This window comes from Streptomyces beijiangensis, assembly GCF_017315755.1.
In the GTDB taxonomy this organism is placed as follows: domain Bacteria; phylum Actinomycetota; class Actinomycetes; order Streptomycetales; family Streptomycetaceae; genus Streptomyces; species Streptomyces beijiangensis.
Window position 1 is genome coordinate 1 of the sequence record NZ_JAFLRJ010000060.1, and the last position, 43,317, is coordinate 43,317.

At 69.6% G+C, this 43,317-nt stretch carries 41 protein-coding genes and 1 pseudogene; 31 read left to right on the forward strand and 11 right to left on the reverse strand.

Features of this window, described 5'->3' with window-relative positions; genetic code table 11:
* Positions 1 to 2,324 (reverse strand): Tex family protein (locus J0695_RS06790; RefSeq protein ID WP_307798461.1); only part of this gene is annotated, 2,324 nt, incomplete at its 3' end.
* Between the two features lie 80 nt (positions 2,325 to 2,404).
* The gene (locus J0695_RS06795; RefSeq protein ID WP_206960931.1) at positions 2,405 to 3,262 is read right to left on the reverse strand and encodes an SCO6745 family protein; all 858 of its coding nucleotides are present in this window, start codon (positions 3,260 to 3,262) and stop codon (positions 2,405 to 2,407) included.
* A 112-nt stretch (positions 3,263 to 3,374) separates the two neighbouring features.
* On the opposite strand from J0695_RS06795, the gene J0695_RS06800 reads away from it, so the two are divergent.
* Together J0695_RS06800 and J0695_RS06805 are read left to right on the forward strand one after the other, a co-directional pair.
* The gene (locus tag J0695_RS06800) at positions 3,375 to 4,334 is read left to right on the forward strand and encodes a GlxA family transcriptional regulator (RefSeq protein ID WP_206960932.1); all 960 of its coding nucleotides are present in this window, start codon (positions 3,375 to 3,377) and stop codon (positions 4,332 to 4,334) included.
* A gap of 14 nt (positions 4,335 to 4,348) precedes the next feature.
* On the forward strand, positions 4,349 to 4,984 hold the full coding sequence (locus tag J0695_RS06805; RefSeq protein ID WP_206960933.1) for a DJ-1/PfpI family protein: 636 nt from the start codon (positions 4,349 to 4,351) through the stop codon (positions 4,982 to 4,984).
* Here J0695_RS06805 and J0695_RS06810 read toward each other — a convergent pair.
* Positions 4,971 to 5,747 carry an enoyl-CoA hydratase/isomerase family protein gene (locus J0695_RS06810; RefSeq protein ID WP_206960934.1) on the reverse strand — a complete coding sequence of 259 codons (777 nt, stop codon included), beginning with the start codon at positions 5,745 to 5,747 and terminating at the stop codon, positions 4,971 to 4,973. The two genes, J0695_RS06805 and J0695_RS06810, sit on opposite strands and share 14 nt — an antisense overlap.
* Positions 5,748 to 5,824: 77 nt before the next feature.
* On the opposite strand from J0695_RS06810, the gene J0695_RS06815 reads away from it, so the two are divergent.
* A complete protein-coding gene (locus tag J0695_RS06815; protein ID WP_206960935.1) occupies positions 5,825 to 6,490 on the forward strand; it encodes an HdeD family acid-resistance protein in 666 nt (221 codons plus the stop codon).
* A gap of 129 nt (positions 6,491 to 6,619) precedes the next feature.
* Positions 6,620 to 7,117, forward strand: coding sequence for an ATP-binding protein (locus tag J0695_RS06820; RefSeq protein WP_206960936.1), 498 nt, complete (start codon positions 6,620 to 6,622; stop codon positions 7,115 to 7,117).
* Here the strand turns inward: J0695_RS06820 and idi are convergent.
* The 4 genes and pseudogenes from idi to galE all read right to left on the reverse strand — a co-directional run bounded on the left by idi (position 7,092) and on the right by galE (position 10,933).
* Positions 7,092 to 7,652 (reverse strand): isopentenyl-diphosphate Delta-isomerase, encoded by a 561-nt coding sequence (idi, locus tag J0695_RS06825; protein ID WP_206960937.1) that lies wholly within the window; start codon positions 7,650 to 7,652, stop codon positions 7,092 to 7,094. The genes J0695_RS06820 and idi overlap by 26 nt on opposite strands.
* 116 nt (positions 7,653 to 7,768) lie before the next feature.
* Positions 7,769 to 8,509 (reverse strand): annotated as a pseudogene (locus J0695_RS06830) (class I SAM-dependent methyltransferase); the annotation flags it as partial.
* A gap of 358 nt (positions 8,510 to 8,867) precedes the next feature.
* Positions 8,868 to 9,809, reverse strand: coding sequence for a cation diffusion facilitator family transporter (locus J0695_RS06835; protein WP_206960938.1), 942 nt, complete (start codon positions 9,807 to 9,809; stop codon positions 8,868 to 8,870).
* Positions 9,810 to 9,949: 140 nt separating this feature from the next.
* Positions 9,950 to 10,933, reverse strand: coding sequence for a UDP-glucose 4-epimerase GalE (gene galE, locus J0695_RS06840; protein WP_206960939.1), 984 nt, complete (start codon positions 10,931 to 10,933; stop codon positions 9,950 to 9,952).
* Positions 10,934 to 11,156: 223 nt separating this feature from the next.
* On the opposite strand from galE, the gene J0695_RS06845 reads away from it, so the two are divergent.
* The 7 genes from J0695_RS06845 (at position 11,157) to J0695_RS06875 (ending at position 18,239) form a co-directional block, all read left to right on the forward strand.
* Positions 11,157 to 13,010: a DUF5941 domain-containing protein gene (locus tag J0695_RS06845; RefSeq protein ID WP_206960968.1), complete on the forward strand. Its 1,854-nt coding sequence runs from the start codon at positions 11,157 to 11,159 to the stop codon at positions 13,008 to 13,010.
* Positions 13,007 to 13,744 carry a phosphocholine cytidylyltransferase family protein gene (locus J0695_RS06850; protein ID WP_206960940.1) on the forward strand — a complete coding sequence of 246 codons (738 nt, stop codon included), beginning with the start codon at positions 13,007 to 13,009 and terminating at the stop codon, positions 13,742 to 13,744. The genes J0695_RS06845 and J0695_RS06850 overlap by 4 nt, the downstream gene beginning before the upstream one ends.
* Positions 13,732 to 14,793: an iron-containing alcohol dehydrogenase family protein gene (locus J0695_RS06855; protein ID WP_206960941.1), complete on the forward strand. Its 1,062-nt coding sequence runs from the start codon at positions 13,732 to 13,734 to the stop codon at positions 14,791 to 14,793. The genes J0695_RS06850 and J0695_RS06855 overlap by 13 nt, the downstream gene beginning before the upstream one ends.
* A complete protein-coding gene (locus tag J0695_RS06860; RefSeq protein WP_206960942.1) occupies positions 14,771 to 15,550 on the forward strand; it encodes a CDP-alcohol phosphatidyltransferase family protein in 780 nt (259 codons plus the stop codon). Before J0695_RS06855 ends, J0695_RS06860 begins: the two co-directional genes overlap by 23 nt.
* The gene (locus J0695_RS06865) at positions 15,547 to 16,431 is read left to right on the forward strand and encodes a glycosyltransferase family 2 protein (RefSeq protein ID WP_206960943.1); all 885 of its coding nucleotides are present in this window, start codon (positions 15,547 to 15,549) and stop codon (positions 16,429 to 16,431) included. The genes J0695_RS06860 and J0695_RS06865 overlap by 4 nt, the downstream gene beginning before the upstream one ends.
* 100 nt (positions 16,432 to 16,531) lie before the next feature.
* Positions 16,532 to 17,461: an ABC transporter permease gene (locus tag J0695_RS06870; RefSeq protein ID WP_206960944.1), complete on the forward strand. Its 930-nt coding sequence runs from the start codon at positions 16,532 to 16,534 to the stop codon at positions 17,459 to 17,461.
* Positions 17,454 to 18,239, forward strand: coding sequence for an ABC transporter ATP-binding protein (locus J0695_RS06875; protein ID WP_206960945.1), 786 nt, complete (start codon positions 17,454 to 17,456; stop codon positions 18,237 to 18,239). The genes J0695_RS06870 and J0695_RS06875 overlap by 8 nt, the downstream gene beginning before the upstream one ends.
* Before the next feature lie 78 nt (positions 18,240 to 18,317).
* On the opposite strand, the gene J0695_RS06880 is transcribed toward J0695_RS06875, so the two are convergent.
* Positions 18,318 to 20,522, reverse strand: coding sequence for an MMPL family transporter (locus J0695_RS06880; protein WP_206960946.1), 2,205 nt, complete (start codon positions 20,520 to 20,522; stop codon positions 18,318 to 18,320).
* A gap of 83 nt (positions 20,523 to 20,605) precedes the next feature.
* Between J0695_RS06880 and J0695_RS06885 the strand changes: the two genes are divergently transcribed.
* The 14 genes from J0695_RS06885 (at position 20,606) to J0695_RS43725 (ending at position 35,149) form a co-directional block, all read left to right on the forward strand.
* Positions 20,606 to 21,262 carry a TetR/AcrR family transcriptional regulator gene (locus J0695_RS06885; protein ID WP_206960947.1) on the forward strand — a complete coding sequence of 219 codons (657 nt, stop codon included), beginning with the start codon at positions 20,606 to 20,608 and terminating at the stop codon, positions 21,260 to 21,262.
* 323 nt (positions 21,263 to 21,585) lie between these two features.
* A complete protein-coding gene (gene hpnC, locus J0695_RS06890) occupies positions 21,586 to 22,500 on the forward strand; it encodes a squalene synthase HpnC (RefSeq protein WP_206960948.1) in 915 nt (304 codons plus the stop codon).
* Positions 22,497 to 23,441, forward strand: coding sequence for a presqualene diphosphate synthase HpnD (hpnD, locus tag J0695_RS06895; RefSeq protein WP_206960949.1), 945 nt, complete (start codon positions 22,497 to 22,499; stop codon positions 23,439 to 23,441). Before hpnC ends, hpnD begins: the two co-directional genes overlap by 4 nt.
* Positions 23,441 to 23,590 (forward strand): DUF6380 family protein, encoded by a 150-nt coding sequence (locus J0695_RS45605; protein WP_372445713.1) that lies wholly within the window; start codon positions 23,441 to 23,443, stop codon positions 23,588 to 23,590. The genes hpnD and J0695_RS45605 overlap by 1 nt, the downstream gene beginning before the upstream one ends.
* Positions 23,587 to 25,032: a hydroxysqualene dehydroxylase HpnE gene (gene hpnE, locus J0695_RS06900; protein WP_206960950.1), complete on the forward strand. Its 1,446-nt coding sequence runs from the start codon at positions 23,587 to 23,589 to the stop codon at positions 25,030 to 25,032. Before J0695_RS45605 ends, hpnE begins: the two co-directional genes overlap by 4 nt.
* Positions 25,029 to 26,111 carry a polyprenyl synthetase family protein gene (locus tag J0695_RS06905; RefSeq protein WP_206960951.1) on the forward strand — a complete coding sequence of 361 codons (1,083 nt, stop codon included), beginning with the start codon at positions 25,029 to 25,031 and terminating at the stop codon, positions 26,109 to 26,111. Before hpnE ends, J0695_RS06905 begins: the two co-directional genes overlap by 4 nt.
* Before the next feature lie 106 nt (positions 26,112 to 26,217).
* Complete coding sequence (gene shc, locus J0695_RS06910) at positions 26,218 to 28,212, forward strand: squalene--hopene cyclase (RefSeq protein WP_206960952.1); 1,995 nt, start codon at positions 26,218 to 26,220, stop codon at positions 28,210 to 28,212.
* Entirely contained in the window at positions 28,209 to 28,850 is a 642-nt protein-coding gene (locus J0695_RS06915; protein ID WP_206960953.1) for a phosphorylase family protein, read from the forward strand. Before shc ends, J0695_RS06915 begins: the two co-directional genes overlap by 4 nt.
* Positions 28,851 to 28,855: 5 nt before the next feature.
* The gene (gene hpnH / locus J0695_RS06920; RefSeq protein WP_206960954.1) at positions 28,856 to 29,878 is read left to right on the forward strand and encodes an adenosyl-hopene transferase HpnH; all 1,023 of its coding nucleotides are present in this window, start codon (positions 28,856 to 28,858) and stop codon (positions 29,876 to 29,878) included.
* Between the two features lie 4 nt (positions 29,879 to 29,882).
* A complete protein-coding gene (gene ispG, locus J0695_RS06925) occupies positions 29,883 to 31,049 on the forward strand; it encodes a flavodoxin-dependent (E)-4-hydroxy-3-methylbut-2-enyl-diphosphate synthase (protein ID WP_206960955.1) in 1,167 nt (388 codons plus the stop codon).
* Positions 31,050 to 31,073: 24 nt separating this feature from the next.
* Positions 31,074 to 32,948, forward strand: coding sequence for a 1-deoxy-D-xylulose-5-phosphate synthase (gene dxs, locus J0695_RS06930; RefSeq protein ID WP_206960956.1), 1,875 nt, complete (start codon positions 31,074 to 31,076; stop codon positions 32,946 to 32,948).
* Positions 32,949 to 32,953: 5 nt separating this feature from the next.
* Entirely contained in the window at positions 32,954 to 34,360 is a 1,407-nt protein-coding gene (locus tag J0695_RS06935) for an aspartate aminotransferase family protein (protein WP_206960957.1), read from the forward strand.
* 60 nt (positions 34,361 to 34,420) lie between these two features.
* Complete coding sequence (locus J0695_RS06940) at positions 34,421 to 34,987, forward strand: helix-turn-helix domain-containing protein (RefSeq protein WP_206960958.1); 567 nt, start codon at positions 34,421 to 34,423, stop codon at positions 34,985 to 34,987.
* A 33-nt stretch (positions 34,988 to 35,020) separates the two neighbouring features.
* On the forward strand, positions 35,021 to 35,149 hold the full coding sequence (locus J0695_RS43725) for a DUF6126 family protein (RefSeq protein ID WP_242552312.1): 129 nt from the start codon (positions 35,021 to 35,023) through the stop codon (positions 35,147 to 35,149).
* Here the strand turns inward: J0695_RS43725 and J0695_RS06945 are convergent.
* A complete protein-coding gene (locus tag J0695_RS06945) occupies positions 35,127 to 35,948 on the reverse strand; it encodes a tyrosine-protein phosphatase (protein ID WP_206960959.1) in 822 nt (273 codons plus the stop codon). The two genes, J0695_RS43725 and J0695_RS06945, sit on opposite strands and share 23 nt — an antisense overlap.
* Positions 35,949 to 36,113: 165 nt before the next feature.
* Between J0695_RS06945 and J0695_RS06950 the strand changes: the two genes are divergently transcribed.
* From J0695_RS06950 to J0695_RS06965, 5 genes are all read left to right on the forward strand, one after another.
* Entirely contained in the window at positions 36,114 to 38,204 is a 2,091-nt protein-coding gene (locus J0695_RS06950) for an alpha-galactosidase (protein ID WP_206960960.1), read from the forward strand.
* 38 nt (positions 38,205 to 38,242) lie between these two features.
* Positions 38,243 to 38,365 (forward strand): hypothetical protein, encoded by a 123-nt coding sequence (locus J0695_RS45105; protein ID WP_277989949.1) that lies wholly within the window; start codon positions 38,243 to 38,245, stop codon positions 38,363 to 38,365.
* A gap of 73 nt (positions 38,366 to 38,438) precedes the next feature.
* Entirely contained in the window at positions 38,439 to 39,290 is an 852-nt protein-coding gene (locus J0695_RS06955; protein WP_206960961.1) for a patatin-like phospholipase family protein, read from the forward strand.
* A 56-nt stretch (positions 39,291 to 39,346) separates the two neighbouring features.
* Positions 39,347 to 40,078: a DUF6250 domain-containing protein gene (locus J0695_RS06960; RefSeq protein ID WP_206960962.1), complete on the forward strand. Its 732-nt coding sequence runs from the start codon at positions 39,347 to 39,349 to the stop codon at positions 40,076 to 40,078.
* 78 nt (positions 40,079 to 40,156) lie between these two features.
* Positions 40,157 to 40,948: an SGNH/GDSL hydrolase family protein gene (locus J0695_RS06965; protein WP_206960963.1), complete on the forward strand. Its 792-nt coding sequence runs from the start codon at positions 40,157 to 40,159 to the stop codon at positions 40,946 to 40,948.
* Between the two features lie 13 nt (positions 40,949 to 40,961).
* Here the strand turns inward: J0695_RS06965 and J0695_RS06970 are convergent, their stop codons facing one another.
* On the reverse strand, positions 40,962 to 41,885 hold the full coding sequence (locus J0695_RS06970) for a carbohydrate kinase family protein (protein WP_307798466.1): 924 nt from the start codon (positions 41,883 to 41,885) through the stop codon (positions 40,962 to 40,964).
* 94 nt (positions 41,886 to 41,979) lie between these two features.
* On the opposite strand from J0695_RS06970, the gene J0695_RS06975 reads away from it, so the two are divergent.
* A complete protein-coding gene (locus J0695_RS06975; protein WP_206960964.1) occupies positions 41,980 to 42,732 on the forward strand; it encodes an SIMPL domain-containing protein in 753 nt (250 codons plus the stop codon).
* A 12-nt stretch (positions 42,733 to 42,744) separates the two neighbouring features.
* Here the strand turns inward: J0695_RS06975 and J0695_RS06980 are convergent.
* On the reverse strand, positions 42,745 to 43,317 hold a 573-nt coding region (locus J0695_RS06980; protein WP_206960965.1), incomplete at its 5' end, for a TetR/AcrR family transcriptional regulator.

Consider the following 43,317-nt stretch of genomic DNA (forward strand, 5'->3'; position numbering starts at 1 on the left):
GCCTGCCCCTGCCCTTGTCCCTGCCGCTGTTGCGGCGGACGCCCACCCTGACCGCGTTCCCTGCGCTGAGCACCAGAAGCACCAGAAGCACCAGGTGAGCCAGGTGAGCCAGCACCCGCCGCCCCGCCCCCGCCCTGCGCCTCGTCGTCCAGCCGAAGCGTCAACGAGATCCGCTTCCGCGGGATGTCGACGTCCATCACCTTCACCCGCACGACGTCACCCGGCTTGACGACATCCCGCGGGTCCTTCACGAACGTCTTCGACAGCGCCGACACATGCACCAGCCCGTCCTGATGCACGCCGATGTCCACGAACGCCCCGAAGGCCGCCACATTGGTGACAACCCCCTCAAGAATCATCCCGGCGGCGAGATCCCCGAGCTTCTCGACGCCCTCCTTGAAGGTCGCCGTCTTGAACGCCGGCCGCGGGTCGCGCCCCGGCTTCTCCAGCTCCCGCAGGATGTCGGTGACGGTCGGCAGCCCGAACACGTCGTTCACGAAATCCTCGGCCCGCAACGACCGCAGCGCCTCCGTGTTGCCGATCAGCGACCCGACGTCGTTCCCCGCGGCCTTCACCATCGTCCGTACGACCGGATATGCCTCCGGGTGCACACTCGACGCGTCCAGCGGGTCGTCCCCGCCCCGGATCCGCAGGAAGCCCGCGCACTGCTCGTACGCCTTCGGGCCCAGCCGTGCCACATTCTTGAGCCCCTTCCGCGACTGGAAGGGACCGTTCGCATCGCGGTGGGCCACGATGTTCTCGGCGAGCCCCGAGCTGATCCCCGACACCCGCGAGAGCAGCGGCGCGGAAGCGGTGTTGACGTCGACACCCACACCGTTCACACAGTCCTCGACGACCGTGTCCAGCGACCGCGACAGCTTCACTTCCGACAGATCGTGCTGGTACTGACCGACCCCGATCGACTTCGGATCGATCTTCACGAGCTCGGCCAGCGGATCCTGCAGCCGCCGCGCGATGGAGACGGCCCCGCGCAGCGACACGTCCATGTCCGGAAGCTCCTGCGAAGCAAAGGCGGAAGCCGAATAAACAGACGCCCCGGCCTCCGACACCATCACCTTCGTCAGCTTCAACTCGGGGTGCTTCTCGCACAGTTCACCGGCGAGCTTGTCGGTCTCGCGCGAGGCGGTCCCGTTCCCGATGGCGATCAGATCGACCGAGTGCTCCTTGGCGAGCCGCTCCAGCTTGGCCAGCGACTCGTCCCACCGGTTCGCGGGCACATGCGGATGGATGACGTCCGTGGCGACGACCTTCCCGGTCGAGTCCACCACGGCGACCTTGACGCCCGTACGGAACCCGGGGTCGAGCCCCAGCGTCGCCCGCGTCCCGGCGGGTGCGGCCAGCAGCAGATCACGCAGATTGGAGGCGAAGACCCGCACCGCCTCGTCCTCGGCGGCGGTACGGAGCCGCAGCCGGAGGTCGATCCCCAGATGCACGAGAATCCGGGTCCGCCAGGCCCAGCGGACCGTGTCGCCCAGCCACTTGTCCCCGGGGCGCCCGCGGTCCGCGACCCCGAACTGCCGCGAGATCATCCGCTCGTACGCCGAAGGCCCCGGCGTCTCCGAAGGCTCCTCCGGCTCGAGGACCAGATCGAGCACGTCCTCCTTCTCGCCCCGCAGCATGGCCAGCACCCGGTGCGAGGGAAGCGCGGTGAAGGGCTCGGTGAAGTCGAAGTAGTCGGCGAATTTCGCGCCCGCCTCCTCCTTGCCCGAGCGCACCTTCGCCGCCAGCCGCCCGCGCGTCCACATGCGTTCGCGCAGCTCGCCGATGAGGTCGGCGTCCTCACCGAACCGCTCGGTGAGGATGGAGCGAGCGCCGTCCAGCGCGGCGGCCGCGTCCGCGACACCCCGGTCGGCATCGACGAACGCCGCGGCGGCCGTGAGCGGGTCCACGGACGGATCCGCGAGCAGGCCCTCGGCCAGCGGCTCCAGGCCCGCCTCGCGCGCGATCTGCGCCTTCGTCCGCCGCTTCGGCTTGAACGGCAGATAGATGTCCTCGAGCCGCGCCTTGGTCTCCGCGCCCCGGATCTGCGCCTCCAGGGCGTCGTCCAGCTTGCCCTGCTCCCGTACCGAATCGAGGATCGTCGCCCGGCGTTCCTCCAGCTCACGGAGATAGCGCAGCCGCTCCTCGAGCGTGCGCAGTTGCGCATCGTCGAGCATCTCGGTCGCTTCCTTGCGGTAGCGCGCGATGAACGGCACGGTCGAACCGCCGTCGAGCAGCTCGACCGCGGCCCTGACCTGTCGCTCGCGAACGCCGAGTTCGTCCGCGATCCTGCCTTCGATGGATCCTGGGGTGGTCGTGGTCACGATCCGGTACCGCCTTCTCGCTGAGCCTGAATCAGCATTGTGGCAGGCGGCACCGACAGACCGTGATCACGCCCTGCGGGTCAGCCGATCAGATCTCCGGGGAAGGCCCCGGCGGCGAACGCGGTCATCAGGAACCCGCCTGCCAGTTCCGTGAGCCGCGCGACACCCTCCGCGCCCAGGTGCTCGTACGGCGCCGCGTCCAGCCGGTCGGTCTCCGTCTCCAGGTCCCGGCGCAGCTGTGTCCCCGCCTCCGTCAACTTGCCGTCGGCGTCCAGCAGTCCGCGCGTACGCAGCCGCTCCACGGCCGCGTCCCACTCGGTCCGTGTCCAGCCGCGGGTGGCCAGAACCCAGCGGAGCGCCGTGCCCTTGCCGGTCGCGGTGTGGCTGACCAGCGCCTCCAGCGGGTCGAGGCCGGCGGCCAGGAGCGCCGTCAGATGTGCGTCCCCGCGGTGCTCGCGCAGCAGCGTCGCCGCGTGCCAGTACGCGAGATGCGGCTCGGTGGGCACCGGGAGGTCCGCATGGGCGGCGTACAGCGGCCGGGAGTGCCGGGTGCAGGCCTCGGTGGCGCGCAGCGCGAGACCGGCCGCCTCCACCATCTCCGGCGAGCCGACGGCGTCCTCGCCGAGCAGCCGTCGCAGGGTGGAGTCGACCGCCCGCAGCCGCGCCTGGAGCACCTCGTCGGGCGTGGCGGACTGCCACACCCCGGGTACATGGCGGGCGACGAGCTCATGGTTGAAGTTGTAGAACGTGGCGGTGATCGTTCCGGCCCCCACGGCCCCCATCGCCGCCCCGCGCGAGGCGAAGTAGGCGGCGTTCGGATCGGCGATCCCCACCCCGGCCAGCTCCTTCGCCAGGTCGGGCGAGAAGTAGACCGTCGAGTGGAGCGGATTGACGGCGTTGTGGCAGCGACGGCCGGCACGCGGCGGGAGCGAAGTCATGACCAGAATGTTACCGACTGGTCGGTACGGAGAGAACCCCCGGGCCGCAATGGCAGAAAGGGTGGGTTATTCGTCATTGCGGCCTTCCCTGCCATCGCCAACGATGGAACCCATGACGCAGCAGCGACCCGTGCTCGTCGTCCTCTTCGACGACCTGCAGAGCCTCGATGTGACCGGCCCGGTGGAGGTCTTCGCCGGCGCGGGCAGGATCGGCGGCGATGCGTACCCCCTCCGCACCGCCTCCGTCGACGGCGCTCCCGTCCGTACGTCGAGCGGCCTCACCCTCGTCCCCGACGGACGCCTGGCCGACGCCGCCACGCCCCACACCCTGATCGTCCCCGGCGGCAGCGGCACCCGCGCCCCCGACCCGCGCCTGATCGAGTGGCTGCGGGAGAACGCCCCGCACGCGGAGCGCATCGTCTCCGTCTGCACCGGCGCCCTGCTCCTCGCCGAGGCGGGCCTCCTCGACGGCCACCGCGCGACCACCCACTGGGCGACCTGCGAGCTGCTCGCCCGGAAGTACCCGGCTGTCCGGGTCGACCCCGATCCGATCTTCGTACGCGACGGGAAGATCGCCACCTCCGCCGGAGTCACCGCGGGCATCGACCTGGCGCTCGCGCTGGTCGAGGAGGACCTGGGCAGGGACGCGGCTCTCACCATCGCCCGCCACCTCGTGGTCTTTCTCCGGCGGCCGGGAAACCAGGCCCAGTTCAGCGCCCAGCTCGCCGCCCAGACCGCTCACCGCGAACCGCTGCGGGAGGTCCAGCAGTGGATCACCGAGCACCCCGACGACGACCTGTCGGTCGACGTCCTCGCGGACCGGGCCCGTCTCTCGCCGCGCCACTTCGCCCGCGCCTTCCAGTCCGAGACCGGGACGACCCCGGGCCGCTATGTCGAGCGCGTACGCATCGAAGCCGCCCGCCGGCTGATCGAGGACACCACCCAGGGGCTCACCGAGATCTCCCGCACCTGCGGCTACGGCACCCCGGAAGCCATGCGCCGCGCCTTCATCAAGACCCTGGGCACCGGACCCGCCGAGTACCGCCGCCGTTTCCACGTACCCGCCAGCTGAAGGAGACCAGCACCATGCAGATCGCCATCGTCCTCTACGACCGCTTCACCGCCCTCGATGCCGTCGGTCCGTACGAGATGCTCTGCCGCACCCCCGGCGCCGAGACGGTCTTCGTGGCCGAGCAGAGGGGCCCGGTACGCAACGACACCGGCAGCCTCGCCCTGGTCGCGGACAAGACCCTCGACGAGGTCCGGCGGCCCGACATCATCGTCGTCCCCGGCGGCCCAGGACAGTCCGGCCAGATGGACAACGAGACGCTCCTGTCCTGGCTGCGCACGGCCGACGCCAGCAGCACCTGGACGACCTCCGTCTGCTCCGGCTCGCTCCTGCTGGCCGCCGCAGGCCTGCTCAAGGGCCGCCGGGCCACCTCGCACTGGCTCGCGCTCGGCGGCCTCGCCGCGTTCGGAGCCGAGGCGACCGGCGAACGCGTCGTCATCGATGGCAAGGTCATCACCGCGGCGGGAGTCTCCGCGGGCATCGACATGGGCCTGACCCTGGTCGGCAAGGTCGCCGGTGACGAACACGCCCAGGCCGTCCAGCTGCTGACCGAGTACGACCCCCAGCCGCCCTACGACGCGGGTTCGCCCCAGAAGGCCCCGGCCCACCTCGTCGAGGAGTTCCGCACCAACAACCGCTTCATCCTCCGGTAACTCCGGTAACTCCGGAGGCTCCCGAGGCCCAGGTGAAGCGCGGTTCCCGCCGCTCCAGGAAGGCGGCGACCCCCTCCGCGGTGTCGCCGCTGCCGCGCGCCTGCTCGCTCCAGTACACCGCCCGGTCGTCACGCCCCGCCGTGAACTCCTTCGCCGCGGCCTGCGTCAGCTGCGACCGCGAGACGAGCACCCGGGCGAACTCGGCCACCCGCTTGTCCAGTTCGCCCGCGGGCAGCACCTCGTCGGCAAGACCGGTCCGCAGCGCCCGCTCGGTGCCGATGAGCTCGCCCGAGAACAGCAGGTACTTGGCCGCGGCAGGCCCCACCAGAGCGGCCAGCCGCTGCGTGGACGACGCCGGATAGACGATCCCGAGCTTCGACGGCGTCACCCCGAAGGACGCGCCCTCCTCCGCGAACCGCAGATCGCAGGCGACGGCCAGCTGGCACCCTCCGCCCACGCAGTACCCGCGCACGGCGGCCAGCGTCGGCTTCGGAAAGGCCGCGAGGGCGTTCTCGGCGCGTACGGCAAGACCCTGCGGCCGCTCCCCGGGCTCCCGCAGCGTCGAGATGTCCGCGCCCGCGCAGAAGGTGTCCCCGGCCCCGGTCAGCACCAGCGCCCGTACGGCCGTATCGCCCGCGAGATCTTCCAGCAGGACGGGCAGCGCCTCCCACATGGCCGCGGTCATGGCATTGCGCTTGGCCGGGTGACTGATGACGATGGTGGCAATGCCGTCGGTGACGGTGTGCTCCAGCTGCGGCTCCATGCGCCGGATGCTATCCGGGCACTGCGAACCTATGATCAACAAGGGGGCCGCGAAGCGAACACGACAAGGAGTCGCTCATGGCCGACCCCGCTCCCACCCCCACTCCGTCCCTGCCGCCGAAAGCCGCCCGTGAGGGCCGGAAACTGAGCCGCAGCTTCGGCTGGCTCGCGTTCCTCGGCGTGATCCTGGTCCTCTCCGGACTCCTCGGCCTGGTCTACACCGGCGTCGCGACCCTCACCTCGATGCTCCTCTTCGGTTGGCTGCTGCTCATCGGCGGGATCGTCGGCCTGCTGCAGTCGATCCAGTCCCGCGACTCGAACTTCTTCTGGCTCGGCGTCATCGTCGCCTCGCTGAACCTCGCCGCGGGCATCGTCGTCATCCGCCATCCCGAGGGCACCGCCGAGACGTTCACCATGTTCGCCGCCCTGCTCTTCCTGACCGGTGGTGCCTTCCGGCTCGTGGGCAGTGTGGTCGTCCGGGGCCCGCAGTTCGGCTGGACCCTGCTGCAGGGCGCTTTCGGCGTACTCCTGGGTGTGCTGGTGCTCTTCGACTGGCCGCACAGCAGCATGTACGTCCTGGGCTGTTTCTTCTCTCTCGCGCTGCTCTTCGACGGACTCGGACTGATTGCGATCGGAGTTGGCGGCAGGCGGATCGTGACCTTGGTCTCGGACCAGATGGCAACCGAACGGGAAAGTACGGTTTCATCCACGCAAGAAGAAGATCAGGATCAGTCGAAGAGCTGACGTCGAGTTACGTACTCGGTCATATTCCGTCGATAGGCGCTGACTTCTGTTCAGTGGCCCGGTACGGACCATCCCATTCCCAACACTCGGTGTGTGGTCACAATCGAGCGCGACAGTGGGAGCCGGAATATGGAGAGCCGCGGGAGCATCGGCCCGCCGGAACCGGCACCGGTCCAGCCCCTCCCGTACGAAGGCGTCTGGCGGTTCACCGCTCCCGCGGTCGATGTCTCCGTCCCACAGGCCCGGCACGCGGTACGGGATCTGCTCAACCGTCAGGGCGTGCCCGTCCACGACGACACCGTGCAGGGCCTGTTGCTGATCGTCTCCGAGCTGGTGACCAACGCGGTACGGCACGCGGCCCTGCTCTCCCCGGAGGTCGCCGTCGAGGTGGCCATCGGCGCCGAGTGGATCCGCGTGTCCGTCGAGGACAACCACCCCTACCGGCCCAAGGCCCTGGAGCGGGACTACGCCACCACCGGAGGCCGCGGCCTTCTGCTCGTACGGGAAATCACCGTCGAGGCCGGCGGGGAGTGCGACGTGGAGCAGACCGCGAGCGGCGGCAAGGTCGTGTGGGCCGCACTGCCGCTCGCGCCCCCGGGTGTCACCAGCCCCCGGTCTCCCCTGTGAGCTCCTTGACCGCGGGCCGTGCGGCATCGAGCACCGTCATGAACCAGGCGGAGAACGGGGCCGCGGCGTGCCGCTCGGCCAGTTCCCCCGCGGTGACGAACGCGGTGGCGCCGACCTCCTCGGGGTCCGGTTCCACGGCCGCCTGCACCAGCCCGACGAAGAGATGGTTGAACTCCTGCTCCACCAGGCCCGAGGCGGGGTCCGGGTGGTTGTAGCGGACCGTGCCCGCCTCCGCGAGCAGCGTGGGCGAGACACCCAGCTCCTCGTACGTACGGCGGGCGGCCGCGGCGAACGGCGACTCACCCGGGTACGGGTGTCCGCAGCAGGTGTTCGACCACACGCCGGGGGAGTGGTATTTGCCGAGCGCGCGCTGCTGGATCAGCAGCCGTCCCGAATCGTCGAAAAGGAAAACGGAGAACGCGCGGTGCAGCCGACCTGGCGCCTGATGCGCGGAAAGCTTCTCCGCGGTCCCGATGGTCTGGCCGGTCTCATCGACCAGTTCCAGCATGATCGCTTCTGCTGCGCCGTCCGTCATAACCGTCCTTCGCTCCGGGCCGCCTCATCTGCTCTTCAGTCTGCCGCACAAATGGCACTGCCCCCGACGCGCCATGCGACGGGGGCAGTGACAGACCATCAGACGCCGAATGAGACCGGCCTCAGTGCGAAGCCCGCATAACCGTACTCCGCACCGTGTGCACGGCGCATGGCCAGCTCCTCGCGGGTGCCCGCGAGGGCCTGTGCCATCGCGGGACCGTCCGGTTCGGTCGCGTCAAGCCGCCGGGCGAGCGGGATGTAGTACTCGTCCCAGTCGCTCTCGGGCTGGACGTACGTACCGAGGACGTCGTACCCGCCGGCGACGGCCGCCGTTGCGTTCGCCTCCGCCGTACGCAACGGGCACTCGGCCGCGTCCCAGAAGGCGCGGCACTCGGCGGACGGGGCGTCGGTGGTCCACACGCACTCGGTGAGGACGAGCGCACCGCCGGGCGCCAGCAGCCGCTTCCAGCTGCTCAGCGCGGTGTCGAAACCGATGATGTACGCGGAACTCTCGGCCCAGACGAGGTCGAACGACCCGTCGGCGTAAGGGAGTTCACTCATGCTCCCGTTGACCGTACGGACCGATCCGCCGAGCCCGCGGGCCGCGGCGGACTGCCGCAGCTCGTCGAGGAACGGCTGATGGGTGTCGACCGCGGTGACCTCGGCGCCGGTCTCGGCGGCGAGCAGCAGGGCGGACCGGCCGGGGCCGCAGCCCAGATCGAGCACGCGCGGACGCTTGGGCAGCCGACCCGTGAGGGCGAGGAGGGCGCGGGTCGTCCCGTCGGAGCCGGGGCCCTGACGGGGGAGTCCGTGGTGCAGGGAGAAAAAAGCGTCAGTGACGTCGGTGATGTTGTTGATGTCGTTCTCGGACAACGTGGGAATCCTTGGGTGAGAGATGGCTGAGGCAGGGTCGGGCACTGCGCACCGCAGTGATCTCGGTGACCGTCATCAACCTCAGCTCCTTCTTCACGTCGAAGACCGCCCGGAGGTTAGCACTCGGCGGGCCACCACGTCCGCCGGATATCGCTGCGCACCTCGGGCCGTTCGCCCGGGCTCTCCTCCGGCTCGCGCTCCGGCCGGAGGACCTCTCGCTTCCCCACGGGCTTGTGGATCCTCACCTGGCGCATGGCTGCCTCCTCGCTGTCAGAGAGGGGATACCCCAAATGCGGGGCTCATAGCTGCAGACCGTGTTAACAACCGGTACTCATCGTTTCCGTCAGTGGCAGAACCCGGCCTCGTGCTCCGCGTGACCACCGGGTTCCAGCTGAAAAGTGCAGTGCTCGACATCGAAGTGGTCACCGAGGCAGTCCTGCAGGGCGTGGAGCATCTTCTCGTTCCCCAGCGAGTCCAGGACCCCCGGACTGACCACCACATGCGCGGAGAGGACCGGCATCCCCGAGGTGATGGTCCAGGCATGCAGATCGTGTACGTCGTCCACGCCGGGCAGCGCGAGCAGATGGGCCCGGACCTCCGCCATGTCGACCCCCTTGGGGGCGGCCTCCAGGAGCACATTGAGCGTCTCCCGCAGCAGCTTCACCGTGCGCGGGACGATCATCAGGCCGATCACGATCGAGGCGATGGGGTCGGCGGCCTGCCACCCGGTGGCCAGGATGATTCCGGCCGAGACGAGGACGGCGACCGAGCCGAGTGCGTCGGCGAGGACCTCCAGATACGCGCCGCGGACATTGATGCTGTCCTTCTGGCCGCGTACGAGAAGGGAGAGGGAGATCATGTTCGCGATCAGACCGATCAGACCGAAGACGATCGTCGGACCGCCCCGGGTATCGGCCGGCGTGACGAACCGCTGGACGGCCTCGTAGAGGACGTAACCGCCGACGCCGAGCAGCAGCAGACAGTTCGCCAGGGCGGCGAGGATCTCGGCCCGTGCGTAACCGAAGGTGCGGTTCCCGGTCGGCGGGCGGTTGGCGAAATGGATCGCCAGGAGTGCCATCGCGAGTCCCAGCGCGTCCGTCGCCATATGGGTGGCGTCGGCGATCAGGGCCAGTGAATCGGCGATCAGACCGCCGACGATCTCGACGACCATCACGGTCAGGGTGATGCAGAGCGCGATCCGCAGCCGCCCCTTGTAGGCGGCGGCCGCGGTACCGGTCGGCGGAGCCCCCTGGTGCGTATGCCCGTGGTCGTGCCCAGCCCCCATGCAGGCCGCCTTCCGCTGCGGTGGATCGGTCCGTGAGCCCAGTGAACTACGGGCGGGGGGTATCCGGCAACACGGGATCGAACACCGTTGTCATCTGCTCTGACCTGCGGAAATGACTGCAGGTCAGAGCGTCGGAGCGATCAGCTTCGGAGCGCCTCGGGGTGATGGTGGCACCAGCCCTCCCAAGCGGATTCGACCATGTCGCGCATCGAGCGCGTGGCCGTCCAGCTCAGCTCCTTGGAGATCAGATCCGCCGACGAGACGGCCTTCGCCGCGTCCCCGGGGCGGCGCGGCTCGACCTGCACCGGTGTCTTGTCCCCGGTCACATCGGCCACCAGATCGGCGAGCTCACGCACCGAGACGCCCTCGCCCCGGCCGATGTTCACCGTCAGGTCCCCGTTCTCCGTCTGGCCGGTGAGCTTGCGGGCCACGGCCAGATGGGCGTCGGCGAGGTCCGAGACATGGATGTAGTCACGGATGCAGGTGCCGTCGGGGGTCGGGTAGTCGTCCCCGAAGATCCGCGGGGCCTCACCGCGGGTGAGCCGGTCGAAGAACATCGGGACGACGTTGAAGACCCCGGTGTCGGCCAGCTCGGGACGTCCGGCGCCCGCCACATTGAAATAGCGCAGACAGGCGGTGGAGATCCCATGGGCCCGGCCGGCCGCCCGGACCAGCCACTCTCCGGCGAGCTTGGTCTCCCCGTACGGACTGATCGGTGCACAGGGGGTCGACTCGGTGATCAGCTCGACGTCGGGCACTCCGTAGACGGCGGCCGACGACGAGAAGAGGAACCGCTCCACCCCGGCGGCAGCGACGGCTTCGAGGAGCACGGTCAGGCCGTACACATTCTCCCGGTAGTAGTGCAGTGGCCGCTGCACGGACTCCCCGACCTGCTTCTTGCCCGCGAGATGCACCACACCCGTGATGCCGTGACCGGCGAGCGTACGGTCGAGCACCTCTCGGTCGAGGACCGAACCGCGGACCAGTTCCGTCCCCGCGGGAAGCCGCTCGGGCACACCGCTGGAGAGATCGTCCAGGACAACGACCTGCTCACCGGCCTCCAGCATTGCTCGCGCCACATGCGCCCCGATGTACCCCGCACCACCTGTGATCAGCCACGTCATGCCCGTCACCCTAGGCCCTGTGCGGCTGCGGTTTGTGGGGTAAGCCCTTGATCGACGATGATCGTCATGGGCAACCGACAGGGTTGCCCGGCCCAAGCAGGGCGTAAACAGGCGATGAACTTCCGCTTGAGTTCATCCGATAGCCTCTGCCGACATGCCGCCCGGTCCCCTGTGGGCCAAGGCGCAGGCCACCAGCCATGTCCTTTCCAAGGAGTGAGTCCGTCTGTCGACCGCAATCCTCACCGGTGCTCCGGTACCCGGGTCGCCGCTCGAAGGCGATCTGCGGTCGCTGGGTTTCGACGTCCGTACCGCCTCCGGCGACCAGGACGCGGCCGCGCTTCTCGCGGCAGCGCCCACGGGTGAGCGGGTCGCCGTCGTCGACCCGCGCTTCGTGGGACATCTGCACGCCCTGCGCCTGGCCCTCACCGATCCCCGCTTCCCGGTGGCAGCGGTTCCCGGCGCCCTCACGGCCAAGCCCGAGGCGCGCGCGGCGCTGACGAGGGCTCTGGCCTCGGCGGACGCCCCCGTGTCATCGGCGCCGGTCCAGGGCCGTACGGCGGCAGGCCAGGACACCGCCGCCCTCCCCGACGTCCTCGCCCTGGCCCTCGACGCCGAAGGCGTCCCCGTGCAGCGGCCCGAACTGGGCTCGCTCGTCGCCGCTGTCCCCGGCGACCCGCAGTCCCGGCACGAGGCGCGGGCCGCCGTCGCAGCCGTCGACGACGAAGCCGTACGGCTGCGCAGCGCGGTGAAGGCCCGGGACGGGTTCTTCACCACGTACTGCATCAGCCCGTACTCCCGATACATCGCGCGCTGGTGCGCCCGCCGGGGCCTCACCCCGAACCAGGTCACCACCGCCTCGCTGATCACCGCGCTGATCGCGGCCGGCTGCGCGGCGACCGGCACCCGCGGCGGCTACATCGCCGCAGGGCTCCTGCTGCTCTTCTCCTTCGTCCTGGACTGCACGGACGGGCAGCTCGCCCGCTACTCGCTGCAGTACTCGACGCTCGGCGCCTGGCTGGACGCCACCTTCGACCGGGCCAAGGAGTACGCCTATTACGCGGGGCTCGCGCTCGGCGCGGCCCGCTCCGGCGACGACGTATGGGCGCTCGCGCTCGGCGCGATGGTCCTGCAGACCTGCCGGCACGTCGTGGACTTCTCCTTCAACGAGGCGAACCACGACGCCACCGCGCTCGGTAAATTGTCGCTGGCCAGCCCCACCGCCGCCCTCTCCGACAAGCTCGACAGCGTCGGCTGGACGGTCTGGGTGCGCCGGATGATAGTCCTGCCGATCGGCGAGCGGTGGGCAATGATCGCGGTACTGACCGCGGTCACCACCCCGCGGATCGTCTTCTACGCCCTGCTGGTCGGCTGCGCCCTGGCCGCCTGCTACACCACCGCGGGACGCGTCCTGCGCTCGCTCACCCGTCGGGCCACCCGCACCGACCGCGCCGCCCAGGCCCTGGCCGACCTCGCCGACAGCGGCCCGATCGCCCAGCTCGTGGCGGCCCACGCACCCCGGATCCAGGGCGCTTTCGCCGCCCCCGTCGTCGCCGTGGTCGGAGCAGTGGCACTGATCAGCGCCGCGCTCACCCAGCCCTTCGGCAGCACCCAGATGATCGTCGCCGCGGTCTTCTACGCAGTCCTCTCCGGGATAGCCGTGGCGCGGAACCTCAAGGGTGCGCTCGACTGGCTCGTCCCCCCGGTCTTCCGGGCGGCGGAATACATCACTGTCCTGGCCCTCGCGGCCCGCTCCGGCATCGACGGAGCCCTGCCCGCGGCTTTCGGCCTGGTGGCCGCGGTCGCCTACCATCATTACGACACGGTCTACCGCATCAAGGGCGGCACCGGTGCGCCCCCTCAGTGGCTCGTGCGCACGGTCGGCGGCCAGGAGGGCCGGATCCTGCTGGTGGCCGTACTCGCCGCCGCACTGGCGACAGACAACACAGACTTCACGCTCGCGCTCACGGTGTTCGCCGTGGTCGTGGCTCTTGTGGTGCTCGCGGAGAGCATCCACTTCTGGGTGACCGCCCACAAACGCGGTGCGCCCGCCGTACATGACGAAGGAGAAGCAGCATGATCGGCCTCGTACTGGCGGCCGGCGCCGGAAGGCGTCTGCGCCCCTACACCGACACGCTCCCCAAGGCGCTGGTCCCCGTCGACGGCGAGACGACGGTGCTCGACCTGACCCTGGGCAACTTCGCCGAGGTCGGACTCACCGAGGTCGCGATCGTCGTCGGCTACCGCAAGGAAGCCGTATACGCCCGCAAGGCGGAGTTCGAGGAGAAGTACGGCGTCACGCTGACCCTCATCGACAACGACAAGGCCGAGGAGTGGAACAACGCCTACTCCCTCTGGTGCGCACGTGAGGTCTTGAAGCAGGGCGTCATCCTCGCCAACGGCGACACCGTCCACCCGGTCTCCGTCGAGCAGACCCTGCTCGCCGCCCGCGGCCAGGGCCAGAAGATCATCCTCGCCCTCGACACGGTGAAGCACCTCGCCGACGAGGAGATGAAGGTCATCACCGACGGTGAGGAGGGCGTCCGGCGCATCACCAAGCTGATGGACCCGGCCACCGCCACCGGCGAGTACATCGGCGTCACCCTCATCGAGCCCGAGGCCGCCGAGGAGCTCGCCGACGCCCTGAAGACCACCTTCGAGCGGGACCCCGACCTCTACTACGAGGACGGCTACCAGGAGCTGGTCAACCGCGGCTTCCGGATCGACGTGGCCCCCATCGGCGACCTCAAGTGGGTCGAGATCGACAACCACGAAGACCTCGCGAAGGGCCGTGAGATCGCGTGCCTGTACTGACCCGTCTCATCCCGTCCCCGGTCGTCGTCGACATCACCCGCGGCGCCCTGGACGACCTGGCCGGCCTCCTGGCCGACCAGCGCATCTCCGCCTCCGGCAAGCTGGCCTTCGCGATCAGCGCCGGCTCAGGCCAGGCCCTGCGCGAGAGGCTCTCGCCGGTCCTGCCGGGCGCCGACTGGTACTCGGTGGCGGGCGGCACGATCGACGCGGCCGTGAAGCTCGCCGACGACATCAAGGGCAAGCGGTACGACGCCGTGGTCGGCCTCGGCGGCGGCAAGATCATCGACGTGGCGAAATACGCGGCCGCCCGGGTGGGCCTGCCGATGGTGGCCGTCGCGACGAATCTGTCGCACGACGGCCTCTGCTCGCCGGTGTCCACCCTGGACAACGACAACGGGCGCGGCTCCTACGGGGTCCCCATGCCCATCGCGATGGTCGTCGATCTCGACGTGATCCGTGAGGCGCCGGCCCGTTTCATCCGCTCCGGTATCGGTGACGCGATCTCCAACATCTCGTCGATCGCCGACTGGGAGCTCTCGCGGGAGATCACCGGCGAGGCGGTCGACGGACTGGCCGCCGCCATGGCCCGTACCGCCGGCGAAGCCGTCCTGCGCCACCCCGGCACGGTCGACGACGACGAGTTCCTCACGGTCCTCACCGAAGGCCTCGTCCTCACGGGTATCGCCATGTCGATCAGCGGCGACACACGCCCCGCTTCCGGCGCCTGCCACGAGATCAGCCACGCCTTCGACCTCCTCTTCCCCCAGCGCGCGGCCAGCCACGGCGAGCAATGCGGCCTGGGCGCGGCCTTCGCGATGCATCTGCGCGGGGCCACGGAACAGTCGGGCCTCTTCGCCGACGTACTGCGCCGGCACGGCCTGCCCGTACTGCCCGCGGAGATCGGCTTCAGCGTGGACGAGTTCGTCCAGGCCGTCGTCTACGCACCGCAGACCCGCCCGGGACGCTTCACGATCCTGGAGCACCTCAACCTGTCCGCAGACCAGATCAAGGACGCTTACGCCGACTATGCAAAAGCCATCGGTAGCTGAACTCCGCCCGGTCGTGCACCCTCCGGGCGTCAAGGACCGGCGGAGCGGCGAGCACTGGGGAGGCCGCTTCTACATGCGCGAGGTCTCCCTGCGCGTCGACCGGCACCTGGTGAACACGCGGATCACGCCCAACCAGGTGACCTACGTGATGACCCTCGCCGCCGCCCTCGCCGCCCCGGCACTCCTGGTGCCCGGCATCTGGGGTGCCGTGCTCGGCGTGGTGATGGCCCAGCTCTATCTGCTGCTCGACTGCGTCGACGGCGAGATCGCGCGCTGGAAGAAGCAGTACTCGATGGTCGGCGTCTATGTGGACCGTGTCGCGGCCTATGTGCTGGACGCGGCGGTCCTGGTCGGCTTCGGGCTGCGCGCCTCCGACATCTGGGGTTCGGGGCGGATCGACTGGCTGTGGGCCTTCCTCGGTACCCTCGCCGCCCTCGGTGCCATCATGATCAAGTCGGAGACCGACCTCGTCGGCGTCGCCCGTCACCAGCAGGGCATGCCTCCGGTCAAGGAGACGGCGTCCGAACCGCGTACCTCCGGCATGGCACTGGCCCGCAAGGCCGCCGGTGCGCTGAAGTTCCACCGGCTGGTCATGGGCATCGAGGCGACCCTGCTGATCCTGGTCCTGGCGATCCTCGACACGGTGCGGGACGACCTGTTCTTCTCCCGGCTCGGTGTCGCCGTGCTGGCCGGCATCGCGCTGCTGCAGTCGGTGCTCCACCTCGTGTCCATCCTCGCCTCCAGCAGGCTCAAGTGAGTACGCCGCTGAAGGTCGGCGCGGTGATCATCACCATGGGCAACCGCCCCGACGAGCTGCGTGCTCTCCTGGACTCGGTCGCCAAGCAGGACGGCGACCGCATCGAGGTCGTCGTGGTCGGCCAGGGCGCACCTGTGCCGGAGGTTCCCGCGGGCGTACGGATCGTCGAGCTTCCCGAGAACCTGGGCATCCCCGGCGGCCGCAACGTCGGCATCGAGGCGTTCGGCCCGTCCGGCGCCGACGTCGATGTGCTGCTCTTCCTCGACGACGACGGTCTGCTGCCGAACAACGACACGGCCGAGCTGTGCCGCCAGGCCTTCGCCGCCGACCAGAAGCTGGGCATCATCAGCTTCCGGATCGCCGACCCGGACACCGGTGTCACCCAGCGCCGGCACGTCCCCAGGCTGCGCGCGTCGGACCCGATGCGCTCCTCGCGGGTGACGACGTTCCTCGGTGGCGCCAATGCCGTGCGTACGCAGGTCATCGCCGAGGTCGGCGGACTCCCGGACGAGTTCTTCTACGCCCACGAGGAGACCGACCTGGCCTGGCGCGCCCTCGACGCCGGTTGGATGATCGACTACCGCGCGGACATGGTGCTCCACCACCCGACGACCGCCCCGTCCCGGCACGCGGTCTACCACCGGATGGTGGCCCGCAACCGCGTCTGGCTCGCCCGCCGCAACCTGCCCGCGCCCCTGGTCCCCGTCTATCTCGGGATCTGGATGCTTCTCACGCTGGTCCGCCGCCCGTCGGGCCCTGCCCTCAAGGCATGGTTCGGCGGCTTCAAGGAAGGCTGGTCGACTCCCTGCGGACCCCGCCGCCCGATGAAATGGCGTACGGTCTGGCGCCTGACGAAGCTGGGACGCCCTCCTGTCGTCTGACAGGCTCGGGTCTGAGAGCATCAGGCGTACGTACCCGGGACCTGCTGCCGGAGCCTGCACCCGGTCAGGCTGCACATCTTGAACACGAAAGTTTCAACCTGTGAGTGACACAACCCAAGACGGATCGGTCGCTTTGAGCGTCCCACCGTCTCCCGACGACGGTCTGTCCCCGGCGGAACTCGCCGCCAAGTACGGCTTGTCGGTCAGTGGCGCCCGGCCCGGTCTCTTTGAGTACGTACGGCAGATGTGGGGCCGGCGCCACTTCATCATGGCCTTCTCCCAGGCCAAGCTGATGTCCCAGTACAGCCAGGCCAAGCTGGGCCAGGTCTGGCAGGTGGCGACCCCACTGCTGAACGCGGCGGTCTATTACCTGATCTTCGGCGTGATCATGCACTCTGGCAGGGGGATGACCACCGAGGTCTTCATCCCCTTCCTGGTCACGGGCGTCTTCGTCTTCACCTTCACCCAGAGTTCGGTGATGGCAGGTGTACGGGCGATCTCGGGGAACCTGGGCCTGGTCAGGGCACTGCACTTCCCGCGCGCCTCACTGCCGATCTCCTTCGCGCTCCAGCAGCTCCAGCAGCTGCTGTTCTCGATGATCGTGCTGGTGATCGTCGCGGTGGCCTTCGGGAGCTACCCCTCGCTCTCCTGGCTGCTGATCCTCCCCGCGCTGGCCATGCAGTTCGTGTTCAACACCGGCATGGCGCTGATCATGGCCCGTCTCGGCAGCAAGACCCCCGACCTGGCCCAGCTGATGCCGTTCATCATGCGGACCTGGATGTACGCCTCGGGCGTCATGTTCTCGATCACGGTGATGCTCGCGGACAAGCCGGCGTGGATCGGCGACACGCTGCAGTACAACCCGGCGGCGATCTACATGGATCTCATCCGCTATGCGCTCATCGACGGCTACGGCTCGTCGAATCTCCCCGACCATGTGTGGATCGCCGCGCTGCTCTGGGCGATCCTCGTCGGCGGCGCGGGCTTTGTGTACTTCTGGAAGGCAGAGGAACGGTACGGCCGTGGCTGAGGACAAGGTTCAGGGGCGGGTCCCCACCGTCATCGCCGACGATGTGCACATCGTCTACCGGGTGAACGGGGTGGGCGGCGGCAAGGGCAGTGCCACCGCCGCGCTCAGCCGCATGATCGGCCGGGGCAAGGGCGAAGCACGCGGCGTCCGCAAGGTCCACGCGGTGCGCGGGGTCTCCTTCACGGCGTACCGCGGCGAGGCCATCGGTCTCATCGGCACCAACGGTTCCGGCAAGTCCACCCTGCTGCGGGCCATCGCCGGCCTGCTGCCGACGGAGAGCGGCAAGGTATACACCGACGGCCAGCCCTCCCTCCTCGGTGTCAACGCGGCACTGATGAACGACCTCACGGGCGAACGCAATGTGATCCTCGGCGGTCTCGCCATGGGCATGTCCCGCGAGGAGATCCGCGAGCGCTACCAGGGCATCGTCGACTTCTCCGGCATCAACGAGAAGGGCGACTTCATCACCCTGCCGATGAGGACCTACTCGTCCGGCATGGCGGCCAGGCTCCGCTTCTCCATCGCGGCGGCCAAGAACCACGACGTGCTGATGATCGACGAGGCGCTCGCCACCGGTGACCGCAGGTTCCAGATCCGCTCCGAGGAGCGCATCCGCGAACTCCGCAAGGAGGCGGGCTCCGTCTTCCTCGTCAGCCACAGCAACAAGTCGATCAGGGACACCTGCGACCGCGTCCTGTGGCTGGAGAAGGGCGAGCTCCTGATGGACGGCCCGACCGACGAGGTCATCAAGGCGTACGAGAAGGAGACCGGCAGGTAGTCCGGTCCACCGCGAAGAGGCCCCCGCCGGATCCCGTAAAAGGGTCCGGCGGGGGCCTTTTTCCGTACGTGACCGGGCTCAGACCCCGGCGGACCGTTTCACCTCCGCGGTCTCGGCCAGCCCCACCCGCCCGTGCAGCCTGCGCAGCACCGGCGGCGCGTACCAGGCGCGGCCGCCCAGGACCCGCATGGCGGCGGGCACCAGGATCCCGCGCACGGCCACCGCGTCGATGACGATGGCGAGTCCGCTGCCGATGCCGAACATCTGCAGGAAGCTGATCGAGCTCGTACCGAAGGCGAAGAAGCTGACCGCGAGCAGCCCGGCCGCCATGGTGACGATCCGTCCGGTCCGGGCGAGCCCCTGCGTCACCACGGTCGAACGGTCCGCCCCCGCGTCGTGCAGCTCCTTCATCCGGCTGGTCACGAAGACCTCGTAGTCCATCGAGAGACCGAAGGTCACGCAGAAGAGCAGCACGGTCATGGAGGTGTCCAGCGGCTGTGGTGTGAAGCCGAGGAGCGAGGCGAGATGCCCGTCCTGGAAGATCCACACCATCGCGCCCAAGGAGGCCGACAGGCTCACCGCGTTGAGCAGGAGTGCCCGCAGCGGCTGCACGACGCTGCCGGTGAACAGGAAGAGCAGCACGAAGGTCGTCACCGCGATCAGGCCCCCGGCCAGGGGCAGCCTGATGCCGATCGAGTGCTTGGAGTCGACCAGGCGCGCATCCGTCCCGCCGACCAGCGTCGCGGTCCCCGAAGGGCCCGGGAGCGCACGGATCTCGCGTACGAGGTCCTGCGCGGCACCCGACTTGGGCGTGAGCCCGGAGACGACCTCGATCCGCTGGGCGTCCGCCCGCCCGAGCGCCGCCCCCGCGGGACCGGCGGGCCGGCCCTGCCCCTTGCTGTACGACCCTGAACTCGCGTCGACCCGCAGGACTCCGTCGAGTCGCGACAGACGCCGTGCGTACTCCCCGAGCGGGCCTGCGGCCACGGCTCCCTCGGTCACCACCTGCACGGACCCGCTGTCGCTGCCCCCGAAGTCCTGCTGCAGGGCGGTGGCGACCTGACGGCTCGTCGCCGTGTCGGGCAGCACCCGCTCGTCGGGGGTGCCGAAGGTGACACCGAGCAAGGGGCTGGCGGCCAGCAGCAGGAGGGCCAGGACGGGCAGCGCGGTGAGCGCGGGCCGGCGCATGACCGCACCGGCGAGCCGCCCCCAGAACGGTGCGTCGGCCCGGCGTACCGCCGAGGCCCACGGCAGCCGTCCCTTGTTGATCCGGTGGCCGAGCACCGCGAGGAGCGGCGGTACGACGAAGAGCGCCCCGAGTACCGCGACGGCGACCACACCGATGCCCGCGTAGGCGAACGAGCGCAGGAAGAACGGCGGGAAGACCAGCAGCGCGGCGAGGGCCGCCGCCACGGTGGCGGCGGAGAAGACGATGGTGCGCCCGGCCGTCGTCACGGTTGTCCGCAGCGCGTCGGGGACCTCGGCCCCGGAGGCCAGTTGCTCCCGGAAGCGGCTGACGAGCAACAGCGCGTAGTCGATGCCGAGGCCCAGTCCGAGGGCGGTGGTCAGGTTGATGGAGAAGACGGAGACATCGGTGAGCGACCCGAGGACGAACAGCTCGGCGAAGGTGCCGAGGATCGCGACGAGTCCGATGACCAGGGGAAGCAGCGCGGCGACAAAACTCCCGAAGGCGAGCACCAGCAGAAGGAGCGTCAGCGGAATGGCGATCATCTCGGCCGTGGCCAGATCCTTCGAGACCTGGGTGGTCACCTCGTCGCCCACCGCCGCGACCCCGCCGGCGCTCACGCTCACCCCACCGCGGTCGCCCGCGTAACGCTCGATCAGGACCTTCGCCCGGTCGCCGACCTCGCTGTCGTTGCCCTTCACATGGGCGAGTACGAGGGCCTCGCTGCCGTTCTCGGACATCAGCCGGGGGCTCTTGGCATCCCAGTACGAGACGACTCCCGACACCGTCGCCTCGTGTTTCAGCCCGTCGGTCACCGAGCGTCCGCGGGCTTCGACGGCGGGCGAGGAGAGCCCGCCGGTTGCCGATCCGTCGGTCCGTACCAGTAGGACCAGGTTGGTCTCCCCGCCGAACTTCTGGTCGATCCGGGTCTGGGCGCGCGCCGACGGGGCCTGGGGATCGTCGAATCCGCCGCCGAGCAGTTTGCCGAAGGCGCCGAAGCCGAAGCCGAGGGCGGCCATGGCGACGACCGCCACGGCGGCCAGGACGAGTAAGAGCCGGGCCCGGCGCAGTGCCAGCTCTGCGATCTTGTGCAACACGGCATTCCCTCCCAATGTTTACGGTGTCAACTCTGACGGTCCCAGCGGATGTTAATCCTGTCAACATCGGGCAGGATGAACTTATGACAGCGATCTCGGGGGGCAAGTCCGGCTACCACCACGGTGATCTGCGCAATGCGCTGATCACCGCCGCGGTCGAGCTCGCGACCGACGGCGGCCCCGAAAAGGTCGTCCTGCGCGAGGCGGCCCGGCGCGTCGGCGTCTCGCCCACCGCCGCCTACCGGCACTTCGCGGGACAGGCGGATCTTCTGTACGCGGTGAAGGTGCACGGCCAGCAGGCCCTCGCGGACTCCATGGAGCAGGCCGCCGCCGAGGCGCCCCGCTCCGAGGACCCGGGCGAGGCCGCCGAGCTGCGCCTCGCCGCCATCGGCCGTGGCTATGTCCGCTTCGCCCTGAGGCAGCCCGGTCTCTACCGCGCCGCGTTCTGCTCGCCCCACCTGATCAGTGACGAGAAGGAGTGGGGCGGGGTGACGCCCGCGGGGACGGAGCCCGAGTACCGGGCCTTCGTCCTGCTCACCGACGCACTCGACGCCCTGGTGGCGTCGGGCCGGATGCCGGAGGGGAATCGGCCCGCGGCGGAGGCCGCGGCCTGGGCCGCGGTGCACGGTCTGTGCATGCTGATTCTCGACGGGCCGATGCGACGGCTGCCTGACCCTGTCCGGGAGGTGGTCGTCGAGCGCACCGTGGCCATGGTGACCGCGGGGCTCATCGCGCCCTGAGGGTCCTGAGGGTCAAGTGATCGTCAAGTCCGGTGCGACAGGGGAAGGTTGGCGCGGATTGGAGTGTTCTTGTAATGCGCCCAACACCCCGCCGCGGTGCTGAGCGTTGTACAACGTAAGCTGTACCGGTGCTGATTCGCGGCAAGTGGGGCGATACCCCCACGGTGTCTCGTCCGTGGGCGGTCCTTCCGCTCCGGGACTCGGGCGGCGTGTCCGAAATGGGATGTATTGGGTCGGCAGTGTAGAACGGGAGATGTGACGGCAATGGCAACGGACGATCTCCAGCTCCGCGATGCTTTCGCCGTACCCTCACCGGGCAGTGCATGGTGACGGGGCCCGGGGAAGCGCGCACCGACCCGACTTCGCGCGCCACGCTGGACAAGGCCGCCGACGAGAACTTCCCCGTCGCGCCCTTCTTCCTGCCGCGTGCCTGGCGCGACGACCTGATGGCGGTCTACGGCTACGCCCGGCTGGTCGACGACATCGGTGACGGCGACCTCGCCAACGCCCCCGCCGAGGCCCGGAGCCTAGGCCTCGACCCCGCGCTGGCCGACGATCGCATCGCGATGCTCGACGCCTTCGAGGCCGACCTGGGACGCGTCTTCGACGGCACACCCCGTCATCCGCTCCTGCGCGCGCTCCAGCCGGCGGTCCGCCGCCGCTCCCTCGCGCCCGAGCCCTTCCTCGGGCTCATCGCGGCCAACCGCCAGGACCAGACGGTGCGGCGCTACGAGACGTACGAGGACCTCCTCGCCTACTGCGAGCTCTCAGCCAACCCCGTAGGCCGCCTCGTCCTCCAGCTGACCGGCACCGCGACCCCCGAGCGCATCCGCCGCTCCGACGCCGTCTGCACCGCCCTGCAGATCATCGAGCACCTCCAGGACGTGACCGAGGACCTCGGCCGCGACCGCATCTATCTTCCCGCCCAGGACATGAAGCGGTTCCATGTCCGGGAAGCGGATCTGGCAGTACCCAGCGCGGGCGCATCGGTGCGCGCGCTGGTCGCATTCGAAGCGGCACGCGCCCGGGAACTGCTGAACGAGGGCGCCCCCCTGGTGGGGAGCGTCCACGGCAGGCTCAAGCTGCTGCTCGCCGGATTCGTGGCCGGAGGAAGCGCCGCTCTCCGGGCGGTCGCCGCCGCCGGGTACGACGTACTTCCGGGACCGCCCAAGCCCACCAAGCCCGTCCTGCTGCGCGAAGTGGGAGCCGTCTTGCGAGGAACGCGTAGAGAGGGGTGAGCCGGACCGTGGAGGGACACGCGCAGCTATCTGCGCCGGTGATGGCCGCATACAGTTACTGCGAGGCCGTGACCGGTCAGCAGGCACGGAATTTCGCGTACGGCATCAGGCTGCTGCCCGCCGACAAACGGCAGGCCATGTCCGCGCTGTACGCCTTCTCGCGTCGCGTCGACGACATCGGTGACGGGGAGCTCCCGCCGGACGTCAAGCAGACGCGGCTCGAATCGACCCGCGATCTCCTCGGCCGGGTGCGCGACGGCGCGATCGACGAGGACGACACCGACCCGGTCGCCGTGGCGCTCGCCGACGCGGCGCGCCGGTTCCCGATCCCGCTCGGCGGCCTCGACGAACTCATCGACGGCGTACTGATGGACGTGCACGAGGAGACCTACGAAACGTGGGACGACCTCAAGGTCTACTGCCGTTGTGTGGCAGGGGCCATCGGCCGGCTCTCCCTGGGCATCTTCGGTACAGGTCCCGGCACGTCGGAGAAGGCCTTCGACTACGCGGACACGCTCGGCCTCGCCCTGCAGCTGACCAACATCCTGCGGGACGTACGCGAGGACGCGGGCAACGGGCGTACGTATCTGCCCGCCGACGACCTGGCCAAGTTCGGCTGTTCCGCGGGCTTCCACAGCTCCACACCGCCGCCGGGATCGGACTTCGCCGGCCTGGTGCACTTCGAAGTCCGGCGCGCCCGCGCCCTCTTCGCCGAGGGCTACCGGCTGCTGCCTCTGCTCGACCGGCGCAGCGGCGCCTGCGTGGCCGCCATGGCCGGCATCTACCGGCGTCTGCTCGACCGCATCGAGCGCGACCCCGAGGCGGTGCTGCGCGGCCGCGTCTCGCTGCCCGGTAGGGAGAAGGCGTACGTCGCGGTGCGCGGACTCTCCGGCCTCGACACCCGGAGCATCACCCGGCAGAAGGCGCGGAGGCGCGCTTGATGGACCGTGACAGATCCCCCTGCGGCGATGACGGGCCCGCCAGGAATTCGCCGTACCGGCGCGCAACCCTCCGCTCCGCCGCCGCGTCCCTGACTGCAACGGCCTGTTGTCCGCACCTGGACAACAGGGCCGAGGGGGAGAAAGCATGACAGCCGATGGAGTGCGGCCCGATGGGCCGATCGCACGACCGGCCGGCCGTCCCGAGGGGGCGGCCGCACCCGTCGGCGAACGCGCGGTCGTCGTCGGGGGAGGTCTCGCGGGGATCACCGCGGCACTCGAACTCGCCGACGCGGGAATGCGGGTGACGCTCGTCGAAGGCCGTCCGCGGCTCGGCGGGCTCGCCTTCTCGTTCCAGCGCGGTGAACTGACCGTCGACAACGGCCAGCATGTCTATCTGCGCTGCTGCACCGCCTACCGCTGGTTCCTCGACCGCGTCGACGGGGCGGCACTCGCGCCGCTGCAGGACCGGCTCGACGTACCCGTCCTCGATGTCGCGCACCCGCGCGGCCCCCGGCTGGGACGGCTGCGCCGCTCGGCACTGCCCGTACCGCTGCACCTGTTGAAGAGCCTGGCGACGTACCCGCACCTCTCGCTCGCCGAACGGGCGAGCGTCGGACGCGCCGCACTCGCGCTCAAGGGACTCGACCTGGCCGACCCGGCCCTGGACGACGTGGACTTCGCGAGCTGGCTCGGCCGTCACGGCCAGTCGGACCGCACCATCGAGGCCCTCTGGGACCTGGTGGGCGTCGCGACACTCAACGCCACGGCGCCCCATGCCTCACTGGGCCTTGCCGCGATGGTCTTCAAGACCGGACTGCTCTCCGAGCCCGGCGCGGCCGACATCGGCTGGGCGCACGTACCGCTCGGCGAGCTGCACGACACGCTGGCGCGCAAGGCTCTCGACTCTGCGGGCGTGCGCACCGAATTGCGGACCCGAGTCCTGGGTATCTCCCCTGCACAGAACAGTAATTGGGAGGTTCAGGTGGACGGCGAGACGCTTGAGGCGGACGCCGTGGTCCTGGCCGTCCCGCAGCGCGAGGCCCATGCGCTGCTGCCCGCGGGCGCGCTCGACGATGCGGACCGTCTTCTGGAGATCGGGACCGCGCCGATCCTCAACATCCATGTCGTCTACGACCGCAAGGTCCTCAGGCAGCCCTTCTTCGCGGCCCTGGGCACCCCGGTCCAGTGGGTCTTCGACCGTACGGACGCCTCGGGTCTGAAGGGCGGCGGCCAGTACCTCGCCCTGTCGCAGTCCGCGGCCGATGACGACATCGACGAGCCCGTGTCCGTACTGCGCGAGCGCTACCTCCCCGAGCTGGAGCGGTTGTTGCCCGCCGCCCGCGGTGCGGAGGTACGGGACTTCTTCGTCACCCGGGAACGGACGGCGACCTTCGCGCCGACCCCCGGCGTGGGACGCCTGCGTCCCACGGCGGCCACCAACGCCCCCGGCCTGTACCTGGCCGGCGCGTGGACCGCCACCGGCTGGCCCGCGACCATGGAGAGCGCCGTGCGCAGCGGCTTCAGCGCCGCGGGCGCCGCGCTCTCCGCGCTGGGCCGCCCTCACGAACATCCGCTTCAGGAGGCGGCATGAGCATTGCAACTGGAACAAGAGGAGAGCCTGTGACCCCGGCCGCAGACACCGTCGATATTGTTGCGCTTCTGGAGCGCGGACGGACCCTGTCCTCACCGGTGCTGCGTGCTGCCGTGGACCGGCTCGCGCCGCCCATGGACACCGTCGCCGCGTACCACTTCGGCTGGATCGACGCCGAAGGCCGCCCCTCCGACGGTGACGGCGGCAAGGCCGTACGTCCCGCGCTGGCGCTGCTGTCCGCGGAGGCGGCCGGCGCCGCCGCCGAGGTCGGCATCCCCGGTGCGGTCGCCGTCGAACTCGTGCACAACTTCTCGCTGCTGCACGACGACCTGATGGACGGCGACGAGCAGCGCCGCCACCGCGACACCGTGTGGAAGGTGCACGGTCCGGCTCAGGCGATCCTCGTCGGCGACGCGCTCTTCGCGCTCGCCAACGAGCTTCTCCTGGAAATCGGCACGGTCGAGGCCGGCCGCGCCACCCGCCGGCTCACCACCGCGACGCGGAAGCTGATCGACGGTCAGGCGCAGGACATCTCCTACGAGCACCGCGAGCGGGTCACCGTCGAGGAGTGCCTGGAGATGGAGGGCAACAAGACGGGCGCTCTGCTCGCCTGCGCCGTCTCCATCGGCGCGGTGCTCGGCGGCGCGGACGACCATACGGCCGACACCCTCGAGTCGTACGGCTACCACCTGGGTCTCGCCTTCCAGGCGGTCGACGATCTGCTCGGGATCTGGGGCGACCCCGAGGCAACGGGCAAGCAGACCTGGAGCGACCTGCGCCAGCGCAAGAAGTCCCTGCCGGTCGTCGCCGCGCTCGCCGCGGGCGGCCCGGCCTCGGAGCGTCTCGGTGAACTGCTCGCGGCCGACGCCAAGAGTAATGATTTCGACACCTTCTCCGAGGAAGAGTTCGCCACCAGGGCCGCGTTGATCGAAGAGGCCGGCGGTCGCGAGTGGACCTCGCAGGAGGCCCGCAGGCAGCACGCCATCGCGATCGAGGCACTGAACGGAGTCGATATGCCGGAACAGGTCCGGGCTCAGCTTGTCGCGCTCGCGGACTTCGTGGTCGTACGAAAGCGATGACCCTTTCCTCTATATGACTCGCAGTCGCCGGCCGGCGCCCCCTTCAGGACGTCGGCCGACGGAGACCCCAGCACAGCAGAAGAACCACTGCACGTAAGGGGAAGCCATGACAGCGACGACCGACGGAAGCACCGGGGCCATGGAGCCCCGCGCAGCCGCGGCCAGCGAAACAACCGAATCAACTCCCGCCGCGGACGAGGTGCTCGAGGCCGCGGAACGGGCCGCGGCTCGCTCGGTCGACTATCTCCTGGGTACGCAGGACGCCGAGGGCTGGTGGAAGGGCGACCTGGAGACCAACGTCACCATGGACGCCGAGGACCTGCTGCTCAGGCAGTTTCTCGGGATCCAGGACGAGAGGACCGTCCAGGCCGCCGGACTGTTCATCCGCGGCGAGCAGCGCGACGACGGCACCTGGGCCACGTTCCACGAGGGCCCCGGTGAACTCTCCACCACCATCGAGGCGTACGTCGCCCTGCGGCTGGCAGGGGACGCCCCCGACGATCCGCACATGGCGCGTGCTTCCGCCTGGATCCGCCGGCACGGCGGGATCGCGGCCAGCCGGGTCTTCACCCGGATCTGGCTCGCGCTCTTCGGCTGGTGGAAGTGGGACGATCTCCCCGAAATGCCACCGGAGATCATCTTCCTGCCGAAGTGGCTTCCGCTCAACATCTACGACTTCGGCTGCTGGGCACGCCAGACCATCGTGCCGCTGACCGTGGTGTCGGCGAAGCGTCCGGTGCGTCCGGCTCCCTTCGCGCTCGACGAGCTGCACGCCGATGCGCGCAATCCCAATCCGGCCAAGCGTCTTGCGCCGATGACGAGTTGGGACGGGGTCTTCCAGCGTATCGACAAGGGTCTGCACTTCTACCACCGGGTCGCCCCGCGTGCGGTGCGCAAGGCGTCGATGAACGCGGCCGCGCGCTGGATCATCGAGCGGCAGGAGAACGACGGCTGCTGGGGCGGCATCCAGCCGCCCGCCGTGTACTCGGTAATCGCCTTGCACCTGGTCGGATACGACCTGGACCACCCCGTGATGCGCGCGGGCCTGGAGTCGCTGGACCGTTTCGCCATCTGGCGCGAGGACGGCGCCCGCATGATCGAGGCCTGTCAGTCACCGGTCTGGGACACCTGTCTGGCGACCATCGCACTCGCCGACGCGGGGGTGCGCCCCGATCACCCGGCGCTGGTCAAGGCAGCGGACTGGATGCTGGGCGAGGAGATCTCACGGCCCGGTGACTGGTCGGTACGCAGGCCGGATCTCGCCCCCGGCGGCTGGGCGTTCGAGTTCCACAATGACAACTACCCGGACATCGACGACACCGCCGAGGTGGTCCTCGCACTGCGCCGGGTCCGCCACCCCGAGCCCGCACGGCTGGAAGCGGCCGTCGAACGCGGAGTGCGCTGGAACCTGGGCATGCAGTCCAAGAACGGGGCTTGGGGGGCCTTCGACGCGGACAACACCAGCGCCTTCCCCAACCGGCTGCCGTTCTGCGACTTCGGCGAGGTCATCGACCCTCCGTCGGCCGATGTCACCGCGCACGTCCTGGAGATGCTCGCCGTCGAGGGCAAGGCGCACGATCCGCGCTCCCGGCGCTCCATCGAATGGCTGCTCGCGGAACAGGAGACGAGCGGCGCCTGGTTCGGCCGCTGGGGCGTCAACTACATCTACGGCACGGGGTCGGTGCTGCCCGCGCTGACCGCGGCCGGACTCCCCATGTCGCACCCGGCCATCCGCCGGGCGGTGACCTGGCTGGAATCCGTACAGAACGACGACGGCGGCTGGGGCGAGGACCTTCGCTCGTACCGCGAGGAGAAGTGGATCGGGCACGGCGCGTCGACCGCCTCCCAGACCGCCTGGGCGCTGCTCGCGCTTCTCGCGGCGGGGGAGCGGGAGGGCAAGGCCGTGGAGCGGGGCGTCGCCTGGCTCGCCGAGACACAGCGGGAGGACGGGTCCTGGGACGAGCCGTACTTCACCGGTACCGGTTTCCCCTGGGACTTCTCGATCAACTACAACCTCTACCGCCAGGTCTTCCCGCTCACGGCGCTCGGCCGCTATGTCCACGGGGAGCCCTTCGGCCCCGACCGGCAGGGGGTCCGATGACCGGTCCCCAGGGCAGTACGCCGCTGCTGATCGCCTGCGCGCTGGGCATCGAGAGGCTCGCGCTGCGCGGTGGCAGCCGCGGCGGTGCGCCAGGGCCCTTCGCCGTTCTCCGTACGGGCATGGGGCCCGAGGCCGCCGACTACGCCGTCTCCCGTACTCTCGGCGAGCTCCCCACCAGGGACGCCGCCGTGATCGCCTCCGGGTTCTGCGCCGGGCTCGCGCCCGGCATGCACCCGGGAGACCTGGTGGTCGCCGAGGAGACGAGGGACCCCAGGGGCATCACTCCGTGCGTGGGCACAGAGACGCTGGTCAAGGCGCTCTCCGAGATCCTGCCCGGGCGCGGGATCCACACCGGTCCGCTGACCGGATCAGACCATGTGGTACGCGGCCATGAGCGGGAAGAGTTGCGTGCCACAGGGGCGATCGCCGTGGACATGGAGTCCGCGGCGACGCTATGGAGCGCTGTTCGAACCGGGCCCCGCCCGGTTGCGGCCGTACGAGTGGTCGTGGACGCTCCGGAACATGAACTCGTCCGCATTGGGACGGTTCGCGGGGGAATATCCGCTTTCCGTGTTCTCCGTGCCGTCCTACCGGCTTTCTTTGAATGGCACCGTTCTTTGCTGCTCCCCAGGAGGTGAGCTAGATGGCCATGCCGCTCCGCCAGACCATCAGGGTCGGGACGTATCTCCTTGAACAGAAGATCCGCAAGCGCGAGAAGTTCCCGCTGATCGTCGAGTTGGAACCACTTTTCGCGTGCAATCTCGCGTGCGAGGGCTGCGGGAAGATCCAGCATCCCGCAGGAGTGCTCAAGCAGCGCATGCCGGTCGCGCAGGCAGTGGGGGCGGTGCTGGAATCCGGCGCTCCCATGGTCTCCATCGCCGGCGGCGAACCGCTGATGCACCCTCAGATCGATGAGATCGTGCGCCAGTTGGTGGCGAAGAGGAAGTATGTGTTCCTCTGCACCAACGCGATGCTGCTGCGCAAGAAGATCGAGAAGTTCACGCCGTCGCCGTACTTCGCGTTCGCCGTGCACATCGACGGGCTGCGCGAACGGCACGACGAGTCCGTAGCGAAAGAGGGGGTGTTCGACGAGGCCGTGGAGGCCATCAAGGAGGCCAAGCGCCGAGGCTTCCGGGTCACCACCAACTCCACGTTCTTCAACACCGACACCCCGCAGACGATCATCGAGGTGCTCAACTACCTCAATGACGACCTGCACGTGGACGAGATGATGATCTCGCCCGCGTACGCCTACGAGAAGGCGCCCGACCAGGAGCACTTCCTGGGCGTGGAGCAGACCCGCGAACTCTTCAAGAAGGCGTTCGCGGGCGGCAACAGGAAGAAGTGGCGGCTGAACCACTCGCCGCTCTTCCTGGACTTCCTGGAGGGCAAGGCGGACTTCCCGTGCACCGCGTGGGCGATCCCCAACTACTCCCTCTTCGGATGGCAGCGGCCCTGCTACCTCATGAGCGACGGGTACGTACCCACGTACAAGGAGCTCATCGAGGAGACGGACTGGGACAAGTACGGACGCGGCAAGGACCCGCGCTGTGCCAACTGCATGGCGCACTGCGGTTACGAGCCGACGGCCGTCCTGGCCACGATGGGCTCCCTCAAGGAATCCATCCGCGCCGTACGCGAGACGGTCTCCGGAAACCGCGGGTGACGTCATGTCCACTGGAGTGCCTGTAGCACTGGGCCTCCCCGAGCTGCCGGCCCGGCCGCTCGCGATGCGCCGCACTTCGCGGCGCATCCAGGTCGGGTCGGTGGCCGTCGGCGGGGACGCGCCCGTATCGGTGCAGTCGATGACCACGACGCGTACGTCCGACATCGGGGCGACGCTGCAGCAGATCGCCGAACTGACGGCGTCGGGCTGCCAGATCGTACGGGTGGCGTGTCCGACGCAGGACGACGCGGACGCGCTCGCCACCATCGCGCGCAAATCGCAGATCCCGGTGATCGCGGACATTCACTTCCAGCCGAAGTACGTGTTCGCGGCGATCGACGCCGGGTGTGCGGCGGTGCGGGTGAATCCGGGCAACATCAAGCAGTTCGACGACAAGGTGCGGGAGATCGCGCGGGCCGCGTCGGACGCGGGGACGCCGATCCGGATCGGCGTCAACGCCGGTTCGCTGGACGCCCGTCTGCTGAAGAAGTACGGCAAGGCGACACCCGAGGCGCTGGTGGAGTCCGCGCTCTGGGAAGCCTCGCTCTTCGAGGAGCACGGCTTCCGGGACATCAAGATCTCGGTCAAGCACAACGACCCCGTGGTGATGGTCAACGCCTATCGGCAGCTGGCCGCTGCCTGCGACTACCCGCTGCATCTGGGGGTGACCGAGGCAGGTCCCGCCTTCCAGGGGACCATCAAGTCCGCGGTCGCGTTCGGCGCACTCCTTTCGGAGGGGATCGGCGACACCATCCGGGTCTCGCTGTCCGCGCCGCCCGCCGAAGAGGTCAAGGTCGGCATCCAGATCCTGGAGTCGCTCAATCTGCGGCAACGGCGGCTGGAGATCGTCTCCTGCCCGTCGTGCGGACGGGCCCAGGTCGACGTCTACAAACTCGCCGACGAAGTGAGTGCCGGTCTTGAGGGCATGGAAGTGCCCTTGCGGGTAGCCGTCATGGGATGTGTCGTCAACGGGCCCGGTGAGGCGCGTGAGGCAGATCTGGGGGTCGCGTCGGGCAATGGGAAGGGGCAGATCTTCGTCAAGGGTGAGGTCGTCAAGACCGTACCCGAGTCGAAGATCGTCGAGACCCTCATCGAAGAGGCCATGAAGATCGCAGAAACCATGGAAGACGCGGGAGTGCCCTCGGGCCCTGTCGACGTCACCGTGAGCTGAACAGATCCGAGAGGGGGCCGAGGCGTGACGATCTTGGAAAGCATCCGGGGGCCGCACGATCTCAAGGCACTGTCAGAGACGGAACTCGGCGAACTGGCCGGGGAGATCAGAGAGTTCCTGGTCCATGCCGTGGCCAGGACGGGCGGCCATCTGGGGCCCAACCTGGGGGTGGTCGAGCTCGCCGTAGCCCTGCACAGAGTGTTCGACTCGCCTGCCGACCGGATCCTGTGGGACACCGGGCACCAGAGTTATGTGCACAAACTGCTCACCGGGCGGCAGGACTTCTCGAAGCTCCGCTCCAAGGGCGGCCTCTCCGGCTACCCCTCGCGGGCCGAGTCCGAGCACGATGTCATCGAGAACTCCCACGCCTCCACGGTGCTGGGCTGGGCGGACGGCCTCGCCAAGGCCAACCAGGTGCTGGGGCGCGGCGACCATGTCGTCGCGGTCATCGGCGACGGGGCGCTCACCGGCGGCATGGCCTGGGAGGCGCTCAACAACATCGCGGCCGCCAAGGACCGCCCGCTGATCATCGTCGTCAACGACAACGGGCGCTCCTACGGCCCGACGATCGGGGGCCTCGCCAACCATTTCGCGACGCTCCGCACGACCGACGGCTATGAGCGGGTCCTCGCCTGGGGCAAGGATGTCCTGCAGCACACGCCGGTCATAGGGCAGCCGTTGTACGAGTCCTTGCACGGGGCGAAGAAGGGGTTCAAGGACGCCTTCGCGCCACAGGGGATGTTCGAGGACCTCGGGCTCAAGTACGTCGGGCCGATCGACGGGCACGACGAAGCGGCCGTGGAGTCCGCTCTGACCCGTGCGAAACGGTTCCACGGGCCTGTGCTCGTGCACGTACTGACCGAGAAGGGCCGGGGCTATCCGCCGGCTCTGGAGGACGAGGCCGACCGGTTTCATACCGTCGGTGTGATGGACCCGCTCACCTGCGAGCCCCTCGCCCCGTCCAACGGTCCTTCCTGGACCTCGGTGTTCGGGGACGAGATCGCGGCGATCGGGGCCGAACGGCCGGACGTCGTCGCCATCACGGCTGCGATGCTGCACCCGGTGGGGCTCACCAAATTCGCCGAGCTGTTCCCCGACCGGGTCTGGGACGTGGGCATCGCCGAGCAGCACGCCGCGGTGTCCGCCGCCGGTCTTGCGACAGGCGGGCTGCATCCGGTGGTCGCCGTGTACGCGACCTTCCTCAACCGGGCCTTCGACCAGGTGCTGATGGATGTCGCACTGCACAGGTGCGGGGTGACCTTCGTCCTCGACCGGGCCGGTGTCACGGGTGTCGACGGGGCGTCGCACAACGGCATGTGGGACATGTCCGTCCTGCAGGTCGTGCCGGGGCTGCGGATCGCGGCCCCGCGCGACTCCGACCAACTGCGGGCGCAGCTGCGCGAGGCGGTGGACGTGGACGACGCGCCGACCGTCCTGCGTTTCCCCAAGGAGTCCGTAGGGGCACCGATTCCCGCGATCGACAGGGTCGGCGGGGTCGACGTACTCCATCGGGCCGACGATCCGCAGGTGCTGCTCGTGGCCGTCGGGGTCCTCGCGCCCGTCTGCCTGCAGGCCGCCGAACTGCTCGAAGGGCGGGGGATCGGCTGCACTGTGGTCGACCCTCGCTGGGTCAAGCCCGTCGACCCGGCGCTCGCCCCGCTCGCGGCGGCTCACTCGCTGGTGGCGGTGGTCGAGGACAACAGCCGTACCGGCGGCGTCGGTTCGGCCGTCGGGCAGTCGCTGCGGGACGCCGAGGTCGACGTACCGCTGCGGACCTTCGGCATTCCCGAACAGTTCCTCGCGCACGCCAAGCGGGGAGAAGTGCTGGCCGACATCGGGCTCACGCCCGTGGAGATCGCGGGACGGATCAGCGCCGCCCTGGCCCTTAAGGAGAACTGAGAAGAATGACGGAAGACGCGACCTCGCCCGCAAAGGGTTTCGATCTGGCGACCCTGCTGGCCGAGCGGGGCGGTGAGCGCTACGAGCTGCATGCGCGGTATCTGAACCACCAGCTGCCGCGCATGCTGCACACCATCGGTTTCGACAAGGTCTACGAGCGGGCCGAGGGCGCGTACTTCTGGGATGCCGAGGGCAAGGACTACCTCGACATGCTCGCCGGTTTCGGCGTGATGGGGATCGGCCGGCACCATCCGGTCGTCCGCAAAGCACTGCACGACGTGCTGGACGCCTCGCTCGCCGACCTGACGCGGTTCGACTGCCAGCCGCTGCCGGGCCTGCTGGCGGAGCGGCTGCTCCAGCACTCGCCGCACCTGGACCGGGTGTTCTTCGGGAACAGCGGTACGGAAGCGGTCGAGACCGCGCTGAAGTTCGCCCGGTACGCGACGGGGAAGCCCAGGATCCTCTACTGCACGCACGCCTTCCACGGGCTGACCACCGGGGCGCTCTCGGTGAACGGCGAGGCGGGGTTCAGGGACGGCTTCGCGCCGCTGCTGCCGGACACCGCGATCGAGATGGGTGATCTCGCCGCGCTGGAGCGGGAGTTGAAGCGCGGTGATGTGGCGGGCTTCGTCGTCGAGCCGATCCAGGGCAAGGGGGTGCACGAGACGCCGCCCGGATTCCTGCGCGCGGCGCAGGAGTTGCTGCACCGGCACAAGGCGCTGCTGATCGCCGACGAGGTGCAGACCGGCCTCGGGCGGACCGGGGACTTCTACGCGTACCAGCACGAGGAGGGCGTCGAGCCGGACCTGGTCTGTGTGGCCAAGGCGCTGTCGGGCGGGTATGTGCCCGTCGGTGCGACGCTCGGAAAGGACTGGATCTTCAAGAAGGTCTACTCCTCGATGGACCGGGTGCTGGTGCACTCCGCCAGCTTCGGGTCCAACGCGCAGGCCATGGCGGCCGGACTCGCGGTCCTTTCGGTGATGGAGGACGAGGAGGTCGTGGCGAACGCCCGGGCCACCGGGGAACTGCTCCAGGCGCGGCTCGCCGCGCTCGTCCCGCGCTACGAGCTGCTGCACGACGTTCGCGGCCGGGGCCTGATGATCGGCATCGAGTTCGGCCGGCCCTCCTCGCTGAAGCTGCGCAGCCGGTGGACCATGCTGCAGGCCGCCCGAAAGGGGCTGTTCGCGCAGATGGTCGTCGTACCTCTGCTGCAGAAGCACCGGATCCTGACCCAGGTGTCGGGTGACCACCTGGAAGTGATCAAGCTGATTCCGCCGCTGACGATCGGCGAGAAGGAGGTCGACCGCTTCGTGGAGGCCTTCACTGCCGTGATGGAGGACGCGCACGGCGGGGGCGGGCTGATGTGGGACTTCGGCAGGACGCTGGTGAAGCAGGCCGTCGCCAACCGGTGAGTTTTTGCCTCAGAGGCAAGAAATTTGCCTCTGAGGCACAGATCTGGCGTCATGGAGTACATGAGCACTCCTGCCGACGAGCTCCCCGATGTGGCACCCCGGCTCCGCGAACTGCGCCGCCGTGGCCGTATCACCCTGGAAACCGCCGCCCGCCGGGCCGGCCTCTCCGCAGCTCATCTTTCCCGGCTGGAGACCGGCGCCCGTCAGCCTTCGCTGCCGATGCTGCTCTCGCTCGCCCGCATCTACGGTACGACAGTGTCCGAGCTCCTCGGCGAGATGCCGCCGGAGCGGGACCCGATCATCCGCTCCGGACGTGAGGAACCCGTTGTCGCCGACGGGTGGACCTACCACCGGACCGGTGGCTCGGGGCGGGCGCTCCAGGCGCTGCGCCTGGAGGTGCCGTACGGGGCACAGGGCGATCTCGTCCGGGTCCATCCCGGCGAGGAGTGGCTGTACGTACTCGAAGGACGGCTGCGGCTGAGCCTCGGCGATGCCGTGCACGAGCTGGAGCCGGGGGACAGCGCGCACTTCGACTCGCTGACCCCGCACCGGATCGCCGCCGTCACCCGCGAAGGGGTCGGGCTGCTCTTCGTACACACCCTGCTGCAGTCCCCTGATCTGCACTGATCTGCACTGATCCGCAACGAGAGGCGTGCGCCCATGTCGACCATGAACGAGGAGAAGAAGTTCCCGCGGGGACTCGTCATCCGGCTCTTCGCCTATCTGGTGGCGGGCCACCTCTTCGCCGCTTTCGTCTATCTGCTCTTCACACTCGGCGGTCAGCGGTGAGCAGCCGCTCGCGCAGCCGCTCACGCGTCTCGTCCGTCACCTTGAGACCCTCCGAGAGGTAGCGGTCGGTGGTGCCCCAGACCTCCTCGATGGTGGTGAAGGCGTTCGCGAGATAGTCGGCGCGCGCTTCGAAGAGGGGGCTGAGCAGCGCCATGATCTCGGGGGACATCGCGGCGGGGGAGTTGTCGCCGCGCTTGATCTTGTAGCGGCGGTGCGGGTCGTTCGACTTGAGGTAGTCGGCCTCGATGGCGTCGCGCTCGACGCCGACCGCCAGGAGCGAGACGGCGATCGAGAGGCCCGCGCGGTCCTTGCCCGCCGCACAGTGCATCAGAGCAGGGACGCTGTCGTCGGCCAGGGCGTGCAGGACGCGGCTGTGCTCGGCGGTGCGCTTCTTGATCATTGAGCGGTACGAGGCCGCCATCCGGTCAGCGGCCTTGCCGTCGGAGAGTATGGAGCGCAGCTGGTCGAGGTTGCCGTCGCGGACCATCGTCCAGAACTCGGCGCCGTCGGCCGGGTCGGTCAGGGGGATGTTCACATTGCGCACCCCGGGCAGCTCGACGTCCGCACCCTCCAGGGAGTGGTCGGCGGCGTTGCGGAAGTCGAAGATCGTGTGCAGGCCCAGGGTGGAGAGGAACGCGGCGTCGGCCTCGGTGGCGTGCGCGAGATGGCCGCTGCGGAAGAGCTTTCCATACCGCACCTGCCGGCCGTCCGCTGTCGGCAGACCGCCCACATCACGGAAGTTGCGCACTCCGGCCAGCTCGGGCTCTGTCGACGGAATCTGCGGCAACTGCTGTGTCACGGGGGCTCCTCGGTGTGTGTGGCGTCCTTGCCGTCTGACCTTGGCTTTTCGACGATACGACATGGCTTCTCGGGGCAGTTGTCCCGGCTGCCTCTGACAGAGGCGTTGCCCTTCTGGCGTCCGGCCACCCATGATGTTCGCACCTGTGCGGATCTGGGGGTCTGGATGATTGAGTTCGGTGGCAACGGTCGTACCTGGGTGCTCTCCGGGACCGGAGTCAGCTATGCACTGCATCTGACGGAACACGACGAGCTGCTGCATCTGCACTGGGGGCCACGGATCTCCCCCGCCGACGCCGAGGCCCTCGCCGCCGAACCGCCGCCCCGGGCCTCGGGGTTCGAGTCGCCGCTCGACGGGCGCGAGGAGTATCCGGTCGAGGGCGGGCGTCGGTTCGTACGGCCCGCACTCTCGGTACGTACCCGGGAAGTGCGCGGCACCGAGTGGCGGTTCGTGGACTCCGCGGTCGACGGGGACGAACTGCGGCTGCGGTTCGTTGACTCGGCGCACGGACTCGGGGTCACCCTGCACTACCGGGTGCGGGACGGCTTCGACGTGATCGAGCGCTGGGTCACGGTGGCACACGAGGGCGACGGCGAGGCGCTGGAAGTCCTGCGGGCGGACGGCGCCACCTGGACGCTGCCGGTGCGCGACCAGTGGCGGCTGAGCCAGCTGCACGGCCGGTGGGCGGCCGAGAGCCGGCTCGTACGGTCGGATCTGACGTACGGCGAGAAGGTGCTGTCGAGCCGGCGCGGGCACACCGGGCACCAGCATCTGCCCTGGGTCGCGCTCGACGCGGAAGGGGCGACCGAGGATCACGGGCAGGTCTACGGATGCGCACTGGCCTGGTCCGGGTCGTGGCGGATCGCCGTACAGCAGCTGCCGGACGGCGCGGTGCAGATCAACGGCGGTGCCGGGTACGACGAATCGGGACTGGTGCGGCTCACGCCGGGGGAGTCGTACACCTCGCCCGTGTTCGCCGGGCTGTGGAGCGACGGAGGCTTCGGCGGGGCGAGCCGGGCGTGGCACGCCTGGCAGCTGGCGCAGGTGATTCCCGACGCGGCCGAGGTGCGTCCTGTCCTCTACAACTCCTGGGAGGCCACCACCTTCGACATCTCCGAGCAGCAGCAGCGGGTGCTCGCGCGGCGGGCCGCGGAGATGGGCGTGGAGCTGTTCGTCGTCGACGACGCCTGGTTCGGGCAGCGGGTCAGCGACCGGGCAGGGCTTGGCGACTGGACGCCCAACCCTGACCGCTTCCCCGGTGGGCTGAAGCCCCTCGCGGACGAAGTCCACTCCCTGGGCATGCAGTTCGGGATCTGGGTCGAGCCGGAGATGGTCAACCCCGACAGCGATCTCTACCGGGCGCACCCGGACTGGGTGCAGCATCACCCCGGGCGGCGGCGGACGGAGTTCCGCAATCAGCTGGTGCTCAATCTCGCGCGCGAGGATGTACGGGAATACCTGTGGGAGCAGCTGCACGCGCTGCTCTCCTCGGCGCCCATCGACTATGTGAAGTGGGACTTCAACCGCTGCTTCACCGATGCCGGATGGCCGGGCGAGGACTATCCGCAGAAGCTGTGGGTCCAGCATGTGGAGGGGCTCTACGCACTCCTGGACCGGCTGCGCGCCGCGCACCCCAAGGTGGCCTTCGAGTCCTGCTCAGGTGGCGGCGGCCGGGTCGACCTCGGGATCCTCTCCCGTACGGACCAGGTGTGGACCTCCGACAACACCGATCCGCTCGACCGGCTCGCCATCCAGGACGGCTTCAGCCAGATTCATCCGGCGCGGGTGATGGCGGCCTGGGTCACCGACAGTCCCAATGCGCAGCTCAACGGCCGGACCAGTTCGCTCCGCTTCCGGTTCGTGAGCGCGATGGCCGGAGTGCTCGGGGTCGGCGGCGACCTCACCGAGTGGAGCGAGGACGAGCTCACCGAGGCGCGCGGCTGGGTGGACCTCTACAAGAAGATCAGGCCCGTGGTGCAGGGCGGGGAGCTCTACCGGCTGCGGGCACCCGAGGGCGGACTGAGCGCCGTTCAGTACGTACGGGACGAGACCGTCGTCGTGCTGGCATGGCTGCAGGCGCAGCACTACGGAGAAGAGCCACCGGCCGTACGGCTCAAGGGAATCGACCCGTCGGCCGCCTACGAATGCCTGGACACCGGGGCCGTCCACCGTGGATCCGTACTGCTCCACCGAGGGCTGCGGACGGGCCTGCGCGGAGACCTGGACGCCGCGGTCTTCCGGCTGCGGCGCATCTGACGCAACCCGGCCATGAACGCTCCGCTCCGGTGGGGCGGATGAGTCACGACGGCAGCGCGGGGGCCGCCACGGCCGGTGGGTCCGTGGCGGCCCCCGCGCTGCCGTCTGCGGACGAGCGGCTTGTCGTACGCCGGTGCAAACAGCCGGACCAGATCGAGTAAGAGGCCCGAATCTGGCGTATCCGCCGCCGCCGACCGCCGAGTAGCGTCGCAGCCTCACAGGGGGGAGGGCGCCATGGCGGGGAAGCGTGCAGCGGTCTACTGGCCGGCCGGGATCCGGCTGGTCAACGGCACCACAGGACTCCTCGCGCTCAAGGTCTTCATCGGCCGAATCGACCCGGAATCGCCGCCCAACCCGGCCGCCGTGTACGCCTTCCGGATGTTCGGGATGCGCACCGTCCTGCTCGGTCTCGGACTGCTCACCAGCCACGGTGACCGCCTGGAGCAGGAGCTGCGCGCGGCGGTCCTGATCCACGCCAGCGACACCCTGACCGCCGGGGTCCTCGCGGAGGCGGTGCGCTGCTCGCTGTCGATCCCCTTCTATTTCCGTCCCTGTACGCTCACCGACCCCGTCACCAAGGAGTCGTCGGTGATCGTCGACGGCGGGGTGCTGTCCAACTTCGCGGTGGAGATCTTCGACCGCAAGGACGGCAAGGAATCGCGCTGGCCGACCTTCGGCGTACAGATCCTGCCCGATCTCCCGGCGGGGAACGCGGAGTTGTTCCCCGCGCTGGTCGGCCGCGACCAGACGCACCTGGAACAGCCCGGCGTACGGGACAGGACGATGACCGTCGACTGTTCAGGGGTGGGCATCACGGACTTCAGCCTGGGGGAGGAGCAGCGGGAGACCGTGGTGGCCGAGGGGCTCCGTGAGTCGGGGCGGTTCGCCAGGACGAGCCGCCCCGTGACGGCCCGGCCCTCGTCGCCGGTCCCGGACCCTGACGGTGGCCGACGCGCACAACCTGATGATTATGCGCCCGTTGCGCACGCATGGCCTCTTCCGCGCGCCGGGGCAACGCGGCTTTGTGTGGGGGGTGTTGCGTTCGTGTGGCACCGCGTCGAAGCGCATCGACAGGCAGTGCGGTGAGCGCCAGAGTGGACGGCGGAACACGTTGTCCCTCACCGCACAGGAGCCTCCACCGCATGACGACTTCTCGCAGGGCCTTCGGGGTCATGGCCGCCGGGGCCGCGCTCACCGCCGCGCTTCCCGGGGCGGCGAGCGCCGCTTCGCGTCATCGCCGCGGGCGGCCCTTCGCCCATGACGACTTCCGCCACGGCCTCGGCGCATGGGCCGTTGAGCTGGAGAGCGGCGGCAGTGTCACCGCGGCGCGCGGAGTCCTCGACATCGATGTGCCGGGCGGTGCGACGGTCTGGTTCAAGGAGCGGCTGCGCGGTCCTTACATCATCGAGTACACCGCCACCGCGGTCTCCGCGGGCGGTGCCAACGACCGGGTCTCCGACCTGAACAACTTCTGGAACGCCACCGACGTCCGCTCGCCGCACGACCTCTTCGCCACCACGCGGGGCGGGACGCTCGCCGAGTACGACTACCTCACGACCTATTACGTCGGCTACGGCGCCAACGGCAACACCACCACCAGGCTGCGCCGTTACGTCGGCGAGGCGGGCGTCAGGCCGTTGGTCTTCGACCGCACCCGGCCGTTGCTGACACCCGATGAGCCCCAGCGCGTGCGGATCGTCTCGGCGGGGCGGAAGGACCAGTGGTGGCGCGACGGAGAGCTGGTCTTCGACTACGACGACCCGGCGCCGTACCGGAACGGGTACTTCGCATTCCGCACGGTGACCAGCCATTTCAAGATCACCGACTTCGTGGTGAGCCGGCCTTCCACTTATTCCGGCTTTACCCAAAACTGACTCGGTGGTTTAGATCACCCCACGTCAACCCCTTATACGGTCGCGTAGGTCACACCACGAGATGCAGGATGAGTCTTTGTGGCAGACGATTCGAGATTCAAGAAGAGTGACCTTATCGGCTCGTACGCGGCAATCGGGGACAGCTTCACCGAGGGAGTCGGCGACCCCGGCCCCGACGGGACTTTTGTGGGCTGGGCCGACCGGCTCGCCGTGCTCCTCGACGACCGCGTACCCGAACACACCTTCCGGTACGCCAACCTGGCCGTGCGCGGCAGGCTCCTCGGCCAGATCATCGAGGAGCAGGTTCCGCGCGCAAAGGAGCTCGCCCCCGACCTGGTGAGCTTCAGCGCGGGGGGGAACGACATCATCCGGCCGGGCGCCGACCCGGACGACGCGGCCGAGCGCTTCGAGCAGGCCCTCATCGACCTGCTCGGATCGGTCCCCACCGTCATGGTGACCACCGGGTTCGACACCCGCGGTGTCCCGGTGCTGCGCCATCTGCGCGGCAAGATCGCCACGTACAACGAGCATGTCCGGGTCATCGCCGCGCGGTACGACTGCCCGGTGCTCGACCTCTGGTCGCTCAAGACCATCCAGGACCGGCGTGCCTGGGACGCCGACCGGCTGCACCTCTCGCCGGAGGGGCACACCCGTGTCGCGCTGCGCGCCGCCCAGGTCCTCGGCCTGGACGTGCCCGCCGACCCGGACCAGCCCTGGCCGCCGGAGCCGCCGCGCGGATCCGCCGAGGTGCGGCGCGACAATCTGCACTGGGCGCGCGAACACCTCGTTCCGTGGATCGGGCGGCGGCTGCGGGGCGAGAGTTCCGGGGACCATGTCGAGGCGAAGCGCCCGGACCTGCTGCCTCTGTGAGTCGCCGGGGGGTCTACGAACCGCTGCCCAGGACCTGACCGGTGAGGAGTTCCGTCGCGCCGATCAGGGCGGTGGAGCCCGGGGCCGTGCAGGCGTAGGCGCCCGACATGGCGCCCAGGCGGGCGCACTCCAGCGGGTCCCGGCCGGCCAGCCTGCCGTACAGGAAGCCGCTGACGTACGCGTCGCCCGCGCCGTTGGAGTCCACCACGGGGGCGGGCGGGACGGTCGCGGGGACATGGACCGGGTCCGGGCCGCCCTCGCGGGTGAGGATGTACGAGCCGTCCGCGCCGGCCGTCGCGACGACGACCCCGGCGCGGCCCTCGCGGAGGATTTCGGCCATCACCGCCCCGGTGCGGTCGCCCGCTCCCGCCGCGCTGAAGAAGACGACGTCGGAGCGGAGCGCGAACTCCCTGTGGTGGTCGGCCAGTCCGTCCCAGTCGTGCAGATCCGTGGAGGAGGGGACGCCGAGTGCCTCGATGTCGTCGTACAGATGGCGCGCGAAATCCATGACGGAGAGATGGACATGGCGGGCGCGGCGCAGCAGCGGGAGGTAGTGGTCCCTGGGCATGCGGAGTCCCGCCGGGTCGCGGCTGTCGTAGAACGACATCCGGCGGCCTGAGGCGTCCACCAGGTTCACCGCGCGCCGGGTGCCCGCTGGGGAGATCAGCGGGGCGAACTCCACGTCCCCCTTGGCCAGTCGTTCGCGTACCTGGGAGCCGATCCAGTCGTCGCCGATGTAGTCGAGCAGGGCGGACCGCAGGCCGAGCGCCCGCGTGCCCAGCGCCACATTGCCGCCGGTGTGGCCCGGCCACTCCTCGATCGGGCCGACGTGGACCGAGTCGACGAGCGGCACGGGCAGCGAGCCGACGCGGACGATGGTGTCCACTCCGCTGCCGCCGACCACCAAGACGTCGTACTCCGTGTGCTGTTGAGCCACGATTCCACCTCTCTGTACCCGCCGTGTCCCAGTATCCCTGGCCGACGGAAGTGATGGGATGTGCCCGACCCTCTTCCGGAAGGACACACTCCAGATGTCTGTACGCACTTCGTCGGCCGTGGCCACGTCGATCGCCGCCGCCCTGCTCGCCGGCGGGCTCCTGACCGCCGGCGCCTCCCCGGCGGCGGCCGTCACCCGCGTCGCCCCCGCCGCGGATCCGGCGCCCGCCACCGTCACCGTGACCGGGGAGGGCGCCGCTTCGGCGACCCCCGACATGGCCGTCCTCGGCGCCGGGGTGGAGGCCACGAAGCCCACGGCCAAGGAGGCCCTGGCCGCGCAGTCCGCGGCCGCCGCCAAGCTGCTCGCCGCGCTGCGGAAGCAGGGGGTGGCCGAGCGGGACGTACAGACCGAGGGGCTCTCGCTGAGCGCCGTCTATCAGCAGGACCAGGCCGGTGGCCCGGCCAAGCAGACCGGCTACCTGGCGGGGCAGAGCTTCTCCGTCACGATCCGCGACATCGGCAAGGTCGGCGCGGTCGTCCAGGCGGCGGCGGACGCGACGGGTGACGCGGGCCGGATCACCGGGGTGTCCTTCGACGTGGCCGATCCGGGCGCACTGCAGACCGTCGCGCGCAAGGCAGCCGTACGCGATGCCCATGACAAGGCCGCTCAGCACGCGGAGCTCGCGGGACGCAAGCTCGGCAGGCTGGTGTCCCTGACGGAGGGGGAGAGCGGGAGGTCGCGTCCGGCGGCCATGCCCGCCGCCGCGTTCGACAAGGAGAGCGTGCCCGTCGCGCCCGGTCAGGTCGAGGACCGCATCACGGTCACGGCCGTGTACGAGCTGGACTGACCGGCCGGGGTCTCAGCGTGTCGCGTCCGCCAACTCGGCGCGCTCCAGGCCCAGTTCGCGGGCGAGTGCCTCGTCAGTCCACTCCAGCATGGTGGCCTTGGTGAGGGTGCCCGCGTACGACGTCATCTGTACGGCGAGCCCGTCGAGCAGCGCTGTCAGCCGCCAGGCCGCGGCCGACGGGTCCTCGCACGTGAACTCGCCCGCGGCCGAGCCCTCGGCGATCACCTCGGTCAGCGCGGCCTTCCACTGCTGGTCGAGCTCGCGGGTCACGGCGCGCAGTGCCGGCTCGCGGAGTGAGGCGGCCCAGCCCTCGATCCACAGCCGCCAGCCCTTGGCCTGTCCGGTCGGTGCGTACCAGCGGACGGCGGTGCGCAGCCTGCGGACCGCGCTCGTCCGGCGGCCGAGAAGCTTGCGCAGATGGGCGAGGTCGCCCTCGGCCGCGTAGGTGAAGGCCGCGGCGACGAGGTTCTCCTTGGTGGAGTAGTGGTACAGCACCAGCGCATTGCTGACGCCCAGTGCGGAGGCGATGTCGGCGATACGTACCGCCGCAACGCCCCGGGACTGGATCTGTTCGACGGCGGCGCG

Coding starts and splice junctions, on each gene's coding strand:
- J0695_RS06795 (WP_206960931.1), bottom strand. CDS start 3,262: ATGACTTCGCTCCCGCCGCGTGCCGGCCGTCGCTGCCACAACGCCGTC.
- J0695_RS06800 (WP_206960932.1), top strand. CDS start 3,375: ATGACGCAGCAGCGACCCGTGCTCGTCGTCCTCTTCGACGACCTGCAG.
- J0695_RS06805 (WP_206960933.1), top strand. CDS start 4,349: ATGCAGATCGCCATCGTCCTCTACGACCGCTTCACCGCCCTCGATGCC.
- J0695_RS06810 (WP_206960934.1), bottom strand. CDS start 5,747: ATGGAGCCGCAGCTGGAGCACACCGTCACCGACGGCATTGCCACCATC.
- J0695_RS06815 (WP_206960935.1), top strand. CDS start 5,825: ATGGCCGACCCCGCTCCCACCCCCACTCCGTCCCTGCCGCCGAAAGCC.
- J0695_RS06820 (WP_206960936.1), top strand. CDS start 6,620: ATGGAGAGCCGCGGGAGCATCGGCCCGCCGGAACCGGCACCGGTCCAG.
- idi (WP_206960937.1), bottom strand. CDS start 7,652: ATGACGGACGGCGCAGCAGAAGCGATCATGCTGGAACTGGTCGATGAG.
- J0695_RS06835 (WP_206960938.1), bottom strand. CDS start 9,809: ATGGGGGCTGGGCACGACCACGGGCATACGCACCAGGGGGCTCCGCCG.
- galE (WP_206960939.1), bottom strand. CDS start 10,933: ATGACGTGGCTGATCACAGGTGGTGCGGGGTACATCGGGGCGCATGTG.
- J0695_RS06850 (WP_206960940.1), top strand. CDS start 13,007: ATGATCGGCCTCGTACTGGCGGCCGGCGCCGGAAGGCGTCTGCGCCCC.
- J0695_RS06860 (WP_206960942.1), top strand. CDS start 14,771: ATGCAAAAGCCATCGGTAGCTGAACTCCGCCCGGTCGTGCACCCTCCG.
- J0695_RS06885 (WP_206960947.1), top strand. CDS start 20,606: ATGACAGCGATCTCGGGGGGCAAGTCCGGCTACCACCACGGTGATCTG.
- hpnC (WP_206960948.1), top strand. CDS start 21,586: ATGGTGACGGGGCCCGGGGAAGCGCGCACCGACCCGACTTCGCGCGCC.
- J0695_RS45605 (WP_372445713.1), top strand. CDS start 23,441: ATGGACCGTGACAGATCCCCCTGCGGCGATGACGGGCCCGCCAGGAAT.
- hpnE (WP_206960950.1), top strand. CDS start 23,587: ATGACAGCCGATGGAGTGCGGCCCGATGGGCCGATCGCACGACCGGCC.
- J0695_RS06905 (WP_206960951.1), top strand. CDS start 25,029: ATGAGCATTGCAACTGGAACAAGAGGAGAGCCTGTGACCCCGGCCGCA.
- shc (WP_206960952.1), top strand. CDS start 26,218: ATGACAGCGACGACCGACGGAAGCACCGGGGCCATGGAGCCCCGCGCA.
- J0695_RS06915 (WP_206960953.1), top strand. CDS start 28,209: ATGACCGGTCCCCAGGGCAGTACGCCGCTGCTGATCGCCTGCGCGCTG.
- hpnH (WP_206960954.1), top strand. CDS start 28,856: ATGGCCATGCCGCTCCGCCAGACCATCAGGGTCGGGACGTATCTCCTT.
- ispG (WP_206960955.1), top strand. CDS start 29,883: ATGTCCACTGGAGTGCCTGTAGCACTGGGCCTCCCCGAGCTGCCGGCC.
- J0695_RS06935 (WP_206960957.1), top strand. CDS start 32,954: ATGACGGAAGACGCGACCTCGCCCGCAAAGGGTTTCGATCTGGCGACC.
- J0695_RS06940 (WP_206960958.1), top strand. CDS start 34,421: ATGAGCACTCCTGCCGACGAGCTCCCCGATGTGGCACCCCGGCTCCGC.
- J0695_RS43725 (WP_242552312.1), top strand. CDS start 35,021: ATGTCGACCATGAACGAGGAGAAGAAGTTCCCGCGGGGACTCGTCATC.
- J0695_RS06950 (WP_206960960.1), top strand. CDS start 36,114: ATGATTGAGTTCGGTGGCAACGGTCGTACCTGGGTGCTCTCCGGGACC.
- J0695_RS45105 (WP_277989949.1), top strand. CDS start 38,243: ATGAGTCACGACGGCAGCGCGGGGGCCGCCACGGCCGGTGGGTCCGTG.
- J0695_RS06955 (WP_206960961.1), top strand. CDS start 38,439: ATGGCGGGGAAGCGTGCAGCGGTCTACTGGCCGGCCGGGATCCGGCTG.
- J0695_RS06960 (WP_206960962.1), top strand. CDS start 39,347: ATGACGACTTCTCGCAGGGCCTTCGGGGTCATGGCCGCCGGGGCCGCG.
- J0695_RS06975 (WP_206960964.1), top strand. CDS start 41,980: ATGTCTGTACGCACTTCGTCGGCCGTGGCCACGTCGATCGCCGCCGCC.